This is a genomic window from Mesorhizobium sp. P3_A8, assembly GCF_056402995.1.
Genome location: NZ_JBFUGI010000005.1, coordinates 1 through 56,421, shown reverse-complemented (window position 1 = coordinate 56,421; position 56,421 = coordinate 1). Strand labels below are relative to the sequence as shown.

54 protein-coding genes (1 of these 54 only partly in view) are annotated in these 56,421 nt (G+C 63.2%); 28 read left to right on the top strand and 26 right to left on the bottom strand.

The window, feature by feature from the left end; genetic code table 11:
• A protein-coding gene (locus tag AC1DX4_RS13395; RefSeq protein WP_477220748.1) for a substrate-binding domain-containing protein crosses the window boundary here: on the bottom strand, positions 1–242 show its 5' portion. It extends 790 nt beyond the left edge of the window; only the first 242 of its 1,032 coding nucleotides appear in the window; it begins with the start codon at positions 240–242; its stop codon lies off the left edge, out of view.
• Between the two features lie 664 nt (positions 243–906).
• On the opposite strand from AC1DX4_RS13395, the gene AC1DX4_RS13390 reads away from it, so the two are divergent.
• Positions 907–1,296: an ABC transporter substrate-binding protein gene (locus tag AC1DX4_RS13390; RefSeq protein WP_477220747.1), complete on the top strand. Its 390-nt coding sequence runs from the start codon at positions 907–909 to the stop codon at positions 1,294–1,296.
• An 89-nt stretch (positions 1,297–1,385) separates the two neighbouring features.
• On the opposite strand, the gene AC1DX4_RS13385 is transcribed toward AC1DX4_RS13390, so the two are convergent.
• Positions 1,386–2,300, bottom strand: coding sequence for a LysR family transcriptional regulator (locus tag AC1DX4_RS13385; RefSeq protein ID WP_477220746.1), 915 nt, complete (start codon positions 2,298–2,300; stop codon positions 1,386–1,388).
• A gap of 244 nt (positions 2,301–2,544) precedes the next feature.
• Between AC1DX4_RS13385 and AC1DX4_RS13380 the strand changes: the two genes are divergently transcribed.
• Positions 2,545–3,210 carry an NAD(P)H-binding protein gene (locus AC1DX4_RS13380; protein ID WP_477220745.1) on the top strand — a complete coding sequence of 222 codons (666 nt, stop codon included), beginning with the start codon at positions 2,545–2,547 and terminating at the stop codon, positions 3,208–3,210.
• 333 nt (positions 3,211–3,543) lie between these two features.
• Here AC1DX4_RS13380 and AC1DX4_RS13375 read toward each other — a convergent pair whose 3' ends face one another.
• The 9 genes from AC1DX4_RS13375 to AC1DX4_RS13335 all read right to left on the bottom strand — a co-directional run bounded on the left by AC1DX4_RS13375 (position 3,544) and on the right by AC1DX4_RS13335 (position 12,576).
• Positions 3,544–4,773, bottom strand: coding sequence for an acyl-CoA dehydrogenase family protein (locus AC1DX4_RS13375; RefSeq protein ID WP_477220744.1), 1,230 nt, complete (start codon positions 4,771–4,773; stop codon positions 3,544–3,546).
• Positions 4,774–4,821: 48 nt separating this feature from the next.
• Positions 4,822–5,592: an ABC transporter ATP-binding protein gene (locus AC1DX4_RS13370; protein ID WP_477220743.1), complete on the bottom strand. Its 771-nt coding sequence runs from the start codon at positions 5,590–5,592 to the stop codon at positions 4,822–4,824.
• Positions 5,593–5,620: 28 nt separating this feature from the next.
• Positions 5,621–5,905 carry a hypothetical protein gene (locus AC1DX4_RS13365; RefSeq protein WP_477220742.1) on the bottom strand — a complete coding sequence of 95 codons (285 nt, stop codon included), beginning with the start codon at positions 5,903–5,905 and terminating at the stop codon, positions 5,621–5,623.
• Entirely contained in the window at positions 5,874–6,941 is a 1,068-nt protein-coding gene (locus tag AC1DX4_RS13360; protein ID WP_477220741.1) for an ABC transporter substrate-binding protein, read from the bottom strand. The genes AC1DX4_RS13365 and AC1DX4_RS13360 overlap by 32 nt, the downstream gene beginning before the upstream one ends.
• A 95-nt stretch (positions 6,942–7,036) precedes the next feature.
• Positions 7,037–8,086: a branched-chain amino acid ABC transporter permease gene (locus tag AC1DX4_RS13355; RefSeq protein WP_477221087.1), complete on the bottom strand. Its 1,050-nt coding sequence runs from the start codon at positions 8,084–8,086 to the stop codon at positions 7,037–7,039.
• A gap of 11 nt (positions 8,087–8,097) precedes the next feature.
• A complete protein-coding gene (locus AC1DX4_RS13350) occupies positions 8,098–8,979 on the bottom strand; it encodes a branched-chain amino acid ABC transporter permease (protein ID WP_477220740.1) in 882 nt (293 codons plus the stop codon).
• Positions 8,980–8,987: 8 nt separating this feature from the next.
• The gene (locus AC1DX4_RS13345) at positions 8,988–9,755 is read right to left on the bottom strand and encodes an ABC transporter ATP-binding protein (protein WP_477220739.1); all 768 of its coding nucleotides are present in this window, start codon (positions 9,753–9,755) and stop codon (positions 8,988–8,990) included.
• Positions 9,755–11,176 carry an LLM class flavin-dependent oxidoreductase gene (locus AC1DX4_RS13340; RefSeq protein ID WP_477220738.1) on the bottom strand — a complete coding sequence of 474 codons (1,422 nt, stop codon included), beginning with the start codon at positions 11,174–11,176 and terminating at the stop codon, positions 9,755–9,757. Before AC1DX4_RS13340 ends, AC1DX4_RS13345 begins: the two co-directional genes overlap by 1 nt.
• A gap of 506 nt (positions 11,177–11,682) precedes the next feature.
• Positions 11,683–12,576 carry a LysR substrate-binding domain-containing protein gene (locus AC1DX4_RS13335; RefSeq protein ID WP_477220737.1) on the bottom strand — a complete coding sequence of 298 codons (894 nt, stop codon included), beginning with the start codon at positions 12,574–12,576 and terminating at the stop codon, positions 11,683–11,685.
• Between the two features lie 117 nt (positions 12,577–12,693).
• On the opposite strand from AC1DX4_RS13335, the gene AC1DX4_RS13330 reads away from it, so the two are divergent.
• From AC1DX4_RS13330 to AC1DX4_RS13315, 4 genes are read left to right on the top strand one after another with little or no spacing between them, the layout of a single operon-like run.
• Positions 12,694–14,130 carry an MFS transporter gene (locus AC1DX4_RS13330; RefSeq protein WP_477220736.1) on the top strand — a complete coding sequence of 479 codons (1,437 nt, stop codon included), beginning with the start codon at positions 12,694–12,696 and terminating at the stop codon, positions 14,128–14,130.
• A gap of 17 nt (positions 14,131–14,147) precedes the next feature.
• Positions 14,148–15,140: an aldo/keto reductase gene (locus AC1DX4_RS13325; RefSeq protein WP_477220735.1), complete on the top strand. Its 993-nt coding sequence runs from the start codon at positions 14,148–14,150 to the stop codon at positions 15,138–15,140.
• Positions 15,141–15,186: 46 nt separating this feature from the next.
• Positions 15,187–16,341 (top strand): aldo/keto reductase, encoded by a 1,155-nt coding sequence (locus AC1DX4_RS13320; RefSeq protein WP_477220734.1) that lies wholly within the window; start codon positions 15,187–15,189, stop codon positions 16,339–16,341.
• Positions 16,341–16,970, top strand: coding sequence for a flavodoxin (locus AC1DX4_RS13315; protein ID WP_477220733.1), 630 nt, complete (start codon positions 16,341–16,343; stop codon positions 16,968–16,970). The genes AC1DX4_RS13320 and AC1DX4_RS13315 overlap by 1 nt, the downstream gene beginning before the upstream one ends.
• 89 nt (positions 16,971–17,059) lie before the next feature.
• On the opposite strand, the gene gloA2 is transcribed toward AC1DX4_RS13315, so the two are convergent.
• Together gloA2 and AC1DX4_RS13305 are read right to left on the bottom strand one after the other, a co-directional pair.
• Positions 17,060–17,464 carry an SMU1112c/YaeR family gloxylase I-like metalloprotein gene (gloA2, locus tag AC1DX4_RS13310; protein WP_477220732.1) on the bottom strand — a complete coding sequence of 135 codons (405 nt, stop codon included), beginning with the start codon at positions 17,462–17,464 and terminating at the stop codon, positions 17,060–17,062.
• Between the two features lie 106 nt (positions 17,465–17,570).
• Positions 17,571–18,473: a GNAT family N-acetyltransferase gene (locus tag AC1DX4_RS13305; protein ID WP_477220731.1), complete on the bottom strand. Its 903-nt coding sequence runs from the start codon at positions 18,471–18,473 to the stop codon at positions 17,571–17,573.
• Here AC1DX4_RS13305 and AC1DX4_RS13300 point away from each other — a divergent pair.
• The 7 genes from AC1DX4_RS13300 to AC1DX4_RS13270 all read left to right on the top strand — a co-directional run bounded on the left by AC1DX4_RS13300 (position 18,421) and on the right by AC1DX4_RS13270 (position 25,292).
• The gene (locus AC1DX4_RS13300) at positions 18,421–18,705 is read left to right on the top strand and encodes a hypothetical protein (protein WP_477221101.1); all 285 of its coding nucleotides are present in this window, start codon (positions 18,421–18,423) and stop codon (positions 18,703–18,705) included. The genes AC1DX4_RS13305 and AC1DX4_RS13300 overlap by 53 nt on opposite strands.
• Before the next feature lie 8 nt (positions 18,706–18,713).
• Positions 18,714–19,838, top strand: coding sequence for an acetylornithine deacetylase (gene argE, locus AC1DX4_RS13295; RefSeq protein WP_477220730.1), 1,125 nt, complete (start codon positions 18,714–18,716; stop codon positions 19,836–19,838).
• A 12-nt stretch (positions 19,839–19,850) separates the two neighbouring features.
• Entirely contained in the window at positions 19,851–20,774 is a 924-nt protein-coding gene (locus AC1DX4_RS13290; RefSeq protein WP_477220729.1) for a 2-hydroxyacid dehydrogenase, read from the top strand.
• Positions 20,775–20,797: 23 nt separating this feature from the next.
• Entirely contained in the window at positions 20,798–21,151 is a 354-nt protein-coding gene (locus tag AC1DX4_RS13285; protein ID WP_477221086.1) for a cupin domain-containing protein, read from the top strand.
• A 148-nt stretch (positions 21,152–21,299) separates the two neighbouring features.
• Complete coding sequence (locus AC1DX4_RS13280) at positions 21,300–22,763, top strand: aldehyde dehydrogenase family protein (RefSeq protein ID WP_477220728.1); 1,464 nt, start codon at positions 21,300–21,302, stop codon at positions 22,761–22,763.
• Between the two features lie 10 nt (positions 22,764–22,773).
• Positions 22,774–23,817, top strand: coding sequence for a tartrate dehydrogenase (locus AC1DX4_RS13275; protein ID WP_477220727.1), 1,044 nt, complete (start codon positions 22,774–22,776; stop codon positions 23,815–23,817).
• 17 nt (positions 23,818–23,834) lie between these two features.
• Positions 23,835–25,292: an NAD-dependent succinate-semialdehyde dehydrogenase gene (locus tag AC1DX4_RS13270; protein WP_477220726.1), complete on the top strand. Its 1,458-nt coding sequence runs from the start codon at positions 23,835–23,837 to the stop codon at positions 25,290–25,292.
• A gap of 25 nt (positions 25,293–25,317) precedes the next feature.
• Here the strand turns inward: AC1DX4_RS13270 and AC1DX4_RS13265 are convergent, their stop codons facing one another.
• Complete coding sequence (locus tag AC1DX4_RS13265; RefSeq protein ID WP_477220725.1) at positions 25,318–26,592, bottom strand: NAD(P)/FAD-dependent oxidoreductase; 1,275 nt, start codon at positions 26,590–26,592, stop codon at positions 25,318–25,320.
• A gap of 16 nt (positions 26,593–26,608) precedes the next feature.
• Positions 26,609–27,277 (bottom strand): haloacid dehalogenase type II, encoded by a 669-nt coding sequence (locus AC1DX4_RS13260; RefSeq protein WP_477220724.1) that lies wholly within the window; start codon positions 27,275–27,277, stop codon positions 26,609–26,611.
• On the opposite strand from AC1DX4_RS13260, the gene AC1DX4_RS13255 reads away from it, so the two are divergent.
• The 8 genes from AC1DX4_RS13255 to AC1DX4_RS13220 all read left to right on the top strand — a co-directional run bounded on the left by AC1DX4_RS13255 (position 27,276) and on the right by AC1DX4_RS13220 (position 35,994).
• Positions 27,276–27,416, top strand: coding sequence for a hypothetical protein (locus tag AC1DX4_RS13255; protein WP_164762593.1), 141 nt, complete (start codon positions 27,276–27,278; stop codon positions 27,414–27,416). The genes AC1DX4_RS13260 and AC1DX4_RS13255 overlap by 2 nt on opposite strands.
• 181 nt (positions 27,417–27,597) lie before the next feature.
• A complete protein-coding gene (locus tag AC1DX4_RS13250; RefSeq protein ID WP_127327812.1) occupies positions 27,598–28,437 on the top strand; it encodes a GNAT family N-acetyltransferase in 840 nt (279 codons plus the stop codon).
• A gap of 14 nt (positions 28,438–28,451) precedes the next feature.
• Positions 28,452–29,825, top strand: coding sequence for an aminotransferase class III-fold pyridoxal phosphate-dependent enzyme (locus tag AC1DX4_RS13245; RefSeq protein WP_477220723.1), 1,374 nt, complete (start codon positions 28,452–28,454; stop codon positions 29,823–29,825).
• 267 nt (positions 29,826–30,092) lie between these two features.
• Complete coding sequence (locus AC1DX4_RS13240; protein WP_477221085.1) at positions 30,093–30,785, top strand: HAD-IA family hydrolase; 693 nt, start codon at positions 30,093–30,095, stop codon at positions 30,783–30,785.
• Positions 30,786–30,847: 62 nt separating this feature from the next.
• Positions 30,848–32,458: an ABC transporter substrate-binding protein gene (locus AC1DX4_RS13235; protein WP_477220722.1), complete on the top strand. Its 1,611-nt coding sequence runs from the start codon at positions 30,848–30,850 to the stop codon at positions 32,456–32,458.
• 85 nt (positions 32,459–32,543) lie between these two features.
• The gene (locus AC1DX4_RS13230) at positions 32,544–33,494 is read left to right on the top strand and encodes an ABC transporter permease (RefSeq protein WP_127327816.1); all 951 of its coding nucleotides are present in this window, start codon (positions 32,544–32,546) and stop codon (positions 33,492–33,494) included.
• Positions 33,495–33,496: 2 nt separating this feature from the next.
• A complete protein-coding gene (locus AC1DX4_RS13225) occupies positions 33,497–34,342 on the top strand; it encodes an ABC transporter permease (protein WP_477221084.1) in 846 nt (281 codons plus the stop codon).
• Entirely contained in the window at positions 34,339–35,994 is a 1,656-nt protein-coding gene (locus tag AC1DX4_RS13220; RefSeq protein WP_477220721.1) for an ABC transporter ATP-binding protein, read from the top strand. Before AC1DX4_RS13225 ends, AC1DX4_RS13220 begins: the two co-directional genes overlap by 4 nt.
• A 127-nt stretch (positions 35,995–36,121) precedes the next feature.
• Here the strand turns inward: AC1DX4_RS13220 and AC1DX4_RS13215 are convergent, their stop codons facing one another.
• Positions 36,122–36,598, bottom strand: coding sequence for an Lrp/AsnC family transcriptional regulator (locus AC1DX4_RS13215; RefSeq protein ID WP_477220720.1), 477 nt, complete (start codon positions 36,596–36,598; stop codon positions 36,122–36,124).
• Between the two features lie 58 nt (positions 36,599–36,656).
• Entirely contained in the window at positions 36,657–38,732 is a 2,076-nt protein-coding gene (locus AC1DX4_RS13210) for an oxidoreductase (protein ID WP_477220719.1), read from the bottom strand.
• Between the two features lie 72 nt (positions 38,733–38,804).
• Between AC1DX4_RS13210 and AC1DX4_RS13205 the strand changes: the two genes are divergently transcribed.
• Entirely contained in the window at positions 38,805–39,746 is a 942-nt protein-coding gene (locus tag AC1DX4_RS13205) for a LysR substrate-binding domain-containing protein (protein ID WP_477220718.1), read from the top strand.
• A 37-nt stretch (positions 39,747–39,783) separates the two neighbouring features.
• Here AC1DX4_RS13205 and AC1DX4_RS13200 read toward each other — a convergent pair whose 3' ends face one another.
• Positions 39,784–40,260 carry an Lrp/AsnC family transcriptional regulator gene (locus tag AC1DX4_RS13200; protein WP_127327820.1) on the bottom strand — a complete coding sequence of 159 codons (477 nt, stop codon included), beginning with the start codon at positions 40,258–40,260 and terminating at the stop codon, positions 39,784–39,786.
• 221 nt (positions 40,261–40,481) lie between these two features.
• On the opposite strand from AC1DX4_RS13200, the gene AC1DX4_RS13195 reads away from it, so the two are divergent.
• On the top strand, positions 40,482–41,807 hold the full coding sequence (locus AC1DX4_RS13195) for an NAD(P)/FAD-dependent oxidoreductase (RefSeq protein ID WP_477220717.1): 1,326 nt from the start codon (positions 40,482–40,484) through the stop codon (positions 41,805–41,807).
• Positions 41,808–41,851: 44 nt separating this feature from the next.
• Here AC1DX4_RS13195 and AC1DX4_RS13190 read toward each other — a convergent pair whose 3' ends face one another.
• From AC1DX4_RS13190 to AC1DX4_RS13170, 5 genes are all read right to left on the bottom strand, one after another.
• On the bottom strand, positions 41,852–43,216 hold the full coding sequence (locus tag AC1DX4_RS13190) for an FAD/NAD(P)-dependent oxidoreductase (protein ID WP_477220716.1): 1,365 nt from the start codon (positions 43,214–43,216) through the stop codon (positions 41,852–41,854).
• Positions 43,213–43,515 (bottom strand): (2Fe-2S)-binding protein, encoded by a 303-nt coding sequence (locus tag AC1DX4_RS13185; RefSeq protein WP_477220715.1) that lies wholly within the window; start codon positions 43,513–43,515, stop codon positions 43,213–43,215. The genes AC1DX4_RS13190 and AC1DX4_RS13185 overlap by 4 nt, the downstream gene beginning before the upstream one ends.
• The gene (locus AC1DX4_RS13180; RefSeq protein WP_477220714.1) at positions 43,512–45,497 is read right to left on the bottom strand and encodes a hydantoinase B/oxoprolinase family protein; all 1,986 of its coding nucleotides are present in this window, start codon (positions 45,495–45,497) and stop codon (positions 43,512–43,514) included. The genes AC1DX4_RS13185 and AC1DX4_RS13180 overlap by 4 nt, the downstream gene beginning before the upstream one ends.
• Before the next feature lie 4 nt (positions 45,498–45,501).
• The gene (locus AC1DX4_RS13175) at positions 45,502–47,580 is read right to left on the bottom strand and encodes a hydantoinase/oxoprolinase family protein (protein WP_477220713.1); all 2,079 of its coding nucleotides are present in this window, start codon (positions 47,578–47,580) and stop codon (positions 45,502–45,504) included.
• Between the two features lie 89 nt (positions 47,581–47,669).
• Positions 47,670–48,575: a LysR family transcriptional regulator gene (locus AC1DX4_RS13170; RefSeq protein ID WP_477220712.1), complete on the bottom strand. Its 906-nt coding sequence runs from the start codon at positions 48,573–48,575 to the stop codon at positions 47,670–47,672.
• 116 nt (positions 48,576–48,691) lie between these two features.
• Here AC1DX4_RS13170 and AC1DX4_RS13165 point away from each other — a divergent pair, with 116 nt between their 5' ends.
• The gene (locus AC1DX4_RS13165) at positions 48,692–49,810 is read left to right on the top strand and encodes an NAD(P)/FAD-dependent oxidoreductase (protein WP_477220711.1); all 1,119 of its coding nucleotides are present in this window, start codon (positions 48,692–48,694) and stop codon (positions 49,808–49,810) included.
• Positions 49,811–50,426: 616 nt separating this feature from the next.
• Positions 50,427–51,809, top strand: coding sequence for an aminomethyl transferase family protein (locus AC1DX4_RS13160; protein ID WP_477220710.1), 1,383 nt, complete (start codon positions 50,427–50,429; stop codon positions 51,807–51,809).
• A 64-nt stretch (positions 51,810–51,873) separates the two neighbouring features.
• Here the strand turns inward: AC1DX4_RS13160 and AC1DX4_RS13155 are convergent, their stop codons facing one another.
• The gene (locus AC1DX4_RS13155; protein ID WP_477220709.1) at positions 51,874–52,800 is read right to left on the bottom strand and encodes an ABC transporter substrate-binding protein; all 927 of its coding nucleotides are present in this window, start codon (positions 52,798–52,800) and stop codon (positions 51,874–51,876) included.
• 278 nt (positions 52,801–53,078) lie between these two features.
• On the opposite strand from AC1DX4_RS13155, the gene AC1DX4_RS13150 reads away from it, so the two are divergent.
• The gene (locus AC1DX4_RS13150) at positions 53,079–53,942 is read left to right on the top strand and encodes a hypothetical protein (protein WP_477220708.1); all 864 of its coding nucleotides are present in this window, start codon (positions 53,079–53,081) and stop codon (positions 53,940–53,942) included.
• A gap of 44 nt (positions 53,943–53,986) precedes the next feature.
• Positions 53,987–54,574, top strand: a complete 588-nt coding sequence (locus AC1DX4_RS13145; RefSeq protein WP_477220707.1) for a YceI family protein — start codon at positions 53,987–53,989, stop codon at positions 54,572–54,574.
• Positions 54,575–54,679: 105 nt separating this feature from the next.
• Here AC1DX4_RS13145 and AC1DX4_RS13140 read toward each other — a convergent pair whose 3' ends face one another.
• Entirely contained in the window at positions 54,680–55,414 is a 735-nt protein-coding gene (locus tag AC1DX4_RS13140; protein ID WP_477220706.1) for an FCD domain-containing protein, read from the bottom strand.
• 153 nt (positions 55,415–55,567) lie between these two features.
• Between AC1DX4_RS13140 and AC1DX4_RS13135 the strand changes: the two genes are divergently transcribed.
• Positions 55,568–55,690: a hypothetical protein gene (locus tag AC1DX4_RS13135; protein WP_477220705.1), complete on the top strand. Its 123-nt coding sequence runs from the start codon at positions 55,568–55,570 to the stop codon at positions 55,688–55,690.
• Between the two features lie 72 nt (positions 55,691–55,762).
• On the opposite strand, the gene AC1DX4_RS13130 is transcribed toward AC1DX4_RS13135, so the two are convergent.
• A partial coding sequence (locus tag AC1DX4_RS13130) for a zinc-binding dehydrogenase (protein WP_477220704.1) occupies positions 55,763–56,421 on the bottom strand: 659 nt, incomplete at its 5' end.

Here is a 56,421-nt window from a genome sequence, read left to right as displayed (position 1 = left end):
TTGTTGACGTCGTATTCCGGCGTGCCCGTATAGGCGGTCTCGCAGCCGAACTGCTGGCCGGCCTGCTTGAACATTTCATAGACGGGGAACCAGTATTCGACGCCCGAGACCATGACGTTCATGACGTATTTTTCACCCGGCTCGCATTTGAACGGGTTTGGGGTTTCGGCGCGTGCCTGCATGGACCCAAGACAGGTCGATGCAGCCGCCGCGATTGCGAGCGTGCTCAGAAATTTGCGCAAGTTTCCTCCCTTGGCCGAAGCCATCCTCAATGACCGTTGCAGACGCTCTGCGAGCGCTGCCGTATGGATTTGATGAAGCCGACCTTCCTCCGAAAGCCGACGACCGGGACATTACAGCCCGGCGTTCCATTGTCAATATAATTCACATAGTGAAATATATTTCACATCGAGGCTTTAGAACTGCCCAGAGACGGCGGCGCAACGAGCGCAACTCCCGCCACAGTCTCCGTATCGAGTTGGCGCGCGACGCAAAAGGCAATTTCTGACTGGCAGTAAGAACTGAATGTCTCCCCGGCCCGATTGTCACCTTGTGGAGACAACCGCAAGTTAACGGCGACCTCCACGCGTGAAACTGGGCCGGTGTCTACGGCAACAATTTCTGGGTCGATTCGGCGATCGGCCTTTCCGTCGTCGCGCTGACCAACACCGCAGTCGCGGGCATGACGGGTGAATTTCCATTGGCCCTCAGACGGGCGGTTTACGCGGTGTGAGATCTGTCGATCACCAACATGATCAAGGAGCTTTCTTATGAAGGCCTATCAACTTCAGTCAGGCGGCGGCATCGGCGGGTTGAAGCGTGTCGAACTTCCGAGCCGCGACGTGGGCGCATGCGAAACTCGCGTGCGTATCGAAGCCGCGTCGCTCAACAATCGTGATCTGAGCTTTGCGCGCGGCCACGGCGCTCGCAGCCGCCTCCCCGCAATTCGTCGCATCCGGCGGTCTCGACAAGGCTTCAGGCATAGCCGTGTTCATGCCGACCGAAGACACACAAGGCGTCCAGGATTTTGTTCAGGCCTATCGCGCCCACTTTGGTTTGATGCCCACCCAGCGCTCGTTCTTCGCCTATGAGGCAACCCGCCTGGTCGTCGACGCGATCCACCGCGCGAATTCGGACAGCCCTGCGGATATTCAGAGCGCGCTGAAATCGTCTCGGATGCCGGCACTGCATGGCGGGACCTACGCGATGGATGCGCACAATCACCCGCACACGCCTTTGCAGATTGTCGGCTTGCGCGGCGGCAAGGTGGTCGTCATCGGCAAGGTGGGCGGTTGACCAACATTACGCCAAGACCATCAGGCCATGGCTCACCGACCGTTTCAGTTTTTACCCTGCAGTGTGCAATGTCGAATGCGGCACCGGCGTCAATCGACATCCCACGGCGGTCGCGGCGTGAAGGCAGCAACCAGGAAATCGATCATGACCCGGACCTTCGCGGGCGGGGAGCGGTCAGGCGCGTAGACCAAGTGGATACCGCCGAGGTCGGCAGTCGGCTGATCGAGTTCGACTGCTTCCAGCAGGCCTTGCCGGATTGCCTCGGCAACGATGAATTGCGGCTCGTAGAGGACACCCAGGCCGGCGGAAGCGGCCGCAACCAGAGCGTCGCCATTGTTGGCCCGCAGCGTGCCCTTGACGGCAATGCTGCGCTCCCGGTTGCGCCCGAAAAACCATTCATCGGGCCTTGCGATGTTGGTGAATGCAAACCCCAGGCAATTGTGTTGCTGAAGGTCCGCCCAGACTTCAGGGCGGTCGTGCTTCACCCAGTACGTGGGCGCCGCGCAGACGATCATCGAGCTTTCGGCGAGCTTTCTGGAAATCAGACGGCTGTCCTTCAGGCGCCCGACACGGATCGTGAGATCCCAGCCTTCGTCCGTCAGATCCACCACCCGGTCATTCAGGCCGAGATCGACGGTAACCTTCGGGTGCTTTTCGGTGAAAGCCGGGATCAGTGGCGCCAGGTAGCGCACGCCGAACGATAGCGGAGCGTTGAGCCGCAGAAGCCCTGAGGCCTCGACCCGCTGAGAAGCAATCAGAGCCTCCACTTCGTCAAGCTCCGGCAGCAGGCGCGTGCAGAGTTCAAGATATTGCTGCCCGGGCTCGGTGAGCGTGAGCTTTCGCGTGCTTCTGTGAAACAGCCTGACGCCGAGCCGCTCTTCCAGGGCGTCGAGATGTTTCGTCGCCATGCCGGGAGACAGGCCCATTTGCCGGGCCGCAGCCGAAATGCTGCCGGCATGAGCCGAGCGGGAGAACACCTGCATTCCGGTGATGCGATCGAGCATTTCTTACTGTGCCTATGAAGTGACCCTACCAATCCGCAGATTATCAACTCTCAGCCAAACCGCTATCTGGTAGAAAGAAGCTTTCACGAGGCGTCCGAACCAGGGATGGCGATAGGACCCTTTTCGCGACGCGACCCCGTGATGATCCCCGAAACTTGATGATACGCCAATCGTCCCCGCGACGGGGGCCTGCCGGGCTCCGCCAGGCTGGCAGCGTTGGTTTTCAATGGCACTAGGACATTGCATGAAAATCTTGATACTCGGCGCAACGGGCCTCGTTGGCGCGACGGCACTCCAACAGGCTCTGGCGGATCCGCGGGTCGACCAGGTTGTTGCGCCGTCGCGACGCAGCCTTCCCGCTCATGGCAAGCTTGTTAATCCGGTCGCACCGGAACTGGGCATGCTGCTGCCGGATGCTGCGATCGGGAGCGTCGATGCCGTGATTTGCGCATTGGGAACGACCCCGGCGAAGGCTGGGTCAAAGGAGGCGTTTCGGCATATCGACTATGAGCTGCCGATTGCGTTTGCGAAACTCGCCCATGAGCGGGGTGCGGAGTCTTTCGCACTCGTTTCCTCTCCCGGCGCGTCGCTCTCCATTCCCCTGTATTACTGCCGCGTCAAAGGTGAAGCTGAACGTGACATTGCAAGTATCGGCTTCAAGTCTCTTACGATCGTGCGACCAGGCATGATCGGCGGCGATCGGGCGGAGTTCCGGCTGGCTGAACGTATCGTGCTGCCGATAGCGGCTGCTCTTCAGCCGTTGTTGCCTCGAGCGCTCCACATAAACCTTGCCTCACGAATAGCTGCCATCCTTGTTGAAGCGGCGGTCGCACCAGCACCCGGACGCCATATGGTTACTTCAAAGGATGTCGTGGGGCTGCCCACTGCGAGCGGAGACGTTCCGGCTTGACCATAGTCAGCTGAATAGGGCGAAGCCGGCCAAGCCCCCCAGGAGTCTGGTGGCAATCTTCCGCGTCTTTGTTGAGATCGTCGGAACCCTTGACAGGCATCGTGATTTTCGTGTTCGGCCAAGCGAACGCATATCCCATCAAAACGATAATTGACGGAGCCGAATGGCTTCATCGCAAACCTGATGCGCTAAGTTGTGAAGCCGCAGCACCGGTGAAACCAGCAGCGTATCTGTAGGCGCGGTGCCGCAGGGTTCAAACCGACGAACGGATTGATAGACCCTGCGGGCGTGCGCTGGACTGCGTCGAAACTATGGGCGGCGTGACGTCCTGGCTTACGACGGGCTGCGTCCGATGCGCCATTGATAGGGTGGTGGCGTGCCGTTGACTGCGTAGTCGCCGACGATGCGATCCTTGTAGATGCGTGGGTTGTGCGACGACAGGGTACGAGCGTTGCGCCAATGGCGATCGAGGCCGATCGGTTTTCTGGTCGAGGATGCGCCCAGCGCATCGAAGATGATCGTCGACGCCTCAAGAACCAGATTCGTGACGACCGTCACCGCCTGCGATGTCTCGAGTTCGGCGACCGCATTGGCCTTTTCCTCCAATTCGGCATCGCCGGCAAAGTGTGCCTGGTAAGCGCGTTCGATGGCCTGCGCGACTTGCAAAACGATGGCGCCGGCCGCATAGGCGTTGCTGCGAATACGGCCGACGACCTGAAGCACCTGCGGATCCTGGCTTGAGCGCGGGCCGGCGGCATTGGAGTAGGAGCGATTGCGCGCGGCAACGGCGGCGGCGGTCTCGTTGGCTATCGCCCGGCCTATCCCGGCGAGCGTGGCAAGATGCACCAGCTGGTAGAAGGCGGCGCCATAGCGGAACTTATCGTCGTCGACGACGACATCGCCGGGGTCGACCGTGGCATCGGTAAAGATCGTGGTGCCGCTGGCGGTGAGCGTCTGGCCAAAACCGTCCCAGTCGTCGACGACATTCACGCCCGGATCGTCGCGGCGCACCTGCAAGACGATGCCTTCCCCTTCGAGCCCCGTCGCACCGACATCGATCCAGTCGGCGAACAGCGAGCCGGTGGTGTAGTATTTGGTGCCGTTGAGCACCAGCCTGTCATCCTTGTTCGAGATGCGGGTCGAGAAAGCGTCCTGTTTTGCGTCGCCGATCTCGGTCCAGGCATTGCCGGCGATCTCGCCGCGGGCAATGCGCTCTGCCCAGCGCTTGCGGCTCTCGCCGGATGTCTTGTTGACGACATCCTCGACAAACCCGAAATGACCGCGCAGAGCTTGGGTGATATTGGAATCGGCCGCCGACAATTCGATCAGGATGTTGGCCAGTTCAGGCAGCGTCGCGCCAAGACCACCTTCGGCTTCGGGTATGCGCAGCGCGCCCAGGCCCGCCTGCTTCAATTTCGCGATCTGCGCCACCGGCAGTTCCCGGCCAAGCTCCCGCTCAACCGCACCGGCGGCAATCTCAGCAAATATCGGCCGGAACCGTTCGGCCAGTGTCTCATAGCGAGCGCTGGGGCCCGCGCCCCAGGCGGTATCGATCTGTGTCATTTTGCATTGTCCTGAAATTAGCGACCTCACCCGGCGCGGGCGAGGCGGTCAGTGTGGTCTGGCGACATTGGCACCGCCCAGGTAAAAGTCCTGGACATCCTCACGGGCTCGCAGTTCCTCTGCCGTTCCCGACAGAACGACGCGACCGTTTTCGAGGATGTAGGCGTAGTCGGCATAGCGAAGCGCGAGATTGGCGTTCTGCTCGGCAAGCAGGAAGCTGACGCCCTGCTCACTGTTGAGGATGCGGATGATCTCGAAGATTTCCTGCACGATGATCGGCGCAAGACCCATTGACGGCTCGTCCAGCAGCACCAGGCTCGGCTTGGTCATCAGCGCGCGGCCGATGGCCAGCATCTGCTGTTCACCTCCCGACGTCAGGCCGGCCTTGACCTTGCGCTTCTCCTTGAGGCGCGGAAACCAAGTGTAGATCCGTTCGACGTCGCGCTGCAGGTCTGCCCGGCTCGGCTTGCGGACGAAGCCGCCGGAGAGGATGTTTTCCTCGACCGTCAATTGCGCAAAGCAATGACGGCCCTCCAGCACCTGCACGACACCCTTGGCGACGAGCCGAGACGCCGAGAGGCTGCTGACCTGCTCGCCCTGCCAGAGGATGCTGCCGCGGCTGACCTTGCCGCGCTCAGGCCCGAGCAGATTGGAAACCGCCTTCAGCGTCGTTGTCTTGCCCGCGCCGTTGGCGCCGAGCAGGGCAACGATCTTGCCCTGCTCGACCTTGAGCGACACGTCGCGCACAGCAAGGATCGCCTGACCATAGAGCGCTTCCATGTTCTGGATCTCGAGGAAGCTTCTTTGTGCAATGGTCATGGGTCGATCCTGTCTATGCGGTTTGGTGTCAGTTCGTTGCAACGCGGGGCTCGATGCCCTTTTCCTTGGCGTAGGCTGCGGCCTTTGCCTTGATGACGTCGGCAAACAGCGAGGCATCGGCCTTGATCCAATCGGTCCTGGTGTCCCAGGACTGACCGTTCCACTGGATGATCTTGGCGGCGATGGTTTCGCCCTTGTGGTTGTCGATCGAGGTTTTCAGCGGGCTGATGAGGCCTTCCGCGCCAAGCTCGGAGATCCGCTTCTGATCGATGTCGAGGTTTTCAAGCGCCCACTGGCCTTCGGCGGCGGTCAATGGCCTGTTGCCGAATTTCTTGTGGCCGGTGCGCAGCGCCTCGACGAAGGTGATGGCTTCGATCACGCCGTAATTGTAAATTGTCCTTAAGGTCGGATTTGCCCTTGTCGAGGATATCCGCCTTGAGCGTCTTCAGGATGCCGTAGTTGGTGCCCGGCGGGAAGACCGAGACGGCGAGGTAACCGTTGGCGGCGGCGCCCGCCGGACGGGCATCGTCTTCCGAACCACTCCAGATATCACCGATGATGCGATTGGCGGGGAAGCCGACGCGAGCCGCTGTCTTGATCGCCACCGGCGTCATCACGCCCCAGCCGCGCAGAAAGACCCAGTCGGCGTTTGCACGGCGGATCTGCTGCCACTGCGTCTGCTGCTGTTCGCCGGGATGCGGAACCGGGATCTGGATATCTTCGAAGCCATATTTCTTGGCGAGGATGCCGAGCGGCTCGATCGTGTCGCGGCCATAGCCGCTATCGTGATAGAGCGTGGCGATCTTCAGGCCCTTGAGCTTGTCATAGCCACCGGCCTGCTGGGCGATGTAATCGACGATGATCTGGGCTTCGCTCCAGTAGTCGAACACCAGTGGATACTGGTAGGGAAAGACGCGACCGTCGGTGGCGATGTTCTGGCCGCCGCCAGGGCTGACGATCGGGATCTTGTCGATGCGAGCCTTGTCTGTGAGGACCACGTCGAGGCCGCTCGAATGCGGATAGATTGCCGCCGTCAGCGCGCCGTTATAACCGTTCTTGTAGCGCTCGTAGCATTCGATGCCGCGCTCGATCGTGTAGGCCGTCTCGCATTCCTGGACCAGGATCTTGACGCCATCGACGCCACCCTCGACCTCATTGATGTAGCGGAGATAATCGATGTTGCCGGCACCGAACGGAATGAACGATGGAGCGTAGGGCCCGGTGCGGTAGGTAAACAGCGGATAGAGCTGTTGGCCGGTGCCGTCTTCGGCGAAGGACGCGCTGCTCAGCAGCGTGACGGCCATCGCGGCAGCGGCCGCCAGCGACATGGTCTTGGTTAGCAATGACATGGTGCAACCCTTGTTTGAGTGATTTTGAGAAAGTGACGACTAATGCTTGGGAGGAGGCGAAAGACCCGGCGCCGAGGTATCTCGCCTGTCTGAGTTCAACTGGATGATCGTGCTCGCGAGCGCAGGGCTTCCACGCCGCGCCTTCTGAGACCGGACAATCCATCCGGTTCCTTGATCAACAGCACGATGATGATCGTGCCGAAGATGATGTGCTGCAGGTTTGCCAGCGCGCCCTGATCGCCGAGAAATGACAAATCGATGATCAGCGACAGCCGGTCGAGCAGGATTGGCGTCAGCACGATGAAGGCGGCACCGAGAAAATTGCCGAAGATGGTTGCCACGCCACCGATGATGACGATGAACAGGATCTGGAACGATTTATCGAGATTGAACGCATGCGCATCCGAGGTGCCGAGATATCCGAAGGCCCAGAGCGCGCCGGCGATGCCGAGGAAAAACGAGCTTATGCCGAAGGACAGCAGTTTGCGGCGCGCAACGCTGATGCCGATGACCGAGGCGGCGACATCCATGTCGCGGATCGCCATCCATTCGCGGCCGACCCGGCTTTTCACGATGGCGAAGGCCAGCGCGATGAGCAGCACCGTGGTGGCAATGACCAGATAGTAGCGGCCGGTGGCCGACTGCAGGTCGTAGTCGAGGATCTGCAGTCGAGGCGCCGAGATGGTCAGCGACTGGCTGTCATTCGAAAACCAGCTGAAATTGGTGAACAGCCATTCGAAGAAGAACTGGGCGCCCAGCGTCGAGGCGCCGAGATAGAAGCCCTTGATGCGCAGCGACGGCAGCCCGAAGATGACACCGGCAGCAGCCGCGATCAGGCCGGCAAGGATCAGGACGACCGGCAGCGGCAGGAACGGCGCCCGCAGCAGCAGATTGTAGGTCGAGAAGGCGCCGATCGACATGAAGGCAGCCGAACCGATCGACACCAACCCCGTATAACCCATCAGCAGGTTCAGCCCGATGCCGGCAAGCCCCATGATCACCGTCGGGATGATGATCGAGCTCAGCCAGTAATCGTCGGCAAGGGCCGGCACCGCAAAGGCGGCAATCAGGCCAGCGACGATAGCGAGGGTGCCAACCCCGAAGGCAGGCTGGCGGAGCGGCTTGGCCGGGGCGGATTCCTGCAGCGTGGTCACGATCAGACCCTTTCGATTTCGCGGTCGCCGAACAGGCCGGCCGGACGCACCAGCAGGAAGCCGACAGCGAGGATGTAGGCAAACCAGGTGGAGACGCTGCCATTGACCAGCGGGCCGATATAGATGTCGGCCAAGGCCTCGGTCGCGCCGACAAGCAGGCCGCCGGCGATGGCGCCCGGGATGGAGGAGAAGCCGCCGATGATCAGCACCGGCAGCGCCTTGAGCGTGACCAGCGACAGCGAATACTGCACGCCCTGGCGCGATCCCCAGACAAGGCCGGCAACCAGGGCCACGATGCCGGCTACGCTCCAGACGATGCGCCAGATGGCAGGCAGGCGGATGCCGATCGACTGCGCCGCAAGCGTGTCGGAAGCCACCGCCCGAAGCGAGATGCCCATGCGTGTCTTGTTGAAAGCGATGGCCAGCGTGGCGACCAGCGCTAGCGCAATCAACGAGGCAATGATGTCGAACTGGCTGACGTAGATGCCGCCGACCTGTACGGCGACATCGGGGATGCCGAGATCGAGCATGTGAACATCCATGCCCATCAGCAATTGGGCAAAGCCCTCGATGACATAGCTCAATCCCAGAGTGGCCATGAACAGCGTCAACGGATCGCGGTTTCGCAGCGGCCGCAGCACCAGCCACTCGATCAGCATCGCCATCACCACCATGACAAGCGATGTGACGATGAAGGCCAGGGCGAAGGGCATGCCTTTCTCGGTCAAGGTGACGAAGGTCAGCGCCGCAAACAGCAGCATCGCACCTTGTGCGAAATTGAAGACCCCGGATGCCTTGTAGATGAGCACGAAGCCGATCGCGACGAGTGAGTACATCACTCCGGCAAACAGACCGCTGACCAGTGTTTCAAGGAAATAGGACATGAGTTTCCTCAGTGAACCGTGCCGAGATAGGCGGCTATCACGTCGGGGTTCTTGCGCACCTCGTCGGGTGCCCCGTCTGCGAGCTTGCGGCCGTAGTCGAGCACCACCACATGGCTGGCGAGGTTGAGCACGATGCCGACATCATGTTCGATCAGCACCACGGTCGAGCCGAAGATGCGATTGACCTCGCGGATCACGCGGCTCATCTCCTCCTTCTCCTCCTGGTTCATGCCGGCCATCGGTTCGTCGAGCAGCAGCAGCTTGGGGCCGGAGACCAATGCGCGGGCCAGATCAACGCGTTTCTGCAGCCCATAAGGCAGCGTCGAAACTATGCTGTCCGCATGACGGTCGAGCCCGAGGAAAGCCATGGTGCGCTCGGCGCGGGCATGAAAGCCGCGGCGCTCGGCGCTGTCCCTGCCCAGCCGGAAGATGTTTTCGAAAAAGCTGGCGGTGCCATGACGAGAAAGACCGGCCAGCACGTTTTCGCGCACCGACAGGCGCCGAAACAACGCATTGTGCTGGAAGGTCCGGCCGATGCCGAGATGGGCTGCCTTCTGCGGATGGATCGCCTCGAAGCGCAGCCCGTCGAAGACGATGTCGCCGGCGTCGGCGCGATAGACGCCGTTGATCACGTTGAGAAGCGAGCTTTTGCCGGCGCCATTCGGCCCGATCAAGGCGCAGATCTCACCGTTGGCGACGCTGAAGCTCAGCGCGTTGAGGGCTCGTACCCCCTTGAAAGACAGCGACACGTCGTGGAGTTCGAGCAGGCCAGCCATCACGCATTCACGGATTTCAGACGGGCCGCCGAAGCATGGTCGGCTTCGCGGCGCTTGACGGCCTCGATGTCACGGTACGCGTCGGCGGGATGCGTCCTGGGAAGATAGGGTCCGTCGCCGAACAGCTTCTCGCGCAATGTGCCGGGCTTGTAGGCGGTGGGATAGACGCCGCGCTTCTGCAATTCCGGTACGAGCAAGTCGACGGCGGCCTCGAAGCTTTCGGGCGTTACCGCATAAGCAAGGTTGAAGCCGTCGACATCGGTTTCATCGACCCATTCCTGCAGGATGTCGGCGATGGTGCCGGGCGAGCCGACGAAGACCGGGCCAACGCCGCCGATGCCGCCCCATTTCGCCAGCTCCTCGACGGTCCAGGCCTTGTCCTTGCCGGCGAAATGCTCGACCATCGAAACGATGGCATTGGTCTCGACCTTCTTGAGCGCGTCGGTCGGCGCATACTGGCCGAAGTCGATCCCGCTCCAGCCGGACATGAATACGAGCGAGCCGTCATAGGACGTATAGCTCTGATACTCCTCGAAGCGCTTCCGGGCCTTTTCGTCGGTTTCGTCGATGATCAGCGTGGTGAGGTTGTAGATCAGAACTTTCTTCGGATCGCGGCCGGCGGCAGCGGCCTTTTGGCGGATTTCGGAAACATAGGCCTTGAGCAGCGATTTGGTCGGCGCGCCGACGAAGACGCACTCGGCATGCGCAGCGGCAAAGGCCTTGCCGGGACCAGATGCGCCCGCCTGATAGAGAACCGGGGTGCGCTGCGGCGACGGTTCCGACAGATGGTAGCCAGGCACTTCGAAGAATTTGCCCTTGTGGCCGATCTCATGCACCTTGCTTGGGTCGGTGAAGATGCCACGGACCGGATCACGCTGCACCGCGCCCTCTTCCCAACTGCCTTCGAACAGCTTGTAGAGCACCTCGACATATTCGGCCGCGACCTCATAGCGGTTGTCATGGCTTTTCAGGCCGGCCTGGCCGACATTCTTGGCGCCGCTTTCCAGATACGAAGTGACGATGTTCCAGCCGACGCGGCCCTTGGTGTGATGGTCGGCGGTCGAAAGACGGCGGGCGAAGGTGTAAGGGTGTTCGAACGAGGTCGAGGCGGTAATACCGATGCCGAGATGTTCGGTGGCAAGCGCGATCGGCGCGGCGAGCTGCAAGGGATCATTGACCGGAATCTGCGCCGCTTGCTCGATCGCGTGGTAGTTCGAGCCCTTGTAGACGTCGTAATAGCCGATGACGTCGGCGATGAATATGCCGTCGAAAATACCGCGCTCGAGCGTGCGAGCCAGGTCCTGCCAATAGTCCAGGTCCTTGTATTTCCACGACTTGTCGCGTGGATGCTTCCAGAGGCCAGGGGACTGGTGGCCAACGCAATTCATATCGAAAGCGTTGAAGCGAATATGCCGACCCATCCGTCACTCCTTTGATAGCCCTGTCGGGCGACTGCGGGAGGAACCTACCGATAAGGCGGCCGTCAACGAAGACAGAATATAATGTCTATGGATTATATATAGAATTATTATTTCGCCTTGAGCCGGGATCATGGCACGCTTGGACAGATCGCCTTTGAACCTCCAATGGATCTGCATCAAGCTTTTGCTGGTGCTTAGGTGTTCTGGCAGTGCTCGGGGGGTGCAGGCATCCGCGCTGTCCGGCTTCGTCTTCGAAAGCCCCGATTCGCCCGATGGCAGCGGCCCGGCTTTGACGCGGTCATCGCCAGTCTGATCCGACCAACACGGATTTTCGAACGCCCTTGATCGCGTCGTGCTGCTCAGGCTTTCGCAGGGATCGATCATGGCGCTCGACGCGCCGGCCATGTTCCAGAATGACCGCAATGGGGGCCGAAAGCGGACAGGCGGCTCACAGCTCGGACATGTTCGAAATCAGTCTTTTTGGACGATGGCTCCAGGCTGATGCATCACTTTCGATGGCGCAGCAGTTCGACGACGGTCTGGAACGCCGGCGAGTTCTGTCGCCGGCTTGGATAATAGAGGTGAAAGCCAGACGTGGGCGGACACCATTCACTGAGCACCTCTATCAGTGTGCCTTTGGCCAGGTGCTCGGAGACGCTGTCCTCGGGTACGAACGCAATGCCGTAGCCGGCGATTGCAGCCGTCACCAGGGACCTGATGGTGTTGAAGGTCAGTTGCCCATCGACACGAACGCGCTGGGCGCGGCCGTCTTTCTCAAATTCCCAGGCGTAAAGACCGCCTAACGTGGCCAAGCGCAGATTGATGCAATTGTGCCGGATGAGGTCTTGCGGAGTTTCTGGCCGGGGGGTTCGTGAGAAATAGGCGGCAGATCCTACCGGCACCAGCCTTACCTCAGGCCCGATGCGCACGGCAATCATGTCCTTTTCCAAGCTCTCTCCCAGACGCACGCCGGCATCGAAGCGCTCTGCGGCAATGTCGGTGAAGCCATGATCGATGTACAGTTCAACCTTGATGTCCGGAAACCCGGCGAGACCCGCGGCCAGCTTCGGCCACACGACTGTATCGGCTGCGTTTTCGCTGCAGGTGATGCGCACCGTGCCGGCGGGCTTGTCCCGCAAGTCGCTTAACGCCGCCAATTCCGACTCGATCTCTTCCAGTCGCGGCGCAGCCGTCCTGATCAACCTCTCGCCGGCTTCCGTGGTGGACACACTGCGGGTGGTGCGCGTCAAAAGCCTGATCCCGAGTCGATCCTCTAGCCCGCGTATGGTTTGGCTCAGCGCAGACTGAGAAACTCCCATCTGGGCGGCCGCCCGGGTGAAACTGCGCTCCCTGGCGACGGCCACAAGCGCGAGCAGGTCAGTCATGTCCTCTCGCCTCATTCATTAGTGCTCCTTATTGTTTCTTGCCGATACTAGCATCTAATCGAATGAATGAAACGGGCCTAGTTTGCCGTCACGAGATGGGCGGACGTGCCGCCGGCAACGAAAGCAACGCCAATGACTTTGCGATCTGGGCAAGTAGCGCATCCCAACACGGTTCTCGCCACTGTGCTGACCGTGTACCTGATGATTCTGCTGGACCTTTGCATCGTCTACACGGGCATGCCGGAAATCGGTCGCACCATGGCGATGAGCCCGATCATGCAGACGTGGGTGCAAAACGCTTATCTGCTGTTTTTCGGCGGCTTTCTGCTTCTGTCGGCTCGTCTCGGTGACACATTCGGTCGGAAGCGGGCCCTGCGGCTGGGCGTTATCCTGTTCACGCTGGCCTCCCTCGTGATCGGTTTCTCGCAGTCGTCGTACGAGCTGATCGCCGCACGCGCCGTACAAGGGCTTGCGGCATCCATCCTGGCGCCGAGCGTGCTGGCGGTTATCTCTACCACCTTTGCCGAAGGCAGCGAACGCACGCGTGCCCTGTCGTGGTACTCGGTCGTCGCCGGCGCCGGCGCAAGCCTTGGCATGGTCCTGGGCGGTGTTTTTGCGGGCCTGTTGTCGTGGCGAATTGGGTTCCTGGTCAACCTTCCGATCGGCATCGGCCTCCTCTTCGCGATCAACCGCATCATTCCAGACGGCGAACGCATGCAAGGCCGCTTCGACATTATTGGCGCCGTCGCCTCGACGCTTGGCATGGGCCTGCTGGTCTACGGTCTGGTCAATTCGGCCGCTCAAGGCTGGCAAACCCCTGTCACGTTGCTTTCCCTTGGTGCAGCCGCAGTCGTCCTGGCTTTCTTTCTCTGGTTCGAAAGGCGTGCCGCCTTTCCGGTACTGCCACTGCGTCTTTTCGCGAGCCGGGAGCGGTCGGCCGCCTATGCCGGGCGTATGCTCTATATCGGCTCGATGGTGTCGTTCTTCTTCTTCACCACGCAGTTCATGCAGCAGGTGCTGGGTTACACAGCACTGCAGGCCGGGCTGGGCTTCCTGCCGATGACTGTTCTGACCTTCGGCTCTGCGGTGACGATTCCACGACTTACCCGCGTCGTGGGTGGGCCCGTGCTTCTCATCGTTGCGCTGGCGTCCATGGCGGTCGGCTTGGTCTGGTTGGCTCAAGCCGGAGCCACGGCAACATATTGGCAACTGGCGCTTCCGATGATCCTCATCGGTATCGGGAACGGCACCGCCATGGCGCCGTTAACCGCTGCGGGCGTCCACGGCGTCGAACCTCGCGACCAAGGTGCTGCCTCGGGCGTGGTCAACGTTGCTCATCAGCTCGGCGGCTCGATCGGCCTCAGCGTCTTGATCGTGGTCTTCGCTTCAGCAGCCAGGCCTGCAGCGTCAGCAGCTACGGCCATCGGTCACCAGATCAGTGCCGCCATGCTGGGCGCGGCCGTCATGAACATCGTCGCGATCGCCTTGGCGGCCGCTTTCATCCTGCCGGCCAGCAGGAGCAACGGCGCCGCGCTGCCGGGTTCCGGCCTGTTGCCTCAGACAGACTAACGACAAGGAGAAAACCCATGAAAAAGCGCACACTTGGAAAAGACCTGGAAGTCTCGGCCATGGGCCTTGGTTGCATGAGCTTCGCCTCGACATACGGTGAGACGGGTGGCCATCAAGAGTCGATCGAGATCATTCGCGGCGCCTTCGATCTGGGCGTCACCCTTTTCGACACCGCCGAGGCCTACGGGCCCTTCACGAACGAGGAACTGGTCGGCGAAGCTCTTCAGCCTATTCGAGACAAGGTCGTCATCGCCACCAAGTTCGGCTTTGATATCGACCTTGCGACCGGTAAGCGGAACGGCGGGACCAACAGCCGGCCGGAGCACATCAAGGCGGTTGCCGAGGCCGCTCTCAAACGCTTGCGCACCGACCACATCGACCTGTTCTACCAGCACCGCGTCGACCCCAACGTGCCGATCGAAGACGCCGCCGGCGCCGTGAAAGACCTCATCACAGACGGCAAGGTGAGACACTATGGGCTCTCGGAAGCAGGTGTCGGCACCATCCGCCGCGCCCACGCCATACACCCTCTCACGGCCGTACAGAGCGAATACTCCCTGTTCTGGCGCGATCCTGAGGCCGAGCTGCTGCCGGTGCTGCAGGAGCTTGGGATCGGCTTCGTGCCGTTCAGCCCGCTTGGCGCCGGGTTCCTCGCCGGGAAGATCGACGAGAATACGAAATTCGAGCCAGGTGACTTCCGCAATTCGGTGCCCCGGTTCTCACCTGAAGCGCGCAAGGCCAATATGGCGCTGGTCGACGTGGTCAAGGTCGTTGCGGAGCGCAAAGGCGCCACGCCCGCCCAGGTCGCACTCGCCTGGCTGCTCGCGCAGAAGCCGTGGATCGTGCCGATCCCCGGCACGAAAAAGCTTTCACGCGTCGAAGAGAACGTCGGCGGTGCCGATGTCGAGCTGACCGAGGCCGACCTTTCCGAGATCCGCGTCGGTCTGTCCAAAATCAAAGTGCAAGGCGAGCGGTTGCCGGAGGCGGTCCTGAAAATGACCGGGCTCTGAGAACGCATGCTGGCGTTGGATGAACTCACGAAGGAAGGAATAAGCAATGCGATCAGAAATCACCCGAGTAAGCCGTCGCAGCCTGCTTGCAGCGGCAGGCGTGCTGGCGGCCGCACCGCTCGCAAGCGGTGCCTGCGCTCAGTCGAATGGAGCTTCGCCAACCATCGCAAATGCGCCGCAGACAGACGTGTCAAAGCGCCGGAAACTGGGCTCCCTTGAAGTCTCGGCCGTCGGGCTTGGCGTCCAGAATATGAGCCGCACCTATCAGATGACGGTCCCTACACGAACCGAGATGCACAACATCATCCGGGTCGCCTTTGATCACGGCGTAACCTTTTTCGACGCGGCCGAAGCCTATGGCCCCCATGAGGTCGAGCGGATCCTGGGCGAGGGCATCGCGGGTTTCCGTGACAAAGTCGCAATCACCTCGAAATTTGGTTGGAACATCGATCTGGAGACCGGCAAACGCCTCCCCGGGCTCAACAGCAAGCCCGATCACATCAAGCTCGCTGTCGAGGGCATGCTCAAGCGGCTGCGCACCGACAGGATCGATCTGCTCTACCAGCACCGCGTCGATCCGGAGGTGCCGATCGAGGACGTTGCCGGCGCCGTCGGAGATCTCATGGCAGAGGGCAAGGTCCTCCATTGGGGCCTCAGCGAAATGGGTCTCAAGACGCTTCGGCGCGCCCATGCCGAACGACCCGTGACTGCGGTGCAGAGCGAATACTCGATGCTGTGGCGCGGACCGGAGGAATCGGTCCTTGCGACTTGCGAGGAACTCGGCATCGGCTTCGTGCCATGGAGCCCGCTAGGCGTTGGTTTCCTGACCGGGGCGATTGACCAGGCTACGCGTTTTGCCCCCGGCGACATCCGCGCCATTGAGACCCGTTTTTCGCCGGACAATTTGCCGAACAATCTTGCGCTTGTTGCTCTCGTTAGAGACTGGGCCAAGCGCAAGAACGCAACGCCCGGCCAGATCGCCCTTGCATGGCTGATGGCGCAGACGCCTTGGATAGTTCCTATTCCCGGCACGACCCAGATGGCCCACATGCTCGAGAACATAGGAGCAGCCTCGATTGAATTTTCGCCGTCAGAGGTTGCGGAGCTGAATGCGGCGGTTGCGGCAATCGAGGTGCACGGTCAGCGGCTGCCCGATGCAGTCTTGGCCTATTCGGGCGTGGAAGCGGCGCCGAGATCGTGATGCGTACCAAGCCGAGCACAATGATGCCCAACACCGCAAAACCCACTCGACGAGAGATGCTTGTGTCTTCGCTGCTTTTTCCGCTGGCCGCCGTCAGCGCCATGTCCGCTGCATCGGCTAGCGCCGAATCTGGCGCAGGCGGCAAGCCGCTGGTCGCCTATTTTACGCGCAGCGGCAACACACGCACCATAGCCGCCCTTCTCAGCCGTGACCTCGACGGCGACCTGTTCGAGATAGAGCCGGCTACGCCCTATCCAGCCGACTATTTCGCTACGGTTGACCAGGCAACGCACGAACGCGAGAGAGATTTCCTGCCGCCACTCAAAGCGAGCGTCAGTAATCTCAGTTCTTATAAAACCGTGTTCCTCGGTTTTCCAATTTGGGGTGCTTCGGCGCCACCGATTGTTCGTTCATTCCTGGCCAACCAGGACTTCTCCGGGAAGACCATAATTCCGTTCAATCTGCACGGAGGCTACGGCCTTGGGAACAGCCGCGAAACCATAGCAAGGGCCGCGCCACAGGCAAGTTTTGCCCCAGGGTTCGTCATGGAGGGCCTTCAGGAGCGGCGGACCACCGAGCAGGTGCGCGACTGGCTGACTAAGTCGGACTTGGCTCCGGAAAAAAGGTAGACGGCGAGAAAACGGCTCGCCTTACGGCTTTTCGATATGTGTCGCGAACGGATGGCCGCGTCACCGCCATTCCAGCGTCGATGACGTCGTCACGAAAGCGACCCGTTCCTTGTAGGGACTTCGTACAGTTCCAGCGGCAATTCATCCGGGTCTCTGAAAAATGTAAACCGTTGATCCGTATATGGGTCGATCCGGATTGGCTCAACGGCAACGCCGGCGGCTTCCAGCCGCGCTATTACCGGATCAAGATCCGCCACGGCAAATGCCAGATGTCTCAAGCCTGTCGCCTCTGGATGGGAGGGCCGCATCCCGGGTGCGGGGAAGGAGAACAATTCCAGTTGGATGGATCCGATCCGCAAATCCGCCTTCCATGACTGCCGCTCCTCCCGATAGACCTCACGGATCAGATCGAGGCCGAGAAGTTCGACGTAGAACCGTCGCGACCGCTCGTAGTCGGTGCAGATGAGTGCGACGTGGTGAATGGCATTCAACATGGTGCCAACTCTAGCCAAGCTGGAATCCGAGGCCAAGGTCGCCAATTTTTGAGTTGGCTTCTGCCACCGACATGATCTGCCGCACTGGCCTGTATCCTGGAATCAACTACCCGAGAGTCTGACTGGCGAGAGCGTAAGTCATCGGTGCAATTGCACCGCCGACGGCAAAATCGGCGAGGCGTTTGCCCAGCGACATGGTGAGCACCGTGTCGAAAACCGGCATTCCGCTATGCGACAGAAAGGCGGCGAACTCGCCATTGTCCATGTGGGTGTCGATGCGCAGGAAAGACCCGGAATGGTCGGCCACGTGCGGCTGGACGACCGCCACGGCGTCGGCATCGCTTTGCGCCACGACCGGCCCCACGACATGGCCCCGCCCGAACGGCCGGCAGAGCGCGAATGCGTTCAGCTTATCGCCCTTGAAAAGACCATAGCCGGCCGAGTGTGCGAAAAGCTTCTCGATGAGCGCCGCCCGCCTCACGCCAAACCCTGCCGCGTCGAGCGCGATCACGGCGGGAAAATCATTTTCGACCAAACTCCGGACTTCGCCGCGGGTATTTTCCTGCCCAACTGTCGTCTGCGCACGGACGATGCCCTGGCATTGATAAACGGTCTTCTCCGGCTGGAAGTCGAGCGAGAGATAGAGCCGCCTTGCCGCGCGCGTTGCGTTGAGGCGCAAGTCGCGGCCGACGACCTTGTCGAAGACCCGCTTCATCAACCATTGCCCCGCCCCCAACGTCTGGAGTCGCGGTGAGGTGATGACCATGCCCACGGTGGCGAAATCGGCACCATGCGTGAACCACATGGCCGAGCCGAGAACCCGGCCAATCTCATCGAGCGCCACCAACCCCTGCCCCGATTCACGCACGAATTGCCAATCCTCGGCGCGATGCGGCCATCCCACGGAGAGCGAGAGCGCGTGCAAACGGTCCAGTTCGACGTCTTCGATGTCGCCAATGCGCATCGAGAAGGTATCGATTTTCAAGCTTCCGGACGGCTTCAATTCCATGCCCCTGCAAGATTTCCGCACCAGAGCGCCACCCACTGATGGCCACCCTCTGCTCGCCAACGCTAAACGAGCAGACCGATACGATTTGCTCGAAAGCCGCGCAGCAACGCAAGATTCAACTGAAACATTTCAGCTTTCGGCACGCAATCGCGAAAGAACGCGCACATCCTCTTTGGAAATTTGGCAGCTTATGGTCGACGGCACCGATTCCGGCGAACCCGAAACGCTTTGAGGGCTGGAATGGACGTCTTCGACATCCTCGATCGTCTCGTCGCCTTTCCATCGGTCGCCGGCAGGCCGAACGGCGATATCGCCGGCTGGATCGCGACCTATCTCGCGGAACTCGGAACCCAGGTCACCGTGGTTCCAGGGCCGGAAGGCGATCGTTCCAATCTTTTCGCGACGATCGGCCCCGCCGACGTCCCTGGATACATTCTGTCCGGCCACATGGACGTTGTTCCCGCCAGCGAGCCGCAATGGAGTTCGAACCCTTTCGCGCTTCGCCGGGAGGGCGAACGGCTCTACGGACGTGGCACCACGGACATGAAAGGGTTTCTGGCCGCGGCGCTCGCGGCCGTGCCCACACTGGCGGGACTGCACCTTGCCAGGCCAATCCACCTCGCCTTCTCCTATGACGAGGAGGTGGGATGCCGCGGCGTGCCGCATTTGATCGCCCGCCTTCCCGAGCTTTGCGCCAAGCCGCTCGGCGTGATCGTCGGCGAGCCGAGCGGCCTGCGCGCCGTGCGCGGCCACAAGGGCAAGGCAGCCGCCCGCGTGATCATCAACGGGCGCTCCGGCCATTCCTCGAGGCCCGATCTCGGGCTCAACGCCATCCATGCCATGGTCGCGGCGCTGAGCGCGGCAGTGAACGAGGCCGAACGGCTGACGCACGGTCCGTTCGACGCCGCCTTCGAGCCGCCCTACTCCTCGCTGCAAGCGGGCGTCGTGGCCGGCGGACATCAGGTCAACATCATCCCCGACACCTGCACGCTGGACCTGGAGGCGCGCGCCATACCCGGCGTCGACCCGGCCAGCCTGCTGGCGCCGGTCAAGGCGCGGGCCGAGGCTCTCGCGGCCGATGGCTTTCGCATCGAGTGGACACCGATAAGCGCCTATCCGGCGATGTCGCTGCCGCCAGACGCACCGCTAGCGGGACTGCTGCATGCCTTGACCGGCGAGGTGCCGCTTGCCGCCGTCAGCTACGGTACGGAGGCCGGGCTTTACCAGGCCGCCGGGCTCGATGCGATCATCTGCGGCCCTGGCGACATCGACCGCGCCCACAAGCCGGACGAGTACATCCTTGCCAGCGAGCTCACGGCCTGCCAGCGATTGATCGAGGCCTTGGGCGCCCGCTGCGCGGCTTGACGAGGAACCGGAATGACATTTCTGTTCAACTCCGATGCGCGCCGCGGGGCGGTCTTCGCCGATGCCTTCGCGAGAGAGCTGCCGGACGTCCCCTTCACGATGGATGCCGCAACGGCCGATCCCGACACCGTGCGTTACCTGATCAGCTGGACCGTGCCGGATAATCTCGGCCGCTACAGGAACCTGGAAATCCTGTTTTCCATCGGCGCCGGCGTCGACCAGTTTCGCCTCGATACGGTGCCTGCGAACGTGAAGATCGTGCGCATGATCGAGGACGGCATCGTGCGCATGATGCAGGAATATGTGACGCTTGCCGTGCTCGCGCTCCACCGCAACCTGCCTGGATATCTGGCGCAGCAGCGCGCCGGCGAATGGGCAGATATCGCGCAGCCGCAGGCCCGGTCGCGCCGGGTCGGCGTGCTCGGCCTGGGGCAGCTTGGCCAAGCGGTCCTCGACCGCCTGAAGCCCTTCGGCTTCCCGCTTGCCGGATGGAGCCGCTCGCCGCGGCTGATCGAGGGCGTGACCTGTCATCATGGCGAGCCCGGGCTGAACGAGATGCTCGCGGCCAGCGACATTTTGATCTGCCTGCTGCCGCTGACCGAGGAGACGCGCGGTTTCCTCGACGCCGAGCTGTTTGCAAAACTGCCCAAGGGCGCGGCGCTCGTTCACACCGGCCGGGGGCCGCAGCTTGACCAGGAAGCCCTTGTCGCCGCGCTCGACAGCGACCAACTTTCGGCGGCGATGATCGACGTCACCGATCCCGAACCACTGCCGGCCGGCCATCCGTTCTGGTCGCATCAAAAGGTCATTTTGACCCCGCATGTCGCCAGCGTCACCCAGCCCGCCAGCGCCGCACAGGCCGTTGTCGAAAACATCAGGCGTTACCGCGCCGGCCTTGATCCCATCGGGCTCGTCGACCGGTCGCGCGGCTATTGAAACTCAACATGAAAGGCCATCCCTTGTCCCTGCTCAAGACCGTCGATACCAGCCCTGCCTTCCCACCGCGCGAATCCGGGGCGCTGCCCGAACGGCTGATTTCCGGCAACCCCGCCTTCAAGACCTGGGCGCAGGATGTCGCCAAGGACGACCTCGTCCATACCGGCGTCTGGGAGGCGACGCCTGGCGAAACGCGCTCGATCAAGGGCGAGACTTTCGAGTTCTGCCACATCCTCTCCGGCGTGATCGAAATCACGCCCGACGGCGGCAGACCTGTGACCTACCGCGCCGGCGACAGCTTCGTGATGAAACCTGGCTTCACCGGTGTTTGGAAGACCATCGAAACGGTACGCAAGATCTACGTAACCGTGGGGTGACGGGAGCGTGCGAGGCGCAGGCCTCCGCAACAGATTTTGCCGTCTGTCATCGCCGGCACACAACAATCATCCGCGACCGATCGCCGAACGGTGCATGCTGCGCCAGAGCCCGCGTTAGGCTCCGGCAGAATACTCCAGAGTGGGTGCCATGGGCTTGAGCTTCGACCCGGATACTGTCTCCCTCCCCGTCGGCCATTTCATCGGCGGCGAGCTGATCGCGGCCGAGGGTGCGATCGAGATGCACCGACCGTCGGACGGCGAGCCATACGCCACCTGCCCGGTGGCCGGCGCCGATATGGTCGACCGTGCCGTGGAAAGCGCCAAGGCGGCGCTGAAGTCCAGCAACTGGGGTGGTGTTCGGCCGCGCGAACGAACGAAGGCGCTCCAGGCCTGGGCCGACCTGATCGAGGCGGAGGCCGAAACGCTGGCCAGGATCGAGGCGCTGTGCTCGACCCGGCCCGTCGGCCAGCTCGTTGCCGGCGACATCGCCATCACCGCCGAGCAGATCCGCTTCTTTGCCGAATTCGCCGACAAGGAAGGCAGCGAGCTCGTGCCGACCGACGACGCCACTCTCGGCATGATCATGAGCGAGCCTTATGGCGTGGTCGGCGCGATCACGCCCTGGAATTTTCCCGTCTCGATGGCCGGATGGAAGCTTGGCCCGGCATTGGCCGCGGGCAATGCGGTGGTGCTGAAGCCGTCCGAAATGACGCCCTTTTCGGCAGTCTATATGGCGCAACTCGCCGTAAAAGCTGGCCTGCCGGCAGGACTCATAAACGTGGTGCTGGGAGACGGTCCGACGACCGGCACGGCGCTGACCGGCCATGCCGAGATCGCCAAGGTCAGCTTCACCGGCTCGACCCGCGCCGGATCGGCGATCATGGAGAACGTCGCCCGCACCGGCGTCAAGCCGATGACGCTGGAACTTGGCGGCAAGAGCCCGCAGATCGTCTTTGCCGATGCCGATCTGGACAAGGCGGCGACGGCCATCGCCGGCAGCGTCACCTTCAATGCCGGCCAGGCCTGCGTGGCCGGCACGCGCCTGATCGTCGAGAACAGCGTAGCCGACAGGCTCACGGCTGCCATACTGGAGAGGATGCACGTGGTGCGGCCCGGCCCGACCTGGGACGAGGCGACGCAGTATTCGCCTGTTATCTCGGAGCGGCAGCGGGCGCGTGTCGACAGCATCGTCCGGGCCGCGATCGCGGCCGGCGGCGAATGCCTGACCGGTGGCAGCGTCATTGACAGCCCCGGCTATTTCTACCAGCCCACGCTGATCGCAGATGTCGACCAGGCCAATCCGGCGATCGTCGAGGAAATCTTCGGCCCGGTCCTGACCATCCAGACCTTCGAGACCGAGGAAGAGGCGCTGGCGCTGTCCAGCCATCCAACCTACGGACTGGCTTCCGGCCTGTTCACCGCCGACCTGTCCCGTACCATCCGCTTCGCACGCAAGCTCGAAGCCGGCACCGTCTGGGTCAACCGCTACAGCCGCTCGCGCGACCATATCCTGCCAACCGGCGGCTACAAGCGCTCCGGCATCGGCAAGGATCTCGGCCGCGAGGCCTATCTCGCCAACCGCAGGACCAAGAGTGTCCTGATCAGCCTCTAGAGAGATGCCGATGAAGTCCTATTCGATCGCCCTGATCCCCGGTGACGGCATCGGCCGCGATGTGACCACCGCCGCCTGGTCGGTGCTCGAGACCGCGGCCAGCCACGCGGGCTTTGCCTTGACCGGAACCGAGTTCCCGTGGTCCTGCAAATTCTACAAGGAGACAGGCCGCATGATGCCTGAAGACGGCATCGAGACCTTGCGCGGCTTTGACGCCATCCTTCTCGGCGCCGTCGGCTGGCCGGCGGAGGTGCCGGATTCCGTTTCGCTGCATGGGCTGCTGCTGCCGATCCGCAAGGCGTTCGTGCAATATGCCAACATCCGGCCTCACCGCCTGCTGCCGGGCGTGACCGGCCCGCTGCGGGCGGAAAATTTCGACATATTGTGCATCCGCGAAAACACCGAAGGCGAATATTCCGGCGCCGGCGGGCGCGTGCATCAAGGCACGCTGGACGAGGTCGCGGTGGAGACCTCGATCTTCACCCGCGCCGGCGTCGAGCGCATCTTGCGTTTCGGCTTCGAGCAGGCGCGGACACGGCGCGGCAAGCTCGCCTCCGTCACCAAATCCAACGCACAGAAATACTCGATGGTGTTCTGGGACGAGATCACGCGAAAGCTGGCCGCGGAGTACTCTGACGTCGCCGTGACCAGCTATCATGTCGATGCGCTCGCCGCGCGCATGATCATGGCGCCGGAGAGCCTCGACGTGGTCGTCGCCTCCAACCTGTTCGGCGACATCCTCACCGACATCGGCGCGGCGATTCAGGGCGGGCTCGGCTACGCCGCCTCGGCCAACATCAATCCCGGCCGCTCGGCGCCATCCATGTTCGAGCCGGTGCACGGCTCCGCGCCCGACATCGCCCATCTCGGCATCGCCAATCCGATCGCCGCCATCTGGTCCGGCGCCATGATGCTCGATCATCTCGGCGAAAAGGCCGCGGCCGACCGCGTTATGCAGGCGGTCGAGGCCGCAACCGCCAGAGGCATAGGCACCATTCCCGGCAAGGACCGGACGGAGGCCATCACCGCCGCTGTCGTCGCGGCACTCACCTGATTGCAAGGTCGTTTTCGATGAAAAACCTCAGAGACAAAAGCCTCCTCCGCCAAGCCGGCCTGATCGGCGGCAAATGGGTCGCTGCCGGCTCCGGCAGGACGGTCGACGTCATCGATCCGGCAACCCAGGCGGCGATCGGCACGGTGCCCGACATGGCCGGTCCGGAGACCCGTGCGGCCATAGAGGCGGCGGCTTCCGCCTATGGGGGCTGGAAGAAGAAGACCAACGCCGAACGCGCCGCCCTGCTGGAAGCCTGGCACAGCCTGATGTTGGCGCATCTGGATGATCTGGCGCTGATCCTGACGACCGAGCAGGGCAAGCCGCTGGACGAGGCCAAAGGCGAGATCCGCTACGGCGCATCCTTCGTCAAATGGTTCGCCGAGGAAGCGCGCCGCATCAATGGCCACACCATCCCCTCGCCCACCTCCGACCGCCGCATCATCGTGCTGAAGGAACCGGTAGGCGTGTGCGGCATCATCACGCCGTGGAATTTCCCCAATGCGATGATCACCCGCAAGGTCGCGCCGGCATTGGCCGCCGGCTGCACCGTGGTGATCAAGCCGTCCGAGTTCACCCCCTATTCGGCGCTGGCGCTCGGCGTGCTTGCCGAGCGCGCCGGCATCCCCGCCGGCGTCATTAACATCGTCACCGGCATGCCCACGGAGATCGGCAACGAGATCATGGCGAACGAGGCCGTCCGCAAAATCTCCTTCACCGGCTCGACGCGGGTCGGTTCGCTGCTGATGCGCGGGGCGGCCGACAGCGTGAAGCGGCTCAGCCTCGAACTCGGCGGCAACGCGCCCTTCATCGTCTTCGACGACGCCGATCTCGATCTCGCGATCGAGGGTGCGCTGGTCTCTAAGTTCCGCAATGGCGGCCAAACCTGCGTCTGCGCCAACCGCATCCTCGTCCAGGCCGGTGTCTACGAAACCTTCGCCGCCAAGCTTAGCGCACGCGTCAACGCCATGACGGTGGGGCCGGGCACGCAGCCCGGCGTCGCCATCGGGCCGATGATCAACATGGCAGCGGTCGAGAAGATCAACCGCCACGTCGAGGACGCGCTCGCCAAGGGTGCTGCGATCATCACCGAGAAGCCGGCTCTGCCGGACGGCCCTCAGTATGTCGCGCCGCTGGTGCTGACTGGCGCCACGAAAGAGATGCAGCTTGCCGGAGAGGAAACCTTCGGCCCGGTCGCACCACTTTTCCGTTTCGAGACGGAAGAGGAAGCGATCGCGCTGGCCAATGGCACGCCGTACGGGCTTGCCTCCTACTTCTACACCGAGAATTTGAAACGCGCCTGGCGCGTCGGTGAGGCGCTGGAGTTCGGCATGGTGGGCTTGAACACCGGCTCGGTCTCGATTGAGGTCGCCCCCTTCGGCGGCGTCAAGCTGTCCGGCCTCGGCCGCGAGGGCGCGCAGGCCGGCATCGAGGAGTATCTAGAGATGAAGAGCTTCCACATCGGCGGGCTGGGCTGAAGCCCCGATCGGGCCGGATCGGCGATCACTGAATACGGTCGAGCGCCTTGTAGTAGAGGCCGACCATCGGCAGGAACCAGGGTTTGCCGGAGTATCCGGGAATGGACGGCCATTCGAGCCCCTTCATCGGATTGCGATCTTCGCGGCCGAGCATGGCATCGGCGAGGATGATGCCGAGTTGGGTGGAGAGCTGCGCGCCGTGGCCGGAATAGCCCATCGCGAACCAGACACCGTCATGGTAACCGGCGCGCGGGAAGCGATCCTTGGTCATATCGACCAGCCCGCCCCAGCAATAGTCGATCTCGACCTTGGCGAGTTGCGGAAAGATGGCCGCGAGGCCTGCCTGCAATATCTCTCCGCTCCTGGCGTCGGAGCGCTGGTCGGATGTCGCCGAAAAGCGTGCGCGGCCGCCGAAGATCAGGCGCCTGTCTGGCGACAGCCGGAAGTAGTTGCCGATGTTCATCGAGGTCACGCAGGTTCGGTTGCCCGGCATGGTGGCAGTGATCTCGGCGTCACTCAACGGCCGCGTGGCGATGATGAAGCTGCCGACGGAGATGATCCTGCGGCGGAAGTAGCCGAAGTCAGGCGTCGTGTAGGCGCCGGTCGCCACCAGCACATTGTCGGCGCTGATCCGGCCACGCGAGGTGGTCAGCTCATGCCTGCCGCCGGCCTGCGTGTGGTTGGTAACCGCCGCGTTCTCGTGGATCACGGCTCCATAGCGGGCGGCTGAAGTGGCGAGACCCGCCACATAGCGGCCCATATGCATCATGGCGCTCTTCTTCGACAGCATCGCGCCGTGGAATGGCGAGCCGATCTCGGACTTGAGATCCGCCGCCGACAGCAGCGCCGTATCGGGATCCACTTCGGCATGGAGGGCTTCGAAGTTGCGGGCGATCGCATCAAAATGCTGCGGCTTGGAGGCGAGCTTCAGCTTGCCGGCGCGGCGGAAATTGCAGTCGATGCCTTCCTCCGCGACCAGCGCCTCGATGGTGTCGACGGAGTCGTCGAGCGCCCGGTAGAGCGCGATGGCGCGTTCCTTGCCGAGCTCCGCCTTGGCGGAGAGATAGCCGTGGGCGAGGCCATTGTTTAGGTGTCCGCCATTACGTCCAGATGCGCCCCAACCCACACGTTCCGCCTCCAGCACGGCCACCTTGGCTCCGGCCTTCGCCAATTGGCGTGCGGCGGCGAGACCGGTGAAGCCGCCGCCGATGATGGCGGCATCGTAGTGCCCCTCGACCGGGCCTTGCGCCCCGCCGGAAAAGACAGGGGCCGTGTCGTGCCAGTAGGAGACGAACTTCATCGGCAATCCGCCTGTTTCAGAGCCCAACGACGCCTGGAAGACCGGAAATGTCTGATATCTCGACATAGCCGTAGTACGGGTTGGCCGGTTCATGGCCGCGATTGACCCAGACCTTGTTCTTGATGCCGAGATCGTGTGCCGACATCAGGTCGTAGCGGAACGAAGACGAGCAGTGAAGAATATCTTCCGGGCCGCAGCCCAGCCTGTCGAACATGTATTCGAAGGCCTTGAAGCGGGGCTTGTAGGCCTGCGCCTGCTCGGCGGTGTAGACGGCATGAAACGGCGCGCCGAGCTTTTCAACATTGGACATGATCTGCGCGTTCATGGCGTTGGACAGGATGACCAGCGGAATTTCCTTGGCGACCTTCGCCAGCCCGGCCGGAACGTCGGCGTGCGGCCCCCAGGTCGGGACGCGCTCGTAGACCATTCGGGCATCGTCGGCGCTGAAGGCGACGCCGTTACGCTTGCAGGTGCGCTCGAGCGCATTGTGGACGACGTCGGCATAGGGCTTCCAGTCGCCCATGATCTCGTCGAGCCGATACGCCGCGAAGTTCTTGATGAATTCCTGCATGCGCGGCTCGTCGAGCCGGCTGCCGTAGAGGTCGCGCGCCGCTTCCGCCATCTGGAAAAAGGTCAACGTGCCGTAGCAGTCGAAGGTGATGTATTTGGGCCTGAAGGAAGCCATGTCCGTCGATCTCCGGTGGAAGCACATCCGCGCTGGGATGTATTTCATCATAGGACGGCAGGTGGCGACCCACCTGACCGAAATCGCCCTCCCGAAAGCAGAAAGTTCCGTATCCGCCATCCGGTTTGGCACGCTGTAGCATCTGGCGTGCCGATCGCGGCGCCGCGATCGGCGTGAAACGCATCCGCCGCGGACGATGCCAGCACAAGATGCGGCGCACCGCTTGCGCTACGGCGAAAGATACCGCCGAGGCCAATGCCTTCAGATGATCTGCGGCGCGCCGATGGCCGAGACTTGGGCACTAGACGGAAGGATGCCTCATGCAGCAGGGCGAGATCGAACTCCAGGCCTTCGGGCCGGACCATATTGAGGGAGCGGTGGTGCTTTCTCGCCAGGAGAATTGGCCGCATCGGCCGCAGGACTGGCAGATGGCGCTGCAGCTCTCGAACGGTGCGGTCGCGCTCGACGATCAGGGCCGTGTCACCGGAACCATCCTGGTGACGCCCTATGGCATGGATTGCGCCATGATCAACATGGTGATCGTCGACAGGAATGTGCGGGGCAAGGGGCTTGGGCGCCGGCTGATGGATCAGGCCTTCGCACTTGCCGGCGACCGTCCGCTGCGGCTCGTCGCGACAGCGGACGGCATGCCGCTCTATGAAAAACTCGGCTTCGTGCCGTCCGGTACGATCCGGCAACATCAGGGCAGCGTTGCCGAGCTTGGTGCGCCCGGCGGCGTGGAAGCCGCGGGCACCGCCGACCTCGCGGAGATCAAGGCGCTGGACCGCGATGCCTACGGCGCCGACCGTGAAGCTCTGATCGATGCGCTGGCGGAGCGCGGCCAATTCGCGGTCATCCGCCGTAACGGCGCCATCGAGGCCTATGCCGCGATCCGCCCGTTCGGACGCGGCGAGGTGATCGGTCCGGTCATCGCGGGAAGCACCGACGAGGCTAAGGCCCTGATCGGCTTCTTCGCCGCGCCGCGTCCCGGAGCCTTCCTGCGCGTCGATACCGGCAGCGGGACCGGCATCGCCGGCTGGCTCGAGGAAATCGGCCTCGCCCATGTCGGCGGCGGCGTGGCCATGGACCGTCCACCCAAGACGAACATGGAACAGGCCAGACCGAAAGTTTACGCCCTCGCCAACCAGGCGCTGGGCTAGTCCGGAGGACAACAATGCTCGCCAATTCCCTGATCGAACTCGATCGCGCCCATCTCATCCACCCGGTCTCTTCATACCGTGGTCATGAGGCGCAAGGCGTGCGCGTCTTGAAATCGGCGAAGGGGGCGACCGTGACCGATGCGTCCGGCCGGCAACTTCTTGACGGCTTCGCGGGGTTGTGGTGCGTCAACGCCGGCTACGGCCATGACAGCATCGTCGAGGCGGCGGCCCGGCAGATGCGCGAGCTTCCCTACGCCACCGCCTATTTCGACCTCGGCTCTGAGCCGGCCATCCGCCTCGCCTCGGAACTGGCTGAGCGCGCGCCCGGAGATCTCAATCATGTCTTCTTCACGCTTGGCGGGTCGGACGCGGTCGACAGCACGATCCGTTTCGTCCGCTATTACTGGAATGCCAGGGGCGAGCCAAAGCGCGACCAGTTCATTTCCATCGAGCAGGGCTATCACGGGTCGTCGGTGGTCGGCGCGGGCCTGACCGCCCTGCCCGCCTTTCACGCAGGCTTTGGCATTCCCTTCGAATGGCAGCACAAGATCCCCTCCCCCTATCCCTATCGCAACCCGGTGGGCGAGGACGGCAACGCGATCATCGCCGCATCGCGCGCCGCGCTGAAGGCCAAGATCGAGGAGATCGGACCGGAGCGGGTCGCTGCCTTCTATGCCGAGCCGATCCAGGGCTCGGGCGGCGTCATCGTGCCACCGAAAGGCTGGATCAAGGCTATGCGCGAGCTCTGCCGGGAGCACGGCATCCTGTTCATCGCCGACGAGGTCATCACCGGCTTCGGCCGCACGGGCCCTTTGTTCGCCTGCACCGATGAGGACATCGTTCCCGATTTCATGACGACCGCGAAGGGGCTGACCTCGGGCTATGTTCCCATGGGCGCCGTGTTCATGGCCGATCATGTCTACGACGTCATCGCCGATGGCGCAGGCGCCTCGGCCGTCGGCCACGGCTACACCTATTCCGCCCATCCCGTCAGCGCCGCCGTCGCGCTCGAAGTTTTGAAGCTCTACGAAGACGGCCTTCTCGAGAACGGCATCAAGGCCGGCGCCCGCCTGATGGCTGGCCTGGAGGGCCTGAGGGACCACCCGCTCGTCGGCGACGTGCGCGGCCGCGGCATGCTTGCCGCCGTCGAACTGGTGGTCGACAAACAGAAGAAGGCGCCGCTTCCGGCGTCGGCCATGCCGGCGCGGCGCGTCTTCGACAGGGCGTGGGACAATGGCCTGATCATCCGTGCCTTTGCCACCGGGGTTATCGGCTACGCACCGCCGCTCTGCTGCACCGACAGCGACATCGACGCGATCATCGAACGCACGCGCCGGACGCTCGACCAGACGCTGGCCGATCCCGATGTCCGCCAGGCTCTGGCATGACGGCGGCGAAATATGTCGTGTCTCGAAATATCGCCGGGGCAGACGATTTCGCAATTTTGTGCCGCCCCCTCACGCCTTTTCGGCGAATCCAGCGCGGGGGAAGTGCCAGACTGTTGATACGACAAGGCCAGAAAGCCCGGATATCCGGGCCTTCGAAAAAGGCCTACGCCCCGGACAGCACGGAATTTTGTTCTGTTCAACACATGCAATTCGGCCGCGCGCAGAGGAGACCCAGTCTTGGCCAGGGGCTTTAGCGAATTCAAATACATGACCTTCGATGTCGTCGGCACGCTGATCGACTTCGAAGGCGGCATCACGACTTGCCTGGCCGGGATTGCCGCCGAGGCCGGCGTTTCGCTCGATGGCGAGGAAGCGCTGAGCCTTTACCGGCAGGCCCGCTACATGCCCGATGCAAGCCTGTTTCCCGACGATCTCGTGCGTGTCTACACAGTCATCGCGCCGCGGCTCGGCCTGCCGCCCGAGGAGAGATACGGCGTCCGCCTGCGGGATTCCGCCAGCCTCTGGCAAGGCTTCCCCGACAGCGCGGCGGCATTGGCGGACCTTGCGAAGTCGCACAGGCTGATTGCCATGACCAATGCCCGGCGCTGGGCGCTCGATCATTTCGAGAAGCAACTCGGATCACCCTTCTTCGCCACATTTACAGCCGACGATACAGGCACGGAGAAACCGGACCCGGCCTTCTTCCAGAAGGTCTTCGATTTCGTGGCTTCCCGGGGCGACAGCAAGGACGACATCCTGCACGTGGCGCAAAGCCAGTACCACGACATCGGCATATCCCGGGCGCTTGGCATGACCAATTGCTGGATCGAGCGCCGGCACGCCCAGAAGGGCTATGGCGGCACGATCGAGCCCGAGCGTTTCACCACGCCGGACTACCACTTCACGTCAATGGCGGCCCTTGCCGCCGCCGTGCGGGAAAGCCTGAAGCAACGAACCTGAGCCCAAGCCCGGAAAGCCGCAGGAAGACGAGCAACCCGGAAAACAAACGAAAGGGGAATGATATGACCGACAAGATCACGAACTGGACCAGCGCAGACGATGCCATGGTCGAAAATGCCATTCGGCGGGGCGCGAGCCGCCGTGAACTCCTCAAGATGCTGTTGGCCGGCGGCGCCGCGATTGCCGCGGGCAGCATGGTGCTTGGCCGCGCCACCAATGCCGTCGCCGCCACGCCGGTTTCCGGCGGGAGCTTCAAGGCCGCCGGCTGGTCGTCCTCGACCGCCGACACGCTCGATCCGGCAAAGGCGTCGCTGTCGACCGACTATGTCCGCTGCTGCTCGCTCTACAACCGCCTGACTTTCCTCGACAAGGATGGCGTCACGCAGATGGAGCTGGCCGAAAGCTTCGACAGCAAGGACGCCAAGACCTGGACCGTAAAGCTGCGCAAGGGCGTCACCTTCCACGACGGCAAGGCCCTCACCGCCGACGACGTCGTCTTCTCGATGAAGCGCCATCTCGATCCGGCGGTCGGTTCCAAAGTCGCCAAGATCGCGGCCCAGATGACCGGCTTCAAGGCCGTCGACAAGTCCACGGTCGAAATCACGCTCGCCGATCCGAATGCCGACCTCCCGACCATCCTGGCGCTGCATCACTTCATGATCGTCGCCGATGGCACCACCGACTTCTCCAAGGGCAACGGCACCGGTGCCTTCGTGCTGCAGACGTTCGAACCGGGCGTGCGGTCGGTCGTCACCAAGAACAAGAACTACTGGAAATCGGGCCAGCCCTATCTCGACTCGTTCGAATTCATCGCCATCAGCGACGACAGCGCCCGCGTCAACGCCCTGCTTTCCGGTGACATCAACTTCGCCGCCTCGATCAATCCGCGCGCGATGAAGCTCATCGGCGGCCAGCAGGGCTTCGAATTGTCGAAGACGACCTCGGGCAACTACACCGACCTCAACATCCGGCTCGACATGGATCCGGGCAACAAGGCCGACTTCGTGGCCGGCATGAAATACCTCGTCAACCGCGAGCAGATCGTCAAATCGGCATTGCGCGGCCTTGGCGAAGTCGGCAACGACCAGCCCGTCTCGCCGGCGAACATCTTCCACAATGCCGACCTCAAGCCGAAGGCCTTCGACCCCGACAAGGCCAAGTTCCACTTCCAGAAGTCGGGCTTGCTCGGCCAGTCCATCCCGGTGATCGCCTCCGATGCCGCGACCTCGTCGATCGACATGGCGGTGATCATCCAGGCCGCCGGAGCCGACATCGGCATGAAGCTCGACGTCCAGCGCGTCCCGTCCGACGGCTATTGGGACAATTACTGGCTCAAGGCGCCGATCCATTTCGGCAACATCAATCCACGCCCGACGCCGGACATCCTGTTCTCGCTGCTCTACGCCTCCAACGCGCCCTGGAACGAAAGCCAGTACAAGTCGGAGAAGTTCGACAAGCTGATGATCGAGGCGCGCGGCTCGCTCGACCAGGCCAAGCGCAAGGAAATCTATGGCCAGATGCAGACCATGATCTCCGAGGAGGCCGGCACCATCATCCCGGCCTACATTTCCAACGTGGATGCCCTCTCCAGCAAGGTGAAGGGTTTGGAGGCGAACCCGCTCGGTGGCATGATGGGCTACGCAATGGCGGAATATCTCTGGCTCGAAGCCTGAGAGGCGCCTGCCGGGGGCCGGATAGCCGGTCCCCGGTACAATTGCGCAACATGGCTTGGCCGAACGCAACCGCAGGAGCGCTTCCATGACGTCTGGGGTTTTAAACCTCGTGTTGAAGCGGCTGGCGATCGCGGTCGTTACACTTCTGATCGTCCTGTTCGCCGTGTTTTTCGCCACCAGCATGCTGCCCGGCGACACCGCGTCGATCCTGCTCGGCCAGGCGGCTACGCCTGAAGCCGTTGCCGGCTTGCGCGAGGCCATGCATCTCAACGATCCGGCAATCCTGCGCTTCCTGCGCTGGCTTCTCGGCCTGCTCCACGGCGACCTCGGCACCTCCTATGCCAATGAGATGCCGGTCGCGGCGCTGATCGGCGGGCGCTTCGTCAACACCATGGAGCTCGCCGGCATCACCACGCTGCTTTCGGTGCCGCTGGCGCTGACGCTGGGCATCACCGCCGCGATGCTGCGCGGCTCCTTCTACGACCGCACCGTCACCATTCTTGCGATCGGCGTCATCTCGGTGCCGGAGTTCATGGTCGCGACGCTGGCGGTCCTGCTTTTCGCTGTCTATCTCAAATGGCTGCCGGCGCTGTCCTCGGTCAATGAGGCGCATACGCTGACCGACCTCGTGCGCATCTATGCGATGCCGGTGATCACACTCACCTTCGTCATCTCCGCCCAGATGATCCGCATGACACGCGCCGCGGTGATCGAAACGCTTTCCACGCCCTATGTCGAGATGGCGCTTCTCAAAGGCGCCTCACGCGGCCGCATGGTGCTCAAGCACGCGCTTCCCAATGCGCTCGGGCCGATCGTCAACGCGGTTGCGCTGTCGCTGTCCTACCTGGTCGGCGGCGTGATCATCGTGGAGACGATCTTCAACTATCCCGGCATCGCCAAGCTGATGGTCGATGCGGTCGCGACCCGCGACCTGCCGCTGATCCAGAGCTGCGCAATGATCTTCTGCCTCGGCTATCTCTTGCTCATCACGATCGCCGACATCATCGCCATCATGTCCAACCCGAGGCTCAGGTGACGATGGCGCGCGTGGCAACTTCCCGACGGTCCTTCCTGGGTCACAGCTACAATCTCGTGGGCGTCGTGGCCGCGCTGGTCATCCTGGCGTGGACGCTGATCGCCATCTTCGCGCCCTATATCATTCCCCATTCGATCGGCGACATCGTCGACGACGATTATTTCGGCCCGATGCGTCAAGGCCTATGGCTCGGCTCGGACTATCTGGGGCGCGACATGCTCTCGCGGGTGCTGATGGGCGCGCGCTACACCGTCGGCATATCGCTCGCCGCCGTCGTCATCGCCTGCGTCTCGGGCGTCGTGCTGGGGATGATCGCGGCCGTCACCGGCGGCTGGCTCGACAGCTGCCTCAGCCGCTTCCTCGATGCGATGAACTCCATCCCCAGCAAGCTGTTCGGCCTTGTGGTCGTCGCCGCGGTCGGCTCGTCGATCCCGGCGCTGATCCTGACGCTCGCCGTCATCTATATCCCCGGCGCCTACCGTTTCGCGCGGGCGCTCGCCGTCAACATCAACAGCATGGACTTCATGACCGTCGCTCGGGTCCGCGGCGAAAGCACCGCCTATCTCATCGGATCCGAAATACTGCCCAATATCATGCGCCCGGTGCTGGCCGACTTCGGCCTGCGCTTCGTCTTCATCGTGCTCTTGCTCTCCGGCCTGTCCTTCCTCGGGCTCGGCCTGCAGCCGCCCCTCGCCGACTGGGGCGCGCTGGTGCGCGAGAACATTGGCGGCCTGCCCTTCGCGGCGCCCGCCGTCATCATTCCGTCGCTGGCGATCGCCAGCCTCACCATCAGCGTCAACCTGCTGATCGACAACCTGCCGCAGAAGATCAGGGACAGGGACGCATGAGCAATCTCGTCGAGGTCAGGAACCTGAGGATCGAGGCGACGACCGACGCCGGTCGCGTCGTCGAGATCATCAAGGGCGTCAGCCTCGACATCGCCGATGGCGAGATCGTCGCCCTGATCGGCGAAAGCGGTTCCGGCAAGACGACGATCGCGCTCTCGCTGATGGGCTATGCGCGTCCTGGCTGCCGGATCACCGGCGGCGAGATCAATGTCAACGGCAAGAACATGGCGGCACTTTCCGAAAAGCAACGCGCAAGGTTGCGCGGCACCGACATTGCCTATGTTCCGCAAAGTGCCGCCGCCTCCTTCAACCCCTCGTCCACCATCATGGAGCAGGTGATCGAGGTGACGCGCATCCACGGGCTGATGCCGCCCGAGCAAGCGCGAAAGCGAGCGGTCGAGCTGTTCCGGGCCTTGTCGCTGCCGGATCCGGAAGGGATCGGCGCGCGTTATCCGCACCAGGTTTCGGGCGGGCAATTGCAGCGGCTGTCGGCGGCCATGGCGCTCATCGGCGATCCCAAGCTGATGATCTTCGACGAACCGACGACGGCACTCGACGTGACGACGCAGATCGACGTGCTGAAGGCATTCAAATCGGTCATGCGGGCTGGCGGGATAGCGGGTGTTTACGTTTCCCATGATCTCGCGGTCGTCGCCCAGATCGCCGATCGCATCGTGGTGCTGAAGGGCGGCGAAGTGCAGGAGACCGGCACCACGGCTCAGATTCTTTCGGCTGCCCAGCACCCCTATACGCGCGAACTGCTGGCCGCCTTCGAGCCGAAACCGCGGCAAGCACATGCGGACGCGGATGCCGGGACGAAAGAGCTGCTGCGTATCGACAATGTGACCGCCGGCTATGGCGCGGTGCGGGGTGACGGACTGCCGCTTGTCCGCGCTGTCAATTCCGTCAGCCTGGTCGTCGAGAAGGGGCGCAATCTCGGCGTCATCGGCGAATCCGGCTGCGGAAAATCGACGCTGGCGCGCGTCATCGCCGGCATCCATCCGGCGGCGGCCGGCGACATCATATTCGACGGCAAGGAATTGCAGCGCGCCGCAGGGAAACGCAGCCAGGACCAGCTGCGCGAGATGCAGATCGTGTTCCAATATGCCGATACCGCGCTCAATCCGGCCAAGCCGGTGGAGGACATCATCTCCCGGCCGCTAGCCTTCTATCACGGGCTCGACAGACAGGCGCGCTCGAAGCGCGTCGACGAACTGCTCGACATGGTTCGCCTGCCGAGGACACTGCGCTACCGTCGCCCGTCGGAGCTTTCTGGCGGCCAGAAGCAGCGCGTGAACTTCGCGCGCGCCCTGGCGGCCGGACCCAAGCTCATCATCTGCGACGAAATCACCTCGGCACTCGACACGGTGGTGGCGGCCGCGGTGATCGAACTGCTCAAGGAGCTACAGCGCGAGTTGGGCCTTTCCTACATTTTCATCAGCCACGACCTCTCCGTCGTCGAAGCGATCTGCGACGAAATCATGGTCATGTATAATGGGCAGCGGGTGGAGCAGATCACGCCCGACAGACTGCAGGCGCCCACCCACCCCTATTCCAAGCTTCTGTTCTCCTCCGTGCCGAAGCTCGATCCGACATGGCTCGATGGCCTCGTCCGCGATCCTGAGCTCGTCAGCCAGTATGGCCATCGATAGGGCGGTTAGCCGTTTCATGGAAACAGCTAACCGCCTATCTATTTGTTTTTAAAGCAATTCCCTAGGGAAAGCGCTACGCGCTTTTCCCGGGGAAATCCGCTTCACACTTTTCCTGGAATTGCTCTGACTACATCGGAAACAGGCTGGGCAGCGGCATGTGCGCCTTGAGGATGGGAGATTTCAGCACCACGAAGCTGAAATACTTGTCGATGCCGATATCCATGTCGCTCAGCCGCTCCATGATCTCCTGGTACTCGCCGATGCCGGCGGCGACGAATTTCATCAAATAGTCGTAACGGGCGGAAACTCGGTGGCATTCGACGGCCGCATCAACCTTGTCGACGGCGGCAAGGAAACGCGCGAAGTCGATCTGACGATGGTTCTTGAGCGTAATTTCGGTGAAGACGGTGAGCGTCCGCCCCAGCTTTGCGATGTCGATCTGCGCCGAATAACGCACGATATAGCCTTCGGCATGCAGCTTCTTGACCCGCATCAGGCATGGGCTGGGGGAGAGATTGACCCGTTCCGCCAGCTCCACATTTGTGATGCGGCCGTTCTTCTGCAGCTCGTACAGAATCTTGATGTCGATCCGATCGAGTTTCATGGGCTAGCGTGCTTCCTGTCAGGGCAAATCAGCCTGCCGCAGTCGGCTTTCACCCTGTCTACAATTGCGAGCAGAGCCGGTAGGCCTCATAGATCGACGAGTAGATGTCCCGGCTGGCAACTGCGTCTCCAATGCGGTGCAAGACGAACGATCCGGCAGCTTGGGGACCATTGTCCCGCTTCGTTTCCGTTCCCGTCATCAGTGCTATGTCGGTGACGCCGTTGTTGGCTGAGCGCGCCCGCAATTCCTGGTAGGTATCCTCCATGGGGACCGTGCCGCGCTCGACAATGAGTTGGGCCGCCATCATTTCCGTTTCCGCACCGGTGAGCTCATGCCGGAACGTGGCGGCGATGCCGTTGCCCTGGCGCGCTGCCTTGACCAAGCGCACATCGCTGACGACGCGGATGCCGCGTTCCGCAGCGCGTTTGCGGAAACTCACCCGGTCCGGATAGGGCGTCTCGATCGCCAGCGTGTCGTCCGCTATAGCCAGGCTGACCACGCGCCCGGGACGGGCAAGATGCAGGGCGCAGGAAATTGCGGCCTGGCGTCCGGTCTCGTCGTAGATCAGCACGTCGTCCTTCGCCGGCACGACCCCGGTCAGGACGTCCCAGACGCTGTCGCAATGTTCGGCGCCCTCCAGCCTTTCCATATCGGGAACGCCGCCGGTGGCGACGATGACCGCGTCCGGTTGCTCGGCGAGGACGATCTCTGCGTCCGCATAGGTGTTGATACGGACTTCCACGCCCAGGCGAGCGAGTTCGTCGACGCGCCAGTCGACTATGCCGATGAGATCCTTGCGGTCGGACGCCGATGCCGCGACGAGCACCTGTCCACCAAGTCGCGCCCCGGCTTCGAGCAAGCTCACTCTGTGGCCGCGCTCGGCGGCGACCCTTGCCGCTTCCATCCCGCCCGGACCACCGCCGACCACGACCACACGTTTCGGCGTCTCAGCCCGCACGATGGTATGGCTGATGATCGTTTCATGGCCGCTGGCCGGGTTGTGAATGCACTGCACCTTCTTGTACAGGCAGTAGGATGCTCCGACACACGGACGAATGCGTTCTTCTTCGCCGCGCATCACCTTGTTGATGATGTGCGGGTCGGCAATATGCGCCCGGGTCATGCCGATCAGGTCGACAAGGTTCTCGCGGATCGCATGCCGCGCCGTCGCTATGTCCCGAATGCCCGCGGCGTGGATCACGGGCAGCCTGGTTTCCTGTTTGAACTGTCCGACCAGCGGCAAGAACGGCGCGCTCTGGCTGAACATGCCGGGCATGTTCTGCTCAGCCAGCGACAGGTCGGTATCCATGCGGCCAAAGATGCAATTGAAGAAGTCGATATGACCTTCCCGCTCGAACAGCCTGGCGAAGGCAAGGCATTCCTCGAAATCCGACCCGTCCTCGACGGCCTCGTCGATCACGAACCGGATGCCGACAGCGAAATCGCCGCCCACCGCGCGGCGGATCGCCTCGTGAACCATCAGGCCGAAGCGCGCGCGGTTTTCCAGCGAGCCGCCGAAGCCATCCGTGCGTCTGTTGGTTCGGAGCGAGAGAAATTGACCAATCAGATGCCCGCCTGTGACGGTTTCGACGCCATCAAGACCGCCGTCCACGCAGCGCCTGGCGGCACTGGCATAGTCCTTGATGATCCTGTCGATGTCCGCGGCGTCCATCTCCTTGGGAAAATTCCGGTTTCGCGTCTCGCGAATGCGTGACGGCGCCACCGGCGGCAGCCAGTTCCCGGCATAGGCAGTGGCGCGCCGGCCAAGGTGCGAGACCTGGCACATGACGGCAGCGCCGTGGCGATGCACCCGCTGCGACAGCGACTGGAGATGAGGCACGATGCGATCGGTCGAAAGGTCCAGCTGACCGCCGCCCCAACTCGAGTCGGGCGACGTCATCGCCGAGCCGCCCACCATGGTCATCGCCAGGCCGCCGCGCGCTTTCTCCTCATGGTAGCGCTGGTAGCGCTCGAGCGGCAGGCCGCCATCGTCCAACATCGAAGCATGACTGGTGCTGACGACACGGTTGCGCAGCGTCAGACCCTTGAGCCGAAACGGCTGCAGCAGAGGATCGCTGGATGTGCTGCCCGCTTGAGATCCCGCTATCTTCACGTCCCGCTCCGCCCCATTCATGAGGGTTATAGTTCGCCATTTCCGGGACCATAGAAAGCTTGTAAATTGTTGGGGTGTCTATACGCTGGGCGTATGGCTGGTTTTGCTAAACTCGTTCCCTCCGCGCGCGGACTGCTTGTCTTCGAAGCGGCTGTCCGGTCGGGTAGCTTCACAGCCGCGGCGCGCGAGTTCAACGTCACGCAACCATCGATCAGCCGCAGCATTGCCCAGCTCGAGGCCGATTTTGGCGTTCCTCTTTTCACACGAGACCCAACGGGGTTGACCCCAACCCCGGACGGACGCGCCCTCTATTCGGCCGTGCGGGAGGGATTTGACGGCATCGCGGAGATGATCCGGAGAATCAAGCAGAACAGCGCTGCAAAGCCGGTGGTGACCCTTTCCCTTTCGAGCTCTCTGGCAACCTATTGGTTCGTTCCGAGGTTAGGGGCATTCAACACCAGGTTTCCCGACGTCGACCTGAGATTCGAACTGATCGCAGGCGTCCTGCGAGGACCCGCCGAGAATGTCGACCTTGCCACGAGAATCCTGGCCGATGACGACACCCACTATCACCACTGGGCATTCTCGCCTGAGATCATCGTTCCGGTTTGCAGCCCATCCTATTTGTCGGCCCACGGTCGGTTGATCCATGCCGGAACCGGGGAAGGTCATGCCCTGCTTCACCTGACCGACGCCAAGGAGCAATGGCTGGACGCCTGGGGCAGTGTGGCGGACCGCAAGACCAGCAGGGCAAAGTGGCTCGAATTCTCGGACTACGCCGTCGTGCTTCAAGCCGCGATGAACGGGGAAGGCGTGGCGCTCGGCTGGCTCAGCAACGTTTCAAGGGCATTGCTTCAGGGAACCCTTGTCCCGGCCTCGGACAGGCAGATCAAGACAGGCCGGATCCATCAGCTGATTGCTCCGCGCTCGAGGCCGGTACGGCCTGTCGTCTCCGATATCCGCGCCTGGATGATCGCCGAGATGCAAGCCGAATTGGAAGCACTGCACCCGATCTTGCGGCCGGACACCTGGTAGCGGCTACAGGCGCAGCGCGCAGCGCGGCAATTGCCGACTACCTCGGAAACAGGCTGGGCAGCGGCATGTGCGCCTTGACGATGGGCGACTTCAGCACGACGAAGCTGAAATACTTGTCGATGCCGATATCCATGTCGGTCAGCCGTTCCATGATCGTCTGGTACTCGGCGATGCCGGCGGTCACGAACTTCATCAGATAGTCGTAGCCACCCGACACGAGGTGGCATTCGATGACCTGGTCGATTTTCTCCACGACGGCGAGAAAGCGGGCGAAGTCCACCTGGCGATGGTTCTTCAAGGTGATTTCTGTGAACACGGTCAGCGTCTGGCCGAGCTTGCCGATATTGATCTGCGCGGAATAGCCCTCGATGTAGCCCTCCGATTGCAGTCTCTTGACCCGCATCAGGCACGGGCTTGGCGACAGGTGCACCAGATCAGCCAGTTCCACGTTGGTGATGCGGCCGTTCTTCTGCAACTCGTACAGAATCTTGATATCGATCCGATCCAGTTTCACGGTCGTCTCCGCAGAACACGCCGCAGCACAAAATGCTGCCTTGCTCATAGACATTGACACTACCACAGCCCGTTGGCCTGTCCATCCAAGCGGACAGCGCTTTGAAACGCAGCGGCTCCCGATTTTGACCAGGCTGCCGGAATAAAATTCTGCTTCGGCCGCAACTGCGGCAGCGGCTGCCTGCGCAACGCGTTAAATTGGCGCTTCAAGGCAGAGAGACCATGCGCGCACCCCTACAGAAAATCGAGACATCCGGCGAACTGCCGCAGACTGCGGACGCGGTGGTGATCGGCGGCGGTATCGTCGGCATCTTCGCGGCCTACTATCTGGCCAGGCGCGGCCTGAAGGTCGCGCTTGTCGAAAAGGGCCGCATCGGCGCCGAGCAGTCCTCCAGGAACTGGGGGTGGTGCCGCCAGCAGAACCGCGACGCGCGCGAGTTGCCGATGGCAACGAAGAGCATCGACCTGTGGGGCAGCTTTGCGGCAGAGACTGGCGAAGACACCGGCTTTCGCCGCTGCGGCCTGCTCTATCTCAGCAATGACGAGGCGGAACTGGCTGGCTGGGTGCGTTGGCGTGACTTCGCCAGGACGGCCGGCGTCACCACGCATATGCTCGACGGCGCCGAGGCCAGCGAGCGGGGCCGCGCCACGGGCCGGACATGGAAGGGCGGCGTCTTCTCGCCGACCGACGGCACCGCCGATCCGTCGCGGGCAGCACCCGCGGTCGCCCGCGCCATCCTCAAGCTTGGCGGCTCCGTGCACCAGAATTGCGCCGCGCGCGGTATCGAGACCGAAGGCGGACGCCTGAGCGGTGTAGTCACAGAAAGCGGAACGATCCGGACCAAGGTGGCGGTGCTGGCCGGCGGCGCCTGGGCCTCCTCCTTTTGCCGGCAGTTCGGTTTCCGTTTTCCGCAAGCGTCGATCCGCTCCTCAATCCTGTCCGTTTCGCCCGGCGCCGAGGGTCTGCCGGACGCGCTGCATACGGCAGGGGTCTCGGTCACGCGGCGCGGCGACGGCGGCTACACGCTCGCTATAAGCGGACGCGGGCGCGTGGACGTGACACCGCAGCAGTTGCGCTTCTCCTCGCAGTTCCTGCCCATGTTCCTGAAGCGGTGGCGCAGCCTTGCGCCCGGCGGGCTGCAGGGCGTGCGCTCGGGCCACGAAACGCTCCGGCACTGGCGGCTCGACCAGCCGACACCGATGGAGCGGATGCGCATCCTCGATCCGGTTCCGAACCAGGCGACCATCAGCCTGACCCACGCGCGGGCGCTCGAATTGCTGCCGGCACTGCGCCAGACCAGGATCAGCGCGGCCTGGGCCGGCTACATCGACAGCACGCCGGATGGCGTGCCTGCCATCGGCGAGATCAATACCGTTCCGGGTTTCTTCCTGGCTGCCGGGTTCTCGGGACACGGCTTCGGCATCGGGCCCGGCGCCGGGCACCTCGTCGCCGATCTGATGACTGGCTCGCAACCGATCGTCGATCCGCAATCCTATGATCCCAGGCGCTTCGACACTTCGTCCTGGGGGAAGGTTGCCGACTTCTGAGGCGCGATACATTCCGACATCTAGACATGGTCTCCGGAACGCCATCAATCTTGCTGGAGAAAAGCGCTGATAGGCGCCGGGCGGACAGGCGCTTGCCCGCGGAACCGGCCGACAGCGCCAGGCGTGCAGCCGGTCTGCGCGGCTATAAGTTCGACGGCGGCCAGCTGACAATAGCGCCCCTGGCATCGCCCCATGCCGACGCGCGACAGCGATTTCACCCTGTTGGCCTCGCCGCCGCCGAAATCAACACTCTGACGTACGTCTCCGGCAGTCACGTTCTCGCAGCGGCAGACGACCGCATCGTCGGGGAGCGCCCGCGCCATCGCCGCCGGCCAGGGAAAGGCGCTAGCCAGACCGCGGGCAAAGCGTTCGAGCCGCGCGAGCTTGCGCAGATCGGCACTGACGGAGGGCGTCGGCAATCCGAGATCGGCAAGGCACGCCACCGCGGCAAGACGCCCCCCGATCTCCGCGCCGTCCGCTCCCAGAAGACGAACCCCATCGCCCGCAAGATAGACTCCGTTGCCGGCGCGCCCCATCTTGTCGGTCTTCGGCAGCCATTGCTGCCACTGCTCGTCATAAATGAAGGCGCATCCCGCCAGGTCGGCCAGATGGGTCTCCGCCCGCAGGTGCCAGCCCATGCCTATTGTGTCGCACGGCGTGAGGTGCTGCCTTCCGCCGGCGTCGCGCCAGCGCATCGTTGACATCCTCTTCCCGTCGGCCTCGATCGCTTCAAGCGTCACGCCCGCATGGTACCGGCCGACGAGCCTCGCCCGCAGGGCCAGACCGCGCAGCGCGCCCAACGGCCGGGCGGCAAGGTCCCAGAGCCCCCGCATCTGCTGTTGCCAGGTGGAGGTATCCAACACCGCCGCCACATCAGCTCCAGCCTTGACGAGCTGGGCGCCGACCAGCGTCAGCAAAGGCCCCGATCCGATCAGCACGATCCGCTGCCCCAGCGCCACGCCCTGCGCCTTGAGCGCGATCTGCGCCGCGCCAAGGCTGTAGACGCCGGCACTCTGCCAGCCCGAGACCGGAGCGACACGGTCGGATGCGCCGGTCGCAAGGATCAGGCGATCATAGCTGACTAGCTGCACGCCGCCCTCCCCCAACACGTGCAGCCGCCCCTCCTGCACGGCGATGACCGAGCTGCCCGCGCAATGGGTAAGGCGCCCCTCTTCGACCAGCCGGTCGAAGAGGGCATGCAATGCGCCCGCTTTCGCCGCCTCCGATCCGTAGAGTTGCTTGGCGGTGCGGGTGAACCCGGCAGGCGGGCGGCGATAGATCTGCCCGCCCGCGCGCTGGCCTTCGTCGATCACCACTGCGTGGAGCCCGGCCTCGACCAGCATGGCCGCGGCCCTTATGCCGGCGGGACCGGCACCGACGATCACGATCCGCGGCAAGCTCTCGCTCACGGCCAGCCCTCCGGCTCCGTTGTGCGCAACCGCATGCCTTCGGTGATCTGGGTCGAGCACGCCCGGATGCGCGGTCCCTCGTCCTGCCATATCCAGCAATCCTGGCAGGCTCCCATCAGGCAGAACCCGGCGCGCCACTCGGGTCCGAACTCAGACTTCCATAGGCCGTGCCCCGATGCCAGCATGGCGGTCAGCACGGTATCGCCCGCCAATGCACTGCACATCTGCCCGTCGAGAAAGAAATGCAGCTGCGCCCGGTCGAACTCGGCCAGCCGGACGATGCGGCCGGCGGTAATCATTCCGCCGCCTCTCGCACCGTGCCAGGACGAGGCAGTTCGGGGAAGCGTTCACAGACCGCATCGAAGGCCGCCTGGACGCCCTCCGGTCCCGAGCGCCCTTTCATGCGGCGGAAGATCTCCGTCTTGGTGAAGAACCGCCAGTGGATCGGCAAATCCCCCAGTATGGCAGTGAGCCGGTCATAGGCGGCCGGGGTCCACTGCGCTTCGTAGCCGTCGCGCTCCGGACCGAAATGGAAATGGCCGGCAGCCGACTCCTGCCGCGCACGCAGTTGCCCCGTTGCCTGCTCATCGACGTCGCCGCCGCGGATGACGACGCCATAGTCGCGTTCAGCCGCCGCCAGCGAGACATAGCCACGCCGCACATCCTGCGCGACCCGCCAGGGTTCGCGTTGATGCGGATCGCCGCGCCCGCCACCTCCGGCGGAGCGGATCTCGAGCACATCGCCGGGCTGCAGCACAGTGGTGTCGATGTTGCCCAGCCGCCGCTCGTGCTCGGTCGCCGGATTGACGACCATGTCCGACAGGCCGGCCGCCTTGCCGCCCAGCACGCCCCAGGGACGAAAGAAGCTGCGGTCGCGGTTGCGCGCCGTGATCCTGGAATCGGGGGCAAAGACACGGAAGGCCATTTCGGTCGCCAGGCCGCCGCGCCAACGCCCCGCCCCGCCGCTGTCCCTGGCGAGCCCGTATTTCACGAATTCGACCGGGGTCTCGGTCTCGGTGATCTCGATCGGCGTGTTCTTGAGATAGGCGGCATCTGCGCCCGATCCGTTGGTTCCGTCGCGATGCGGCATCGCCCCTCCGCCGCCGACCACCGGGTTCACCGCCGTGATGACGGTCCGGTAGGTCCGCTCGTCCGTGGTCATGACATTGACGATACAGTTGTTGCCGGCCGGAGCTGCTGGCAGGCGCTCCGGCACTACCTGCGAGAAGGCGCCGAAGATGACCGACCGCAGCCGGGCACAGGTGAGCGAGCGCATGCCGACGGCGGCGGGGTGTACCGGGTTCAGCACCGAACCCGTGGGTGCGATGCAGGTGAACGGCCGGGTCAGGCCGGTGTTGAGCAGGAGCTTCGGGTTGAGCGTGTAGAGCACGTAGTAGACGCCAACCAGCAGCATGGTGTGTCGCGGGTCGCCGCCCGAAGGCACGTTGAGCGAGGAGCCGAGCTGCGGATCGGAGCCGGTGAAGTCGAGCACCGCCGCGTCGCCCTTGATCGTCAGCGTCAGCTTCAGCCGGCACGGATTGGCCTCGACGGAATCCTCGTCGGCATAGTCGCAGAATTCCCATGTGCCGTCGGGCATGGAGCGCAGCACGTCGCGCGCCTGCGCTTCCGCCTGGTCGAGAAGTGCTGCAACGCCTTCGATGAAGCCGGCCTTGCCGAACTTCCTCACCATTGCCTGGATCTTGCGCTCGCCGGTGTTGAGCGCCCCGACCAGCGCCTTGATGTCGCCGATGTTGAGGTCGGGCTTGCGCACATTCGTGCTCATGATCCGCAGGATCGTCTCGTCGAAGACGCCTTCCCTCACCAGCTTCATCGGCGGAAAGCGAATACCTTCCTGATGGATTTCGGTCAGCGCCCGGCTGAGCGAAGCCGGCACCGCCCCGCCCATGTCGGTGTTGTGGATATGCCCGCCGGTCCAGGCGACGATCTCGTCGTCGACGAAGACCGGCTTCCACAAATGCGTGTCGGGTGCGTGCGTGGCGACGTAGCCGGAATAGGGATCGTTGGTGAAGGCAACGTCTCCCGGCCGGTAGTCGTCGACCATGGCGATCGCGCGGTGATAGGACAGCCCCGGATACCACGTGGCGCCGAGCTCCATCGGCACGGCGAAGGTCGCGCCTGAACGGTCCATCAGCATCACGGTAAAGTCCTGCGTCTCTTTGACGAAGGCGGAATGCGCGGTGCGGTGCAGCGTGTGGGCCATGTTCTCGGCGGCCGCGCGGGCGTGGTTCGCCAGAACCTGCAGGTTTGTCCGGTCAAACATGGCGTCACTCCGGGAAGGTCAGCAAAAGGTTGAGATGGCGGTCGACCCTTGCCTGCGCTCCGGCGGGAATGGCGAAGGTGGTGTCTTCCTGAACGACCACGGCAGGCCCGTGGAACGTGCTGCCCGGCACGAGAGCTTGCCGGTCGTGGAGGTCGACGATCTCGACGCTCGTGCCCGTGTAGACCGGAAGCCGGCGCGCCGGAATGGCTGGAGCATCGACCTCGCCGATCTCCGGGAAGGAGAGTTTCGGTCCTGCGCCTATGGCCGATAGCCGGACATTCACAAGTTCGATCTCGCCCTCGGGGTCGTGGAAATCGTAGAGCCGCTCATGGGTGAGATGGAAGGCCTGCTCGATGGCGGCCACATTGCCGTCCGCCAGCCATTCCGGCAGAAGGACGACCTCGATTTCATAACTCTGCCCGACATAGCGCATGTCGCAGGTGAGATTAAGCTCGGCCGCCGCATCGTGCCCCTGCGCCGCAAGCCAGTCGCGGCCCTCCCTCGCCAAGGCCTCGAAGGACACGTGAATTCCAGCAAGCGCCACGCCCGACAGCGGGCTGAAGATGGTGCGGATGAAGTCGCCGCGCAGGTCCGCCACCAGCCCGCCCAGCGCCGACACCACGCCGGGCCGGCGGGGCGCCATGACACGCTTTATCCCGAGTTCGCGGGCAAGGAAGGCGCCTAGCATCGGCCCGCCGCCGCCGAAGGGCATCAGCGTGAAGTCGCGCAAGTCGACGCCGGCGCGCGAGGCGAGCTTCTCGACCTCGACGAACATCTCCGACACCGCGATATCGAGGATCGCCTGCGCCGTCTGCTCGACCGGGCGGCCGAGCCGGGTGGCAAGCTCGCCGACCGCGCGACGCGCCAGGCCGGTATCGATGCGGAGCTGGCCATAGGCCATCTCGCTGTGACCGAGCCATCCGCACACCACCATGGCGTCCGTCACCGTCGGCCTCTCGCCGCCACGGCCGTAGCAGGCCGGTCCTGGTGTCGAACCGGCCGATTCCGGTCCGACCCGCAGCACACCCTGCGCATCGACACTGGCGATCGAGCCACCGCCGACACCGATCGAGCTTACCGACACGGAAGGGATATAGAGCGGAAATTCGCCGATCAGTTCGCCGGTGCCGAACTGCGCCTCACCGCCAATGATAAGCGCGAAGTCGGCCGAGGTGCCGCCGATGTCTAGGGTAAGAACCTTGTCTTCGCCGGCCTGCCGCGCCAGCCACGAGGCGCCGATGACGCCGGAGGCCGTTCCCGACAAAAGCATGCTGACGCAGGCGCGCTTGCCCTCGGCGGCGTTCATCAGCCCGCCGTTCGACTTCGTCAGCATCGGGCGGGCCGGCACGCCGTGCTCCTTCAGCCGCTCTTCCAGCGCCGTCAGATAGCCCGAGACGCGCGGATGGACATAGCCGTTGAGGATGGCGGTCGAGCTGCGCTCGTATTCGCGAATGACCGGCCATACCTCGGCCGAGGAGAAGACGAACAGGTCGGGCGCAAGACGCGCGATCGTCGCCTTCACTGAAGCTTCCTGAGCGGCATTGCGCCAGGCATGCAGGAAGGAGACGATGATGCCTTGCGCCCCGTTGGCTTTCGCCACTGCCACCGCGCTTTCCACCGCCGCCATGTCAGGCGCCCGGGATTCGCTGCCATCGGCACGCATGCGGGCCGGAATGCCGAAAACCATGTCGCGCGAGATCAGCGGGTCCGGCCGCGAGCAGAACAGCGAATACATGTCCGGCATGCGAAGCCGCGCCAGTTCGATGACGTCCTCGAAGCCGGCATTGGTGAACAGCGCAAGCGGCGCGCCCTTGCGCTGGATGATGGTGTTGATGCCGACGGTCGTACCATGCACGAAGCGCGTCATGCGTTTGGGATCAAAGCCTTCGCGTTCGGCCAAAAGCGTCAGGCCCGTCATCAGCTCGGCACCCGGATCTTCCGGCGTCGTCAGCACTTTCAGCGAGGCGACACGCCCCGAATTGGCTTCCAGCGCGCAGAAATCGATGAATGTGCCGCCGATATCGACGCCGACCTTCCAGTCGGCTTCGTTGTGCGCCTCGTCCGCCGCAATGGCACCATCCATGATGCGTCCCTTCCTGTCTGCCAATCAAAGCTGACACGACAGGATGGCCAGGGTCCAAGATGGATGACGAGCAGGGCTATAAGTCGTGCTTATGCTCTTGCTCTGTCACCGCCCAGCACGGCGGAACAGGCCGCGCGGATCTGGTCGCGCATCATCTCATCGGCCCGCGAAAGAGCCCGTGTGCGCGATGTGAGCAGCGCGATCGGAAATTCCGGCCCATTCGTCAGCGGCCGGACGGCAAGCCCGGCAAACTGATGCCAGGGCAGCAGCGCGTCGACCAGCGCGACACCCAGGCCGGCCTGGACGAAGCCAACCGCCGAGATGGAGACATCGATCTCGAGCGACGGCGAAAGGACCACGCCCTGCGCGCGGGCAGCGTGGGCCAACTCGTCGGCGGGACGGGTGTTTGCGCGATAGGATATCAAGGCCTCGCCGGCGAGATCGGCGAGGCTCAACTCAGTTTTCCCGGCCAATGCATGCCCGGCAGGCAACAGGCAGGAGAAGCCGACGCTGCCGATCACTTCCGCCTCGATGTCGGGAGGCAGGCGGTCGTCCATGGCCACGCCGAGGCTGGCATCGCCGGCGCGCAGCATGTCGACGATCGCGGCGATCGGCGCCATGTGGGAGCGCAGCAAAATATCGGGATGCTGCGCCCGGAAGCTGGTGAAAGCGCGCGGCAAGATGGCCATGGCCGGAGGCGGCGAAGCCGCGACCCGCACAAGCCCGGTTCGGCCGAGACGCAGGTCTGTGGTCTTGCGGCGCAAGCCCTCCAGCCCCGCCGACACCCTCTCGGCATCGGCGAAGATCTCGAGCGCTTCCGGCGTCGGCCGCAGCCGGCCCTTGACGCGCTCGAACAGCGTGAAGCCGAGTTCGTCCTCGGTGTGGATCACGATCTGGCTCAAAGCGGGCTGGGAGATGTTCAGCATCCGCGCCGCGGCGGTCACGGTGCCCGCGCGCATAACGGCGATGAACACTTCGAGCTGACGGGCCCGCATTGCCACTCCATAGGTTAAGCTTATGGCTGTTGTCCAAACCCATCTTTGACGCAATGCAGCGGTGCCGACAAGATGGGCGCATCCAAGGATCAGCCGCTCTGCGCTAGGGAACGACTATGGATGTGATCGTGCTGGGCGGCGGACTGATGGGGACGGCTTCGGCCTATTTCCTCGCCAGGCGCGGCGCGCGCGTGACACTGATCGAGCGCAACCGGATCGGCACCGGGGCAACCGTCGCCTCCTTCGGCAATATCCGGCGCACGGGACGTCATCTGTCCCAGCTTCCGTTGGCCCACCGTTCGCTTCGGCTGTGGGGCGAGGCCGAAAGAATGCTTGGGCGCGACGTGGAATTCCGCGCCACCGGCCATGTCAGGCTGATCTTCGATGAAGGAAGCCTTGCCGACATGCGGGCCTATGCCCAAGCCGCGCGGCCGTGGGGGCTCGAGCTGGAAGAACTCGGCCCACGCGAGATCCGTTCCCGGTTTCCCGGCCTCGGCCCTGACGCGATCGCGGCGTCGTTCTCTCCGCAAGATGGCAGCGGCAATCCACGGCTGATCGCCCCCGCCTTTGCCGAGGCTGCCCGCAGACTGGGGGCACAAATCATCGAGGAAGCCGAGGTCGAGAAGATCACCCATACGGGCTCCGGTTTCCTTGTCGCCAGTTTAAAAGGTGCCTTCGCCGCCGACTGCTTGCTCAACACAGCCGGCGCCTGGGGCGCGCGCATTGCCGTACAGTTCGGCGAAGAGGTCCCGCTCGACGCCCGCGGTCCGCAGATGGGTGTGACCGAGCCGCTGCCGCATCGGATCCTGCCGGTGGTCGGCATCTGGACGCGCGACAAGGACCATGGCGCCTATCTGCGTCAGGTCGAGCGCGGCAACATCGTCTTCGGCGGCGCCGCCGAAAGGGTATCGGTGAACCTCGATCCAGGCCATGCGGTCGCCGATCCCATGCGTCTTCCCCTGCAATTGCGCGCGGTCACTCGGCTGCTGCCGGCAATCGCAAAGGTCGCGGTCATCCGCACCTGGTCTGGCTGCGAGGGCTATATCAGGGACATGCTGCCGGTCATGGGACGCTCGGCGACAACGCCAGGCCTGTTCCACGCCTTCGGCTTCAGCGGACATGGCTTCCAGCTCGGCCCCGGCGTCGGCGATGCCATGGCCGAGCTCATCGCGACCGACCGGTGCGAAACACCGCTCGACGATTTCAGGATCGATCGCTTCGGCCGCGCCGCCTGAACAGATTCAGCTGACGGGTGTGTGACAAGGTCCTGCTGGATGCTCCGGAATATACCGTCAGATTTCCTCTCGCTGCCTTCCAGCCAGCCCGCCCAACGGAGTTCTTGAAAATCAATAGCTCGGGGGTGGAGCGCCTCGTGTGCTCTTCATCATTCCATTCCTTCCCTGTGTGGCGGTGGCGCCCAACCGGCCAACGCCGCAAGGCTGGGCACCCTCTGCGCGTGATGATCGCGCTGACGACGCATGATGTCGATTAACATCCTTACGATCGGACAAGCTCGACCGCTGTACCTGCCTTGCTCCCAACCTCACTGGAGGATGGAGATGATCAAGAAGCGCTCTTCCCCCAGGAGAATAGGCCATTGACATTCCAAAAAGTTTTTGGATACTTTTTGGCATCTGAATGAGTTCCCAAGCTTTGGATTCTGTCCTTTCAGGCCCAGGCCGGACCGGATCCAGAGACCTTAATCGACGCTCATTTGGGAGGATATCTTGGCTTTCCCGCACGGCCTCTGACCGCGGGAGGGCGGGCGGCCTAGTTCTCAATTGAAATTGTCGAGGCCTACGGCGGTGTCCCGGCAGCCAAGTGACACGAAAGACAAGTGGAGGAACCGACATGGCAATGACGAATGAGGCACCGAAGAGCCTCGAGAGCATCCTGGAAGCAGCGGGAGGACCGGTAAACCTGCTGCGCGGCTCCAACCTTGGGCCGTACCGCTTTCCAGTCATTCCGCCGGAGTTCACGAACTGGCGCGATGAAGTGCGTGCGTGGAAGGACAGCTGCGCGCTGCTCGAGCAGTCCTACCACATGACCGAACTGCATCTGCGCGGGTCGCAGGTCATCCCCTTCCTCTCGGAGATCGCGGTCAACAAGTTCGACCCGTTCCCGGTCCTGCGCGCCAAACAGCTCGTACTGGCGGGCCATGACGGATACTACATCGCCGACGCCATCATCTTCCGGGAGGCCGAGGACTTCTTCCGCATCGTCGGCGCTCCTTTCGCCAGCGACTGGGTGCTCTACAATGCGCAGAAGAGCGACTACGACGTCGAGGCCAAGAAGGACGACAATTTCTCGATCCGCTCCGGCACACGCGAGGTGTTCCGCGTCCAGATCCAGGGGCCGAACGCCCTTGCGCTGATGCGCGACGTGACGGGCGGCAGCCTGCCGGAGATCAAGTTCTTCAACATCGGTGAGTTCAAGATTGCGGGAAAACCCGTCCGCGCCCTGCGGCACGGCATGGCCGGCGAACCCGGCTTCGAGATCTACGGAGCCTGGGACGACCAGCAGGCGGTGCGCGAGGCGCTGGAGACGACCGGCGAGAAATACGGGATGCGCAAGATCGGCGCGCTCGCCTACTCGACAACCGCGCAGGAGTCCGGCTGGGTGCCGATGCCGTTGCCGGCCATCTATCACGGTGAGGAGATGAAGCCGTACCGCGATTGGCTGAACAGCTACTTCCTGGAGTCGGTCGCCTCACTCGGCGGCAGCTTCGTGTCGGACGACATCACGGATTACTACGTCGATCCGATCGAACTCGGCTACAGGAACGTCATCGACTTCGACCGCGACTTCATCGGCCGCGACGCCTTGCTCGAGAGGGCGAACAATCAGCGCCGCACGAAGGTGACGCTTGAGTGGAACGATGAGGACGCAACCGCCGTGATGCGGGACTCCATCTTCCCGGCCAACGGGACGCCCGCCAAGTTTCTCAGCATGCCGATGCCCATGTACGCGACATTCCAGGTCGATGCCGTCATGAGGAAGGGCAAAGTTGCGGGCATCTCCACCTGGCCGGCCTTCACGGCGAACGCCAACCGCTTCATCTCGCTGGGACTTGTGGACCTCGAGCATGCACAAGCGGGGACTGAGGTCACACTAATGTGGGGCGAGCCGGAGTCGCGCCGCAATACGGTGGAGACGCATCAGGTCCGCGAGATCAAGGCAAGGGTCGCGCCGGCACCCTATTTCGACAAGGTCATCAAGACCGGCAAGCACTGACGCCTGGGCATCGTCGCCTGACGGCTGGCCGCGCACGGATCGAAGATTCGCCGGGCACTGCTGATCAGGCGACGTCCTCCAGATAGCGCCTATCGAAGACGCCTTCGGCCACGTCGTGCTTGGACGTGTCGAGAAGGTTCGCCCTGACCATCATGTCGATAGTCGTCTTGAGCGCCTTGTCCGGCACGGCAAGGCCTCGCGGCCACATGCCCATGCCGCGCATGTATTCCAGCCCCCGCCGCGCCAGGGATTCACTGTCGGGCGTGGTGATACGCTGGAAGATCGGCAGGGTGATACCTTGGTTGGCCGCATCATTGGTGACCGCATGCGCTTCGATCAGCGCCTTGAGGAAGCTGGTTACCACATCGCGGTTCGCGCCAAGCCAGGAAGCCTTTCCGACAACAGCGGTGAAAAGGATCTCAGGGATTGCGGCGCAGACTTCTCCAAGCAGGTTGTAGCCCTTGTCCTGCGCAAGGAAATTCCATGGCGCGGGCTGCGGAGCGCAGTCGATCTCGCCCGCCTGCAGCGCCTCCCAGCGCTTGGTGTGAATGCCGGCCAGGGCAAACTCATAGTCCCCGGGATAGTGCAGCCCTGCCGCGGCCAGCATGATCTGCGTGTAGATCGCAGTGCCCTCCGTCAGCGAGGAGGTGCCGACCCGCTTGCCCCTGAGTTCGGCGAGCGAGTTGATACCCGGGCGCGCCACGATGGACATTGGCAAGCGCACGGCGTTGGCGGCGACGATGCGCAGTTCCCCTCCCCTGACGAAGTCAGCGACGGCGCCTTCCGGTGGCGTGATCGCCAGGTCCGCTTCACCCTCGAGAACGGCCGCGGTCGCCTTGTCGACGCTGCCCATGCGCTTGTAGACGATGCGGATACCGTGCTTTTCAAAAAGGCCCTGTTCGTCGGCGACGAAGACAGGAAGCCAATTGAACCCCTGCGCGCCGCCCGCAAGCCTAAGATCGGCGAGGCCGACAGGTTTCTGGTCAGTCATGACGATATCCTCCCTTGAAACTTCCGGCGCAGGCGCCGGCCTGCTCATCTGTCTGGCGAAATTCGGTTCGGCCCTGCGACCGTGGCGCCGCACACATTGACAGATACGATGATTTTAGATACCATATGGTATCTGAAGAATAGTCGGTATGTCAATATATCGGATGGAGAATCGGCTGATGCAACATCGCGCCGAGAGGGGGAGACGTATGCACACCGCCATGGGAGTGGCCAACACTGCTGACGACCGGCAGTTCGAAACGCTGCGAGATTGCTGACATGAGTGGTCTGGCTCGATCGCCACAGGAAGCGATGATCCTCGGCATGATTACGGCTGGTTTGCTGGCGCTCGTCGCTGCCGGGTTGCTGCGCTGGCTCCGCGCGGGACGGGTCTGGACAGATCTCCTGGTGCCCGTTTCCTTCCTCGTCGCTTACTGGCTCGCCTACAACAAGGTACCGTCTTTCCCGCCAGTGGGCGCGGTCAACAAGGTCTTCTTCGTGGCCGTGATCGGAACGGCGCTTGGTATCCTGGCCGAGACCCTGGGACGGAGCGGGTTCGGTCGCGCGCTTGTCCTTGCCCAGCCGATTGCCTCCGCCGCCTATATCGGAACGGCTCGGCTGCCCGATGCGCTTCCGGAAGTGGCAGTGGCAGCCCTATGGGGCCTGCTGGCGATGTATGGCCTTTCCGGCGGAACAGACCGGGCCGACGGCGAATCCAGCGCAAGACGAGGCGCCTTGCTCGGCACCGCATGCGCCGGATTCGCGCCGATCGCGCTATTGGGGGCATCGTCTTCGAGCTTCCAGCTCAGCCTGCTTTTTGCAGCCGCCCTGGCGGCCATTGTCGCCGCCAATATCTCAAATCCGAATTTCGGATTCCGCTCCGCGTCCCTCTTGGGAGGAGCAGGAGGCATGATAGCAGTCGCGCAGACCGTCACGCTGATCACGCGCAAGACCGACATGCTGGCACTGGCCGTGCTGTCATTGGTCTTTGTCGCGCCGGTTGTCGTCGATCCGGTTTTGCGCCGGATCCACGCCATGAATGAAGCCGTCCGCCTCGCTGCATTTGTCGGGATGTGCCTGCTGCCCGTGGGAGCATCCGTGGCGACCGTGATTGCGCGGTACGGCTCAAGCTTCCCGGTGTGACCCGGGGGAGAACTGTCGGAAACTATCAACAGGGAGGAATACCTATGTCGAAACTACTGCGCACCACCTTGCTTGCAGCCACGATCGCCTGGTTGCCGCTGTCCGCCGAAACGGCCGCGGCCGGGACATTCGATATTGATCCCGTCCATTCAGGGATCGCTTTCTTTATCGATCATCTTGGCTTCTCGCAGGTGATCGGAATCGCCAAGGAATTCTCGGGCTCGTTCCAGTTCGACGCGACGAAGCCGGCGGAAAGCAGCCTCGATGTCGCGGTGAAAGTTGCCGGCATCTCGACGAACAACAGCCAGCGAGACAGCGACATCCAGGGCGCCGACTGGTTCAATGCAACGGAGTTCCCGCAGATCACCTTTGTCGGGCGGGAATTCAAGGCGGTCGACGCCAAATCCGGCACGATCTCGGGCGATCTCACGATCGCCGGTGTCACGAAACCCGTCACGCTGGACGTCACCTTCAACAAGGAAGGTCAGAACCCGTGGGACAAGAGCCACGTCGTCGGCTTCAGCGCGCGCACGTCGATCAAACGCAGCGATTTCGGCATGAAGGCCGCGCTTGGAATGATCGGCGACGAGGTGAGCCTCGTGATTCAGGTCGAAGGACGTGCCCACTCGTAATCCGCGGTGACTTTCCCGGCAGGCGACGAGCCTGCCGGACACCTCTGCCTGCGCGCGATGGCAACAAGCGGATCCTATCGGATGGCGAGTGAGACTTGCCGTGGCCTATTCCGCTGCCACGGGATCCGAACGCTTGAAAGGATCGCCTGACCCACCTTGCGCGAAAAGGTGGCTTGCATGGGCAATGACGTTCTCGGTCGTCTCGCGGATATGCCGGTCGACCAGATCCTGCGCCGTGGCCGTGTCGCGGGCGATGACCCGATCCATGATCATCTTGTGCTCGACGTCCTTTGCGCGCCATTGCGGGCGAAACTGCGAGGACATCCTGCGATAGCGGTGGGCGCGCTCGAAGAGCTTCTGCCGTATCTCGAGCAGATTGGGCGAGCCGCATGCCGCGACCAGCGACAGGTGGAACGCACTGTGCAACGTGGCCCATTCATCGGAGAGATAGTAGCTCGCACCAAGCCGGCTTTGCAGGCGATCCATCCGATGGAACGCAGCCATGATGTCCGCTTCCCAGCGATCGTCGCCACGCTCTATCGCCAGCTTGATGCACTGCCGTTCGACAAGCACGCGGACATCCGTCAGATCTTTGAGATCGAAGAGCGAGACCGGCGCGACGAGGAAACCACGCTGCCCCTCCGCCACCACCAGGCCTTCGGCCACCAGCCGCGAGAGAGCCTCGCGCAGAGTGGAGAAGCTTACTTCATACAGCTCCCGCAGCGTTTCGAAGCGCAGCTTGGTTCCCGGCTTCAAGGTGCAGCTGATGATGTCGCTGCGCATGCGCGCCAGCACATCCCCGGCGCGTGTCTCACCGGCAGGCCTGAGAGTGGTGCTCATGCATACGACTCCGCATTGAATTAGCGCGGAGATTACTGCGGATTTTCGAAATAATCAAACTTGTGGGTGTAGGCTGGGATGGGCTTGCTCCCGCGGCGTTGGCGTCCACCGCACACGGCGCGGAGCCGACAGCTACGCGCTGGTGCGCAAGGAATGGGGCGACGCCTTGTCTGCCGCCGCCAGCGGCTCGACGTCGCGCTCGGTCTTCTCGGCTCCATTGAAGCCAGCCTCACCGCGACGCGGCCGAAAGGCGGCGACGGGCGAGCCGCCACCTAAAGCAATTCCAGGGAAAGCACCAAAACAAAGGGATAGAGCGGGTTCTGCGTTTCCGTGAAACGCTGAACCACTTCAGTAAACGACGACGCTTCGGATCGACTTGCCCTCATGCATGAGGGCGAACCCTTTGTTGATGTCTTCCAGCTTCAGCAAATGGGTGATCATCGGATCGATCTGGATCTTGCCGTCCATGTACCAGTCGACGATTTTCGGCACGTCGGTGCGGCCACGCGCGCCGCCGAAGGCGGTGCCCATCCAGGTGCGTCCGGTGACCAGCTGGAATGGCCGCGTCGAGATCTCCTGGCCAGCGCCAGCGACGCCGATGACGACCGACTTGCCCCAGCCGCGATGTGAGGCTTCCAGCGCCTGGCGCATCACCTTGGTGCTACCGGTGCAGTCGAATGTGTAGTCGGCGCCGCCGATCTGGTCGGCGCCGCGCTTGGTCATGTTGACGAGGTGCGGGACGATGTCGCCGATCTCCTTCGGATTGACGAAATGCGTCATGCCGAACCGCTCGCCCCATTCCTTCTTGTCGTTGTTGAGATCGACGCCGATGATCATGTCGGCGCCGGCCAGCTTCAGGCCCTGGATGACATTCAAGCCGATGCCACCGAGGCCGAAGACGACAGCCGTGGCGCCTTGCTCGACCTTGGCGGTGTTGATGACCGCACCGATGCCGGTGGTGACGCCGCAGCCGATGTAGCAGATCTTGTCGAAGGGGTCGAAGGGTG

Coding starts and splice junctions, on each gene's coding strand:
- gloA2 (WP_477220732.1), bottom strand. CDS start 17,464: ATGTTGAATGCCATTCACCACGTCGCACTCATCTGCACCGACTACGAG.
- AC1DX4_RS13275 (WP_477220727.1), top strand. CDS start 22,774: ATGAAGTCCTATTCGATCGCCCTGATCCCCGGTGACGGCATCGGCCGC.
- AC1DX4_RS13260 (WP_477220724.1), bottom strand. CDS start 27,277: ATGGCTTCCTTCAGGCCCAAATACATCACCTTCGACTGCTACGGCACG.
- AC1DX4_RS13210 (WP_477220719.1), bottom strand. CDS start 38,732: ATGAATGGGGCGGAGCGGGACGTGAAGATAGCGGGATCTCAAGCGGGC.
- AC1DX4_RS13215 (WP_477220720.1), bottom strand. CDS start 36,598: ATGAAACTCGATCGGATCGACATCAAGATTCTGTACGAGCTGCAGAAG.
- AC1DX4_RS13360 (WP_477220741.1), bottom strand. CDS start 6,941: ATGTCATTGCTAACCAAGACCATGTCGCTGGCGGCCGCTGCCGCGATG.
- AC1DX4_RS13305 (WP_477220731.1), bottom strand. CDS start 18,473: ATGGAATTGAAGCCGTCCGGAAGCTTGAAAATCGATACCTTCTCGATG.
- AC1DX4_RS13320 (WP_477220734.1), top strand. CDS start 15,187: ATGCGATCAGAAATCACCCGAGTAAGCCGTCGCAGCCTGCTTGCAGCG.
- AC1DX4_RS13250 (WP_127327812.1), top strand. CDS start 27,598: ATGCAGCAGGGCGAGATCGAACTCCAGGCCTTCGGGCCGGACCATATT.
- AC1DX4_RS13235 (WP_477220722.1), top strand. CDS start 30,848: ATGACCGACAAGATCACGAACTGGACCAGCGCAGACGATGCCATGGTC.
- AC1DX4_RS13195 (WP_477220717.1), top strand. CDS start 40,482: ATGCGCGCACCCCTACAGAAAATCGAGACATCCGGCGAACTGCCGCAG.
- AC1DX4_RS13165 (WP_477220711.1), top strand. CDS start 48,692: ATGGATGTGATCGTGCTGGGCGGCGGACTGATGGGGACGGCTTCGGCC.
- AC1DX4_RS13325 (WP_477220735.1), top strand. CDS start 14,148: ATGAAAAAGCGCACACTTGGAAAAGACCTGGAAGTCTCGGCCATGGGC.
- AC1DX4_RS13350 (WP_477220740.1), bottom strand. CDS start 8,979: ATGTCCTATTTCCTTGAAACACTGGTCAGCGGTCTGTTTGCCGGAGTG.
- AC1DX4_RS13280 (WP_477220728.1), top strand. CDS start 21,300: ATGGGCTTGAGCTTCGACCCGGATACTGTCTCCCTCCCCGTCGGCCAT.
- AC1DX4_RS13335 (WP_477220737.1), bottom strand. CDS start 12,576: ATGAGGCGAGAGGACATGACTGACCTGCTCGCGCTTGTGGCCGTCGCC.
- AC1DX4_RS13135 (WP_477220705.1), top strand. CDS start 55,568: ATGGGGCGACGCCTTGTCTGCCGCCGCCAGCGGCTCGACGTCGCGCTC.
- AC1DX4_RS13145 (WP_477220707.1), top strand. CDS start 53,987: ATGTCGAAACTACTGCGCACCACCTTGCTTGCAGCCACGATCGCCTGG.
- AC1DX4_RS13175 (WP_477220713.1), bottom strand. CDS start 47,580: ATGGATGGTGCCATTGCGGCGGACGAGGCGCACAACGAAGCCGACTGG.
- AC1DX4_RS13160 (WP_477220710.1), top strand. CDS start 50,427: ATGGCAATGACGAATGAGGCACCGAAGAGCCTCGAGAGCATCCTGGAA.
- AC1DX4_RS13205 (WP_477220718.1), top strand. CDS start 38,805: ATGGCTGGTTTTGCTAAACTCGTTCCCTCCGCGCGCGGACTGCTTGTC.
- AC1DX4_RS13245 (WP_477220723.1), top strand. CDS start 28,452: ATGCTCGCCAATTCCCTGATCGAACTCGATCGCGCCCATCTCATCCAC.
- AC1DX4_RS13375 (WP_477220744.1), bottom strand. CDS start 4,773: ATGACACAGATCGATACCGCCTGGGGCGCGGGCCCCAGCGCTCGCTAT.
- AC1DX4_RS13220 (WP_477220721.1), top strand. CDS start 34,339: ATGAGCAATCTCGTCGAGGTCAGGAACCTGAGGATCGAGGCGACGACC.
- AC1DX4_RS13230 (WP_127327816.1), top strand. CDS start 32,544: ATGACGTCTGGGGTTTTAAACCTCGTGTTGAAGCGGCTGGCGATCGCG.
- AC1DX4_RS13380 (WP_477220745.1), top strand. CDS start 2,545: ATGAAAATCTTGATACTCGGCGCAACGGGCCTCGTTGGCGCGACGGCA.
- AC1DX4_RS13290 (WP_477220729.1), top strand. CDS start 19,851: ATGACATTTCTGTTCAACTCCGATGCGCGCCGCGGGGCGGTCTTCGCC.
- argE (WP_477220730.1), top strand. CDS start 18,714: ATGGACGTCTTCGACATCCTCGATCGTCTCGTCGCCTTTCCATCGGTC.
- AC1DX4_RS13385 (WP_477220746.1), bottom strand. CDS start 2,300: ATGCTCGATCGCATCACCGGAATGCAGGTGTTCTCCCGCTCGGCTCAT.
- AC1DX4_RS13155 (WP_477220709.1), bottom strand. CDS start 52,800: ATGACTGACCAGAAACCTGTCGGCCTCGCCGATCTTAGGCTTGCGGGC.
- AC1DX4_RS13265 (WP_477220725.1), bottom strand. CDS start 26,592: ATGAAGTTCGTCTCCTACTGGCACGACACGGCCCCTGTCTTTTCCGGC.
- AC1DX4_RS13345 (WP_477220739.1), bottom strand. CDS start 9,755: ATGGCTGGCCTGCTCGAACTCCACGACGTGTCGCTGTCTTTCAAGGGG.
- AC1DX4_RS13240 (WP_477221085.1), top strand. CDS start 30,093: ATGACCTTCGATGTCGTCGGCACGCTGATCGACTTCGAAGGCGGCATC.
- AC1DX4_RS13270 (WP_477220726.1), top strand. CDS start 23,835: ATGAAAAACCTCAGAGACAAAAGCCTCCTCCGCCAAGCCGGCCTGATC.
- AC1DX4_RS13315 (WP_477220733.1), top strand. CDS start 16,341: ATGCGTACCAAGCCGAGCACAATGATGCCCAACACCGCAAAACCCACT.
- AC1DX4_RS13185 (WP_477220715.1), bottom strand. CDS start 43,515: ATGATTACCGCCGGCCGCATCGTCCGGCTGGCCGAGTTCGACCGGGCG.
- AC1DX4_RS13180 (WP_477220714.1), bottom strand. CDS start 45,497: ATGTTTGACCGGACAAACCTGCAGGTTCTGGCGAACCACGCCCGCGCG.
- AC1DX4_RS13370 (WP_477220743.1), bottom strand. CDS start 5,592: ATGACCATTGCACAAAGAAGCTTCCTCGAGATCCAGAACATGGAAGCG.
- AC1DX4_RS13255 (WP_164762593.1), top strand. CDS start 27,276: ATGTCCGTCGATCTCCGGTGGAAGCACATCCGCGCTGGGATGTATTTC.
- AC1DX4_RS13150 (WP_477220708.1), top strand. CDS start 53,079: ATGAGTGGTCTGGCTCGATCGCCACAGGAAGCGATGATCCTCGGCATG.
- AC1DX4_RS13140 (WP_477220706.1), bottom strand. CDS start 55,414: ATGAGCACCACTCTCAGGCCTGCCGGTGAGACACGCGCCGGGGATGTG.
- AC1DX4_RS13225 (WP_477221084.1), top strand. CDS start 33,497: ATGGCGCGCGTGGCAACTTCCCGACGGTCCTTCCTGGGTCACAGCTAC.
- AC1DX4_RS13300 (WP_477221101.1), top strand. CDS start 18,421: ATGCGCATCGAGAAGGTATCGATTTTCAAGCTTCCGGACGGCTTCAAT.
- AC1DX4_RS13330 (WP_477220736.1), top strand. CDS start 12,694: ATGACTTTGCGATCTGGGCAAGTAGCGCATCCCAACACGGTTCTCGCC.
- AC1DX4_RS13340 (WP_477220738.1), bottom strand. CDS start 11,176: ATGGGTCGGCATATTCGCTTCAACGCTTTCGATATGAATTGCGTTGGC.
- AC1DX4_RS13170 (WP_477220712.1), bottom strand. CDS start 48,575: ATGCGGGCCCGTCAGCTCGAAGTGTTCATCGCCGTTATGCGCGCGGGC.